Below are 56,691 nucleotides of genomic sequence, written 5' to 3'. Positions count from 1 at the left end.
CGCAGGCCCCGAGCATGACGGCCGCGGCCCGCCCGCGCCTGGCCAAGGGCCAGACCTTCGTCAAGTGGGTGACGACGACCGACCACAAGGTCATCGGCAACCTCTACTTCATCACGTCGTTCATCTTCTTCCTGCTCGGCGGCCTCATGGCGCTGCTCATCCGCGCCGAGCTCATGGCCCCCGGCCTGCAGATCGTGGACAACCCCGAGCAGTACAACCAGCTCTTCACGATGCACGGCACGATCATGCTGCTGCTCTTCGCCACGCCGCTCTTCGCCGGCTTCGCCAACGCCGTCATGCCGCTGCAGATCGGTGCGCCCGACGTCGCGTTCCCGCGCCTCAACATGTTCGCGTACTGGCTCTACCTCTTCGGTGGCCTCATCGCGTCCATCGGCTTCCTGACGCCCCAGGGTGCTGCCGCGTTCGGCTGGTTCGCCTACGCGCCGCTGTCCGACGTCAGCTACTCGCCCGGTGTCGGCGGTGACCTGTGGGTCTTCGGTCTCGCGCTCGCTGGTTTCGGCACGATCCTCGGTGCCGTCAACTTCATCACGACGATCATCTGCCTCCGCGCGCCCGGCATGACGATGTTCCGCATGCCGATCTTCACGTGGACCGTGCTCATCACCTCGCTGCTCGCGATCCTCGTGTTCCCGATCCTCGCGGCTGCCCTCTTCGCCCTCGGCGGTGACCGGCGCTTCGGGATGCACATCTTCGACGCCGAGAACGGTGGGGCCATGCTCTGGCAGCACCTGTTCTGGTTCTTCGGGCACCCAGAGGTCTACATCATCGCGCTGCCGTTCTTCGGCATCATCAGCGAGGTCCTGCCGGTCTTCTCGCGCAAGCCGATCTTCGGCTACAAGACCCTCGTCTTCGCCACGATCGCCATCGCGGCCCTGTCGGCGAGCGTCTGGGCGCACCACATGTACGTCACCGGACAGGTGCTCCTTCCGTTCTTCGCGGTCATGACGATGCTGATCGCCGTGCCGACCGGCGTGAAGTTCTTCAACTGGATCGGCACCATGTGGGGCGGCAAGGTCGTCATGGCCACGCCGATGCTGTGGGCGATGGGCTTCCTCGTCACGTTCCTCTTCGGCGGTCTGACCGGCATCATCCTGTCCAGCCCGGCGCTCGACTTCCACCTGTCCGACAGCTACTTCGTCGTCGCGCACTTCCACTACACCGTCTTCGGCACGGTGGTGTTCGCGATGTTCGCCGGCTACTACTTCTGGTGGCCCAAGCTCACCGGTCGGATGCTCGACGAGACGCTCGGCAAGATCCACTTCTGGATGCTCTTCATCGGCTTCCACATGACGTTCCTCATCCAGCACTGGCTCGGTGTCGAGGGCATGGCCCGTCGCTACGCCGACTACCTGCCGGAAGAGGGCTTCCAGCTCGCGAACATCGTCTCGAGCCTGGGCGCGTTCCTGCTCGGTGCCTCGATGATCCCGTTCGTCTACAACGTCTGGAAGACGTGGCGCACGGCGCCGCTCGTCGAGTCCGACGACCCGTGGGGCTACGGCGCGTCGCTCGAGTGGGCCACCTCGTGCCCGCCGCCCCGCCACAACTTCACGTCGCTGCCTCGCATCCGGTCCGAGCGCCCCGCGTTCGACCTGCACCACCCCGAGTCCGCAACGGGTGTCGCGCCCGTCGCCGACCAGGGCACTCTCGTCCAGGTCATGGGCCCGGCCGACGTGGCCGGCTCCGAGAAGGCCACCGCCAGCACCCAGAAGCGTGAGGACTGATCCCGATGCGCGTCGAGACCAAGCTCTTCCTCTACCTGTTCGTCTTCTTCGTCCCCGTCGTGCTCATGTACGGCTTCTGGTCCAAGTGGGAGGAGCCGATCGGCGTCACGGCGCTGATCCTCACCGCACTGCTGTTCGCGCTCACCGGCTTCTACCTCTGGATGACCGGCAAGAAGCTGCCGCTGCGCCCCGAGGACAACGCCGCCGGTGAGATCGAGGACGCCGAGGGCAACTACGGCTACTTCGTCGCCAGCTCCTGGACGCCCCTGTGGCTCGCCGGCTCCGGCGCCATCATGTTCGCCGGCCTCGCGATCGGCTGGTGGCTCTTCATCATCGGCGCCGTCTTCGCGGTCGTCGCGGTGTGCCTGTGGGTCTTCGAGTCCTTCTCGGGCGAGTACTCCATCTGATCTCGAGCCTGACGTCGCAAGGGCCCCGGTCGCCGACCGGGGCCCTTCGTCGTGGTCGGCCGGAGCTCGTCGGGTCGACGAGCCTCCACGCCGGACGTACGAACGTGCTGCGGGGATGACGTCGTCGCCCGACCCCTGACGACGGGCCCTCCGGGCCCGGACAGCGCGAAGGGGAAGGCCGTGGCCTTCCCCTTCGATCCGACCCTGACCTTCACGGCCCGAGCGGCTCGCAGTGCGATCGTGTGGGAGAGAACATCTGACGCACCTCCATCCGATCGGTTGAACGGTTCCTCGACGGTATCCCCGGCAGGCTGCGACGACAAGGGGCGCTCGGGGTGGACCGGACAAAACTGTCCCGCGTGCGAGACGTCGCGCGGCGCGACGCCGCAGGTGGCCGCGCTGTGGCCCGCTGTGGCCCGCTGTGGCCCGCTGTGGCCCGCTGTGGCCCCGACGGTGGCCCGGTGCGGAGCTCAGCCCCAGCCCAGCTCGTGGAGATGGTCGTCGTCGATGCCGAAGTGGTGGGCCACCTCGTGCACGACGGTGATGGCGATCTCCTCGCGCAGCGTGGCGGCGGTGTCGCACATCCGCTCCAGGGGGCCCTGGAAGATCGTGATGCGGTCAGGGAGCGAGCCAGCGTCCCACCAGCCGTCCCGCTCGGTCAGCGGGGTCCCGTCGTAGACGCCGAGCAGCTCGGGGTCATCGGGCGGGGGCTCCTGCTCGACGAGGACCACGACGTTGTCCATCGCGCGGGCGAGCTCCTCGGGGATCGAGTCGAGGGCGTCCCCGACCGCCTCCTCGAACTCGGCCTCGGACAGGTGCATGGGCCGAGTCTGTCACGCGGGCCGAACGGCCCCGGGGGGTGCCCGTGGCCCGCTGCTGCGCGGAGCACGGCTGCGTCCTCAGTTGCCGTCGTCGCCGCCGGCCGGCGCCGGGGTCTGGGACACGGAGTCGGACCAGGCGGCCTGCGCGCCGCTGTGGCCGATGCGCACGACCTGCACGGTCGTCCCGAGGGCCGCCACGAGGCCGACGACCGCGCCGGCGACGAGGAGCCAGCGCGGCACGAGCGAGGTGCGGGCGGGCGTCTCGTCGGTCGGGTCTGCGGCCGAGGCGCTCGGCGCGACGGTGGGCACGGCCCCACGCTCCCGGCGGGCCACGACGAAGAGCAGGGCCGCCGCGACGGCGAGTCCGATGACCCACGGAAGCAACCCCTCGGCGAGCTGTGAGTGCGTCTCGATGAGGTCGCTGTGCTCCACGTGTCGTTCGAGGGACTCACCCGACTCGGTCGACAGGGGAGTGAGCACCACCGCGAGGACGGACAGCGCGAGCGGCATCCAGGCGGCCCACCGACGGAAGCGCGGCCACACGGCGGAGAGCAGCACCGTGACGGCGGCGGCCGGAACGACGACGGTCGTCGCGTGGACGATGAGGGGATGGACGGGGAGGCCGAAGATCGTGTCGAGCATGGAACCTGCCTGTCGTTGGGGGACGGGGGTACGGCCGTGCGCCCAGATGCTCTCGACGACATCTCAGAAAGTTCTCATAACCGACATCTCGGGTCACGATGCGTCGCCGGACGCCGAGAGGGACCTCCCGCACCGGGAGGTCCCTCTCGTGTCGGTGTCGCCAGAGGCGACCAGGCGTCAGCCGTGCTGCTTGTCGGCCTTGATCGTCTCGCGCTCCTGGCCGGCCCCTGCGGGCTCGATGGCCTCGTGCCCGCCGTCGGGCGCAGCCGCGTGGTCCTCGTGCTCGTGGTGGGCCGCCTCGAGCTCAGACGGGGTGGCCGGGGCGACGCGGTCGCGGAAGTAGAAGTTCGAGAACTTCGCCCGGAGGCGCTCCTTGCCGGCGATGGGGCTGTCGACGCCGTTGGCGTCCTTGCCCGCCGTGAGCTCGAGCGGCTCGTGGGACTCGTGCTGGACCAGGGCCCAGCGCTCGTCGGGGGTGAGCGGAGCGTGGATCTCCTCGAAGCGACCGTCGGCGTGCCGCCAGATCGTGCCCGTCTCACGACCGTGGAGGACCTTCTGGCGGTCGGCGCGCTGCAGGCTGAGGCAGATTCGCTTGGTGATCCAGAAGGCGACCGGCGGCGCGACGAAGAAGAGCACGCGCAGCGTCTGCGTGATGTCGTTGATCGACAGGTGCAGCTTGATCGCCATGAGGTCGTTGCCGGCAGCGAGGAAGAGCACGACGTACATCGAGATGCCGGCGATGCCGATGGCGGTGCGCGTCGGCGCGTTGCGCGGGCGGTCGAGCAGGTGGTGCTCGCGCTTGTCACCGGTCACCCACGACTCGACGAAGGGGTAGACGCCGATGATCGTCCACATGAGCGGCAGCAGGATGAGCGAGCCCGGGAAGATGTTCATGCTCCACGTGAAGCCGAACGTCTCGAACTCGAGGAAGCCGGGCAGCAGTCGCAGCGCACCGTCGGCGAAGCCCATGTACCAGTCGGGCTGGGAGCCCGCGGTGATGGGGGAGGGGTCGTACGGACCGTAGGCCCAGATCGGGTTGATCGTCACGACCGCCGAGATGAGGGCGATGACGCCGAAGACGATGAAGAAGAAGCCACCGGCCTTGGCGATGTACACCGGCAGGAGCGGGTAGCCGACGACGTTCTTGTTGGTGCGGCCCGGTCCGGGGAACTGCGTGTGCTTGTGCAGGAAGACGAGCAGGATGTGCGCCGTGAAGAGGCCCACGAGGATGGCCGGGATGAGCAGCACGTGCGCCGAGTAGAGGCGCGGGATGATCGCCTCGCCGGGGAACGCGCCTCCGAAGATGAAGTACGACAGGTAGGAGCCGATGACCGGCGCCGACTGGATGAAGCCGTTCATGGCGCGGATGCCGGTGCCCGAGAGCAGGTCGTCGGGGAGCGAGTAGCCCGCGAAGCCCTCGATGCACGCCAGCAGCGACAGGATGGTGCCGAAGACCCAGTTGATCTCACGCGGCTTGCGGAAGGCGCCGGTGAAGAAGACGCGCGCCATGTGGACGAAGACCGACACGACGAAGATCAGGGCGGCCCAGTGGTGGATCTGACGGATGAGCAGACCGCCGCGGATGTCGAAGGAGATCCCGAGCGTCGAACGGTAGGCGTCCGACATCGTCACGCCCTGGAGCGGGACGTAGGAGCCGTCGTAGACGACCTGGCTGGCGCTGGGCACGAACCAGAAGGTGAGGAACGCACCGGTCAGCAGACAGACGATCATCGAGTACATCGCGATCTCGCCGAGCATGAACGACCAGTGGTCGGGGAAGACCTTCTTGGCGAGGAAGGAGACACCCTTCGCACCGCCGAGGCGGTCGTCCATCCAGCCGGCGATGCCGCCGAGCGGCTTGGTGGCGGACGCGCGCTCGTCGGCCTGGCGGTCGCCGGCGCGGAGTGCGTCCGCGGGACGAGTCTCGTTGATGGTGCTCATCGCGCACGCTCCCAGAAGCTCGGTCCCACGGGCTCTGCGAAGCCTGCGGGGGCGACGAGGTAGCCCGCGTCGTCGACGGTGATCTTGAGTTGCGGCAGAGGCCGCTTGGCCGGGCCGAAGATGACGGCGCAGTCCTCGGTGAGGTCGAAGGTCGACTGGTGGCACGGGCAGAGCAGGTGGTGCGTCTGCTGCTCGTACAGGCCGACCGCGCAGCCCACGTGGGTGCAGATCTTGGAGTAGGCGACGACGCCGTCGACGCCCCAGTCCTTGGCCTTCTGCACCTTGATCAGGTCCGGGTCGAGGCGGATCAGGATGACCGCCGCCTTGGCCTTGGCCTCGAGGACGTGCTTGCCCTCGTCGATGTACTTCTGGAGTGTCTCGGGCATCACGTGGAAGACCGAGCCGGACGTGACCTCGTCGAAGCGGATCGGCGTCATCTCCGGGTCACGCATGAGCCGGATCGGCTTGCCGCCGTTGTCCTTCGGGTCCCAGATGGTGTGCTTGAGCTCCTCGACGTTGGTCGGGCCGAGCGAACCGGCGACCTGCAGGCCGAGGGGGAGGGCGAAGAGGCCGAGCGCCCCACCGAGGGAGTACTTCAGGAGCGGGCGGCGGTTGAGCTGCGTCGACGCGACGCCCTCGTTGACGACGGCGACGGCCTTGGCGCGCTGCTCGGTCGTCGAGGCCTGCTCGTGGCGCTCCTCGACGATCTCCTCGTCGGACATCAGCGTCTTGGCCCAGTGCACGGCGCCGATGCCGATGAGGAAGATGGCGAAGCCGAGCGACAGGCCGAGCACGACGTTCTGGGTCTTGGCGATCCCGATACCGGGGAAGAAGAAGGTCGCCTCGTCGGGGATGGCGAAGTAGCTGACCAAGAAGACGAGCGTGGCGAGCATCGACAGACCGAACATCGTCGCGACCTGGCGCTCGGCGCGCTTGGCCGCCGCGGGGTCGTCGTCGGCGGCGCGGTGCACGTGTGCCGGCAGACCGGGGTTCTCGAACTGGTCCACCCCCCTGATCAGCGACGCCGGGAGTCGCTCGGTTCCGGCGTCGGACGCCGGGACGAGGGACGTGCTGGTCCCGTGGTCCGTGGTGTCGTTCTCGTTCATCGGGTCGTGGTCCTGTCGTCGTTCGTGATCGAGGCGATGCAGCGCGGGCTCATGCTGCCTTCTTGCCGAGCCAGACGGCGCAGCCGATGAGGATGCCGAGCGCGAACACCCACGCGAAGAGCCCCTCGGACACCGGGCCGAGGTTGCCCAGCGTGAGGCCGCCGACGTTCGTCTCGTTCTCCTGCGCCTTGAGGTAGGAGATGACCTTCTGCTTCGCCTCGGGCGTGAGGTTCATGTCGTTGAAGACCGGCATCGACTGCGGCCCGGTCACCATCGCCTCGTAGATGTGCTTCGGCGTGGTGCCCTCGAGCGCCGGGGCGTACTTGCCGCGGGTCAGGGCGCCGCCCGCACCGGCGAAGTTGTGGCACATCGCGCAGTTGACGCGGAAGATCTGGCCACCCTCGGCGATGGCCTTGTTGTTCTCCGGCGTGCCGGGCTCGATGACCGTCGTGTACTTCTCCTCCGGGATCGCCGGGCCGGGGCCGAGCGAGGCGACGTAGGCCGCGAGGGCGGAGATCTGGGCGTCGTCGAACTTCACCTTGTTCTGGGGCGCCTGGACGTTCGGGCCGGCGAGCGGCATACGTCCGGTGCCGACCTGGAAGTCGACCGAGGCGGCGCCCACGCCGACGAGCGACGGGCCGGACTTCGTGCCCTGGGCACCGACGCCGTGGCAGGTGGCGCAGTTGGCGATGAAGAGGTCCTTGCCGTGGGCGACGTCGTCGGCGGCCGCCGTGGGAGCCGCCGCGTTGGCGTCCTTGGGGGCGAGGAAGGAGTAGGCGCCACCGGTCACGAGGAGGCCGAGCAGCAGCAGCACCGCGATCGCGGCGGGGTGTCGGCGTCGGGCGGCCAAGGCGTTCACTGTGGGTTCCTGTCGTCCATGGAGGTGGGGGTCGGGTGCAGCTGCGCGATCATGCCGGGAGTCAGCGCAGGATGTAGATGGTCGCGAAGAGCGCGATCCACACGACGTCGACGAAGTGCCAGTAGTACGACGTCACGACGGCGCCCGTGGCGTTGGCGTGCGTGTAGCGCCGCGTCGTGAAGGTGCGGGCGATGATGAGCAGGAAGGCGATGAGGCCGCCGGTCACGTGCAGACCGTGGAAGCCGGTCGCCATGTAGAAGACCGAGCCGTAGGCGTCGGAGCTCAGCGTGACGTTCTCGTGGACGAGCTCGGAGTACTCCATGACCTGGCCGGCGATGAAGAAGGCGCCGAAGAGGTACGTCAGGACGTACCACTCGCGCATGCCCCAGCCCTTGATGTCGAGGAGCTTGCCGGTGCGGGCCTTCTGGCCGCGCTCGGCCTTCCAGACGCCGAGCTGGCACCACACGGAGGAGATGACGAGCACGAGGCAGTTGACGCTCGCGAAGGGCAGGTTGAGCTTCTCGGTCTGCACCGCCCAGAGGTCACCGCGGACCGACCTGAGCTGGAAGTAGACCGCGAAGAGACCCGCGAAGAACATGAGTTCGCTGGAGAGCCAGACGATGGTGCCGACGGCAACCATGTTGGGGCGGGTCGCCGGCCCGTGATGGGCCGGATTCGCTACTGCGCTTGAAGGAACTGCCGATGCTGTCGCCACGTTGGACATTATTCCCACATTCCTGTCCGGCTGTGCGAGGGACCCCCCGCTTCGGGGCCCTTTCTCGCGCGGGTGTAGAGGATTCGTGACCATTCCGACATGAACCCTGAACAGCCGTGTCGTGGGCCGTCCGGGACCACCCTCCCACGTCGGTCTGAGGCGTCGTCTCGCGGGTGGGGAGGTCGGTGCGGTCGGTCGCGACCCGCCCGGTAGCATCGGTCGCATGACCGCCTCGAACGACAGCGCAGCGCAGGGCACGTCCACCGACATCGCGACGACGACCGGCGCGCAGCGGCCGGTGGCGCGGGTCAGCGTCCTGCTCTACAGCGACGACATCACGACCCGTGACGCGGTGCGCGCGGCGGTCGGCCGTCGCCCCGCCAGGGACGTCGAGGTGGTCCGCTGGCACGAGTGCGCGACGGCCGACGCCGTGATCAGCTCGGTCGAGTCCGAGCGCTTCGACATCCTCGTCCTCGACGGCGAGGCCGCCAAGGTCGGCGGCCTGGGCCTGGCCAAGCAGCTCAAGAACGAGATCTTCGACTGCCCCCCGATCGTCGTGCTCACGGGCCGTCCGCAGGACAGCTGGCTCGCCGCCTGGTCCCAGGCCGACCTGGCCGTCCCGCACCCGCTCGACCCGATCGCGCTGACGTCGGCCATCGCCACGCTCGCGCGTTCGGGCGTGCCCACGGCCTGACGCATGGCGCCCGACGCGACGACCTGGCCTGCACTGCTGACCGACCTCATCGCCGGTCGTGACCTCGATCGGCCGACGGCCGAGTGGGCCATGGGGCAGATCATGAGCGGGGAGGCCACGCCCTCTCAGGTCGCGGGCTTCCTCATCGGCCTGCGCGCCAAGGGCGAGAGCATCGAGGAGATGCGGGGCCTGGCCGAGCAGATGCTCGCCCACGCGCGGCGGATCGAGGTGCCGGGGCCGAGCCTCGACATCGTCGGCACCGGCGGCGACCGGGCCCACACGGTCAACATCTCGACGATGTCCGCGATGGTGGCCGCGGCTGCCGGCGTGCGTCTCGTCAAGCACGGCAACCGGGCCGCCTCGTCGTCGTCCGGCTCGGCGGACGTGCTCGAGGCCCTCGGTGTCGACCTGTCCCTGCCTCCCGAGCGTGTCGTCGAGGTGGCGTCGGAGGCCGGCATCACCTTCTGCTTCGCGCAGACCTTCCACCCCTCGTTCCGTCACACCGCGGTGCCGCGCCGCGACCTCGGCATCGGGACGGCGTTCAACTTCCTCGGTCCACTGACCAACCCGGCCCAGCCGACGTATGCCGCCGTGGGCTGCGCGGACGCCCGCATGGCCCCGTTGCTGGCCGGCGTCTTCGCACACCGTGGCAAGGACGCCGCGGTGTTCCGCGGCGACGACGGTCTCGACGAGGTCACCGTCTCGACGACGACGCACGTGTGGTGGGTCCGCGAGGGCTCCGTCACCGAACGCTCGCTCGACCCCACTCGCCTCGGCGTCGAGCTGCACCCGATCGAGGAGCTGCGCGGCGGCGACGCGGCGCACAACGCCGGCGTGGTCCGTGACGTGTTCGCCGGCGCGACGGGAGCCGTCCGGGACGCCGTGCTCCTCAACGCCGGGATCGCGCTCGCGCTGACGCGTCCGGACACGGGGGCGTCGGAGGGCGACTTCGACTGTGACGTGCGTGCCGGGATGGACCGTGCGGCCGAGGCCATCGACAGCGGAGCCGCGACCGGCCTCGTCGAACGCTGGGTGGCCGCGACCCGACGCTGAGCCGGTCGGACAGTCAGCTGGTCGGCTTCCTCAGGCGTCCACTCGGTCGGCTCGGCCGGGATCCGCGACGAGCCGAGGGTCTGTGTCGACCTGCTACTCGCCCTCGAGCCCGAGGCTGAAGGCGGCCTCGAGGTCGTGCGACGAGTAGGTGCGGAAGGCGATGTGCGTCGACGTTCCGACGATGCCCTGCACCTTGTTGAGCCGGTCGGCGATGACGTCCGCGAACTCCTCGTGCGCCTTGACCCGCACCATGGCGATGAGGTCGGCGTCGCCCGTCACCGAGTAGACCTCGGACACGGCCGGGATGTCGGCGATGGCCTCGGCCACCTCCGGGATGCGGTCGACCTCGCAGCTGATCATGACGATGGCGGTGATCACGGGACCACCCTAGCCGGGCCTACCCCGCGCGACGCAGGCCGCCGCCTCGGCCCGGGCGACCGGCGCGGCCGGGTCGGTCGCCGTGCGGGGAGCCGGCACGCGGTCCGGGCACGTCGTGGTCGAACCCGACGACCTCGTGCGCCGATGCGACGGCGGGCTCGAGCTCGCTGCGCACCGAACCGGCGCCGCCGACGGGGCACGTCCAGGTCCCCTCGAGCTCGACGATGCGCACGCCCGGCGCCTCGAGCCACCGGAGCAGGATCTCCGTCTCCTCGGTGAGGGCGGACGGACGGTCGGGCGTCGGTGCGGGCACGACTTCGGCCGTGGCCTGCATCGACCGGACGTAGGGCATCGGGTCGGCGCCGCGCGGGCTCACCACGACGCCGGCGAGGCGTCCGTGGCGGACGGAGACGAGCTCCCACCCACCGACGTCGCTGCGGCGCGCGGCGATGATCTCGGGAGAGCGGACCAGGGGGGCCAGCCGCTGGGCGCGAGCGGCTCCGCGGACGAGCTGGAGGAAGCGGTCGCGCACCCGCGCCGCATCCTCGAACCGCTCCTGCGAGGCCAGCTCCTCGAGGCGGACCCGGAGCAGCTCGGCGCTGGGTCGGGCATTGCCGGTGAAGATGGCGCGGCACTCGGCGACGACGACGGCGTAGTCACCCTCGGACTGCGCGCCGGTGCACGGGGCGCCGCACCGGCCCATGTCGGCGAGGGCGCAGGCGGTGCCTCGGCCGGTGAGCCGGCCGGTGCACTGACGCAGCGGGACGACCTCGTGGACGGCGTCGATGGCCGCCTGGGCCGTCGCCCGGGACCGGAACGGCCCGATGTAGTGGGCTTCGTCGTCGCGGACCTGCTTGACGATCGACAGGCGGGGGAAGCGCTCCTGGGTGAGCTTGACCCAGATGACCTTGCGGCCGTCCTTGGACCGGCGGTTGAACCGCGGCTTGTGCTCGTCGATGAGCCGCAGCTCGCGCACCTGGGCCTCGAGCGAGGTCTGGCAGACGACGGGGTGGACGACGTGCGCGAGGCGCACCATCTCGGCCATCCGGCTGCGCTGCTCCGAGGCCGTGAAGTAGGTGCGCACCCGGGTGCGGATGTCGCGACTCGTGCCGACGTAGAGGACGCGGTCGCTGCCGTCCTTGAAGAGGTAGACGCCGGGGGCGCTGGGCAGGGGATCGGCGAGGAAGCGCTTCCGTCGCTGCGACGGGGTGACCCGAGAGCTGTAGCTCGACAGCTCCTCGAGCGTGTGCACGCCGAGGTTGCCGACGCGTTCGATGAGTCCGTGGAGGACGTCGACCGTGGCTCGGGCGTCGTGCAGGGCCCGGTGGTCGGGTGCCGTCGTGGAGCCGAAGACCTGGGCGAGCGACGAGAGCCGGTGGTTGGGCGACTCGTCGCGCACGACGAGCTGCCGGGCCAGCTGGAGCGTGTCGAGGACCGGGAAGCCGGGCCACGGAGCGCCGACCCGGGCGGCAGCGGCCTTGAGGAAGCCGATGTCGAACCCGGCGTTGTGGGCGACGAGGACGCTGCCGGCGGCGAACTCGAGGAAGGCGGGCAGGGCGCTCTCGATGCGCGGCGCGTCGCGGACCATGGAGTCGGTGATGCCCGTGAGGACGGAGATGAACGCCGGGATGGGCTCGGCCGGGTCGACGAGGGTCTGGAACTCGCCGAGCACCTCGCCGCCGCGCACCTTGACGGCGCCGATCTCGGTGATGCCGCACTGGGCGGGTGAGCCACCGGTGGTCTCGAGGTCGACGACGACGAACGTGACGCCGGCAAGGGGGGTGCCGAGGTCGTCGAACGTCGCCTGGATCGCCTGCATGACCTCGACGGTATGCCGGGGCGCCGACAATGCCTCGGAGGCGCGTCGGTCGCAAGCCCTTCTGACACAAGGGGGCCGGGCGGCGCCTGAGGATCACGGTGCCCCGGGGCGTTGCCCTCCCGTGCGGCTCGACGCCGGTCCCGCGGCCATCCGGCGGAGGCCGGGAGACGAGTCGACGACCGAGTGTCCCGGGGCAGTGTCAGTGGGGCCACCTAGCGTCTTTCACGACAGATCGCAACGAGAGACGAAGGGGTTGGACCACGATGATGCTCGTCGACTGCCAGACCTGCCCGGTGCGGGACGTCCACTGCGCAGACTGCATGGTGACCGCGCTGGCGGGGATCCCGCTGCGTCCGGGCGCCACCGCACCCGGCGCCGACACGCGACCCGGCCGCCCGCGGCCGGTCGACGACCGCCGTGAGGTCGACGGGGTCATGACCACACCCCTCGACCGAGCGGAGCGACGGGCCGTGTCTGCCTTCGTGGCGGCAGGGCTCGTCTCCGTGTCCACGGCCAACACGGCTCGCGCCGAGCTCGAGCCCGCCGAGGTCGTGACGCACCACCGAGCGCGCCACGCCGTCTGACCCCACGGGCGACGGGGACGGGCCACTGCAACAGGTCCGCATGACACGATGTCGCCGTGTCGGGCACCCGTCGTCGTGGACCTGCGCGGGAGGCCGCCTCGGCGGCGTTGGCCGCGCTGCTGGTCCTGACCCTGACGGCGTGCACGGCGGCCGGTCCGCACTCGGGGCCCCCGGCGACGGCAGCACCGCACCCGACCTCGCCCAGCGGCGGGCTCGGCGCAGACGCCGAGGTCACTCCGGAGGCGTGGGCGTCGTCCCGTCAGCGTGCGGTGACGGAGCTGCTCCGCGCCCGCTTCGCCGCTGCGGAGCGGTCTGACGAGAGCGGGTGGCTCGCACCCTTGCAGGCGGCGTCATCCGCGGCGCTGCGCCCGACACAGGTCGCCGTCCTCGACCGCATGACGCGCATGGCGGTGGAGAACATCCGGCTCGTCGGCGTCCGCGAGACCACCGCGCCGGTTCCGGCAGCCCGGGGGACCACGGTCGAGTGGGACGTCAGGGCGAGCCTCACCTACAGGCTTCGGGGCTTCGACGCTCGTCCTCGGTCCTTCGACCTCGACCTCACCTTCAAGGCTGACCCCAGTCGGCCCGCAGGCCTGGCCATCACGGCGTCGGCTCCCTCCGGGCGCCCGCAGCCCTGGGATCTCGCGGGCCTCGTCGTCCGGAGGTCGGACACCGCGCTGGTGCTGGGCGTGGGCGACGACGACCGGATCGAGGAGGTCGTCCGTCGGGCGCGCACGGCGGCCTCGCGGGTCGCGAGCGTGTGGGGAGAGGTGCGCCCCGCGGTCTGGATCGCCCCGGCCACCGACGCCGACGCCGCCCGGTTGCTCGGACGCACGGCCGGCGACCTCGACGGCGTCGCCGCGGCCACGGACGGTCCGCTGACGCCGGGGGAGAGAGCCGGGGCAGACCGCATCGTGCTCGTCCCGGGAGCGTGGGCCTCGCTGCGTCCCGACGGCCGCGACGTCGTCATGACGCACGAGCTGACCCATGTCACCGTGCGGGCCTCGACGACACGGGCCGTGCCCGTCTGGCTGTCCGAGGGCTTCGCCGAGCTCGTCGCGTACGAGCCGATCGACCTGCCGGAGGCGACGATCGTCGCTCCGGCGCTCGAACGTGTGCGAGCGTCCGGCCTGCCGCAGGCACTGCCGGGCGACGCGGACTTCGACCCGGGCACCCACGCGCTCGCGGCGGCATACGGCCTCTCGCTGCTGGCCCTGCGCACCCTCGCCGACGCGCACGGCACCCAGGCCGTCGTCCGTCTCTACCGGGCCACAGCCGGCGGGCTCGACGTCCCGACCTCCCGGCTCGACGACCGCGAGGCAGCCGTCGACGCCGCCCTGCGCAGCACGACCGGAACGACACGGGCAGCCCTCGTCACGGACTGGCAGGCGCGCATCCGCCACCTGCTCCGCTGAGCCCTCAGGCGTAGAGCTTCTCGACCTCGTCGGCGTAGTCCTTCATGACGACGTTGCGCTTGAGCTTGAGCGACGGCGTCAGGTAGCCGTTGGCCTCGGTGAAGTCGCCGGGCAGCACCGCGAACTTGCGGATCGACTCGGCCTTGGAGACCGCCTCGTTGGCCCGGTCGACGGCCTCCTGCAGCGCCTCGAGGACCTTCGGGTCGGTGCGGGCCTGGTCGAGTGACACTCCCTCGATGCCGTGCGTCTTGGCCCAGAGCGGCCACATCTCCTCGTCGAGCGTCACGAGGACGGCGACGAAGGGCTTCTGGTCGCCGACGACGATGCACTGCGAGACGAGGGGGTGCGCGCGGAGGCGGTCCTCGAGCACGGCCGGGGCGACGTTCTTGCCACCCGCCGTCACGAGGATCTCCTTCTTGCGGCCGGTGATCCGCAGGTAGCCGTCCTCGTCCATCTCGCCGATGTCGCCGGTGTGGAACCACCCGTCGACGATGGCGTCGGCCGTCGCGGTCGGGTTGTCGTGGTACGCGTTGAAGACGCCGACACCCTTGAGCAGGATCTCGCCGTCCTCGGCGATCCGGATGCCCGTGCCCGGCAACGGCGGTCCGACGGTGCCGATCTTGATCTTGTCCGGCGTGTTGACCGCGACGGGCGCGGTCGTCTCGGTGAGGCCGTAGCCCTCGAGGATGACGACCCCGATGCCCCGGTAGAAGTGGCCGAGGCGCGTGCCGAGGGGCGCCCCGCCGGAGACGGCGTAGCGCACGTGCCCGCCCATGGCTGCGCGCAGCTTGCCGTAGACGAGACGGTCGAAGACCGCGTGCTGGATCCGCAGCCCGAGGCCGGGTCGGCCGGCGTCGAGGGCCTCGCTGTAGGCGATCGCGACGGTGGCCGCGCGCAGGAAGATCTTGCCCTTGCCCTCGGAGGACGCCTTGGCCTCGGCCGAGTTGAAGATCTTCTCGAAGACGCGGGGGACGGCGAGCACGAAGGTCGGCTGGAAGCCGGCGAAGTCGTCGAGCAGCGTCTTGATGTCGGCCGAGTGGCCCATCCGTGCGCGACCCTCGACGCAGAGCACCTCGATGAAGCGGGCGAAGACGTGCGCGAGGGGCAGGAAGAGCAGGGTCGAGGCGTTCTCGGTGAGGACGACCTGGCCGAGCTTCTCGATGGCGTTCTCGGCGAGGTCGAGGAAGTTGCCGTGGGTCAGCTCGCAGCCCTTGGGTCGGCCCGTCGTGCCCGAGGTGTAGATGATCGTCGCGACCGCCCGTCGGTCGAGTCCGGCCCGGCGCGCGGCCAGATCGGCGTCCGAGACCTCGCGGCCCTTCTCGCGCAGGGCGTCGAGACCACCGGCGTCCATGGTGACGACGTCGCGGAGCGACGGCAGGTCGCCCCGGACCTGCTCGACGACCGAGCGGTGTGCGTCGGTCTCGACGACGACGACCTGGGCGTCGGAGTCCGAGAGGATCCACTGGACCTGCTCGGCCGAGGAGGTCTCGTAGATCGGCACGACCACGGCGCCCGCACTCCACGCGGCGAAGTCGACGAGGGTCCACTCGTAGCGCGTGCGCGACATCAGGGCGACCCGGCCGCCGGGCTGGAGCCCCTCGGCGATGAGGCCCTTGGCGACGGCGGCGACGTCGTCGGCGAACTGGGCCCACGTCACGTGCGTCCAGCCCCCGGAGGGCGTCTTGCGGGAGAACGCGGTCTCGCTCGCGTTCTCCGCGGCGTTGCGCACGGGGAGGTCTGCGAGGCTTCCCTCCGTCGTGACGGGGGCGAGTGGTGCGACGACGTTGTCCTTCACTGTCACTCCTGATGGCGGGGCCGGGGAACTGTGCTGCACCTTACCGATCGGTAACCGCGCAGACCACGTCAGCATCATCACAGGGTGGGCTCGGCGGTCGGGCGCGCCGCCCCGCGGCGCAGGGCTGCCGTCGTCCCCATCTTGGCACGCGGCCGACGCGGGATGACACCGGCGGGGACAACCGCGGTCGGCCCGCTGACGACGCGATAGCCTTCGGCGCATGGCCGATCGCACCGAGTCCTCCATCGTCATCGACGCCCCGCCCGGCGAGGTGCTCGACGTCATCGCGGACTTCGAGGCCTACCCCGAGTGGGCGGGCGAGGTGAAGGACGTCACCGTGCTCGCCGAGGAGGGTGACGGCTGGGCCGACCAGGTCCAGTTCACCCTCGACGCCGGCGCCATCAAGGACACCTACGTCCTGGACTACGAGTGGGACGTCGTCGAGGACGGCACGGGCGTCGTCTCGTGGTCCCTCGTCTCCGCGCAGGTGCTCAAGGCGATGAACGGCTCCTACACCCTCGCCGGTGACGGCGACGGCACGAAGGTCACCTACCGCCTCTCCGTCGACGTCAAGATCCCCATGATCGGGCTGCTCAAGCGCAAGGCGGAGAAGGTCATCGTCGACACCGCGCTCAAGGAGCTGAAGAAGCGCGTCGAGGCCTGACCGACCGTGACACCGAACGACGGTCCCGACGCGGCACCCGCCGCCCCCGACCAGCCCCACCGGCTCGACGCCGACGAGTCGTCGCGCCCCGACGACGCGCCCCCCGGCAGCGTCGCGGCAGAGGCTGCGCTGCTCGTCGACCTGCTCTCCCGCCGCACCTGGTCGGGAAGCTCGCGTATGCCGTCCGGTGACTCCCGGGGTGAGCGTGCGGGCGGCGCAGCGCACGGCCACGACCACGCCGCAGGCCCGGCGTCGCCGGCGGGTGACCCAACGGGCCCGGACGCAGCGCGTCGACCCGACGGGTCGGCGGGGGAGTGCACGTGCGGGGGCACGACGCCCGCTGCGTGCCGCGTGTGTCCCGTCTGCCAGCTCATCGCCTTCGTCCAGCAGGTCAACCCCGACACCATCGAGAAGGTCGCCGACTTCGTCGGCTTCGCGGCCACGGCCCTGCGCGACCTCGCGACGGCGCAGCGGGAGCGGCGCGCCGAGCCTGCGCCCGACCGTGACACGGACCGCGACGACGCCCACCCCAGCGCCGACGCCGACGACATCGACGCCGACGACATCGACGCCGACGAGAACGGGCCCGGAGGCAGCGCATGAGCAGGCGTCTCGCGATCGGCATCGACATCGGCGGCACGAAGGTCGCGGGTGGTGTCGTCGACGAGTCCGGCGTCATCACCCATCGCACCCGTCGTGACACCCCCCACCGCTCGACGTCTCCGGCGGTCGTCGAGAACACCATCGTCGAGTCGGTCGAGGAGCTGCTCAGCCACGTCGACGCCGACGACGTCGTGGCCGTCGGCATCGGCGCGGCGGGCTTCGTCGCCGAGGACCGCGCGACCGTCGTCTTCGCGCCGCACCTGTCCTGGCGCAACGAGCCGCTGCGTGACGCGCTCTCCCAGCGCATCGCCCTGCCGATCACCGTCGACAACGACGCCAACGCCGCGGCCTGGGCCGAGGCGACCTTCGGTGCCGCCCGGGGTGAGTCGCACGTCGTCGTCATCACGCTCGGCACCGGCATCGGCGGCGCCCTCATCATCGACGGCAACGTCCAGCGCGGCCGGCACGGCATCGCCGGCGAGTTCGGCCACATGCAGATCATGCCGGGCGGCGCGCGCTGCGAGTGCGGCAACCGTGGCTGCTGGGAGCAGTACGCCAGCGGCAACGCGCTCGTGCGCGAGGCCCGCGCCATGATCGAGGCCGGGTCTCCCGTCGTCGCCGACCTGCTCGCCCGTCTCGGCGGCGACGCCAACGCGCTGACCGGTCCTTTCATCACCGAGGCCGCCCGCGAGGGCGACCCCACCGCGCGCGAGCTGCTCGCCGACATCGGCGAGTGGCTCGGTATCGGGCTGGCCAACCTCGCCTCGGCCTTCGACCCCGGCCTCTTCGTCATCGGCGGTGGCGTGAGCGCGGCCGACGAGATGCTCATCGGCCCGGCCCGCGAGGCCTTCCGCCGGCAGCTCCCGGGGCGCGGCTACCGTCCGGAGGCGCGGATCGTGCGCGCCGTGCTCGGCAGCGACGCCGGTCTCATCGGCGCCGCCGAGCTCGCGCGCGCCGGCCGCTGAGCCGGTGGCCGCGCGGCCCGGTGGCCGACCGGAGCACGTGCTGCGGGTCATGAGCTACAACGTCCACGACCTGCTCGACGACCGGGCAGCAGCGGCACGCGTCGTGCGTGCCGTCGCCCCCGACGTTCTGTGCCTCCAGGAGGTCCCGCGCCGGCTCACGACGGAGCTCCGCCTCCCGCCGTTCGCGCGTGACTGCGGTCTGCACTGGCGTCGGGGCCGCCTCGGCACGGGCGGGACGGCGGTGCTGACGGCCGCACGGGTGGTCGTCCACGGCGCGTCGCGTGGCCGTCTGCCGGTCCGCTTCCCCGACCGCACGCGAGGGTATGCCGCTGCGACCGTCTCGCTCCCGACCGGCGGTCCGTCGCGTCGTGCCGTCACCGTCGTCAGCGTGCACCTCGGGCTGCGCGCCTCCGAGCGGGCGAGGCACGCGGCCACCGTCCTCGCCGGTCTCACCCGGCTCGCTGGGCTCGACGACCGGGCCGTCATCGCAGGGGACCTCAACGAGGGACCCGGCGGGACGGCATACGCGATGTTCGCCGAGCACCACCCGCCGGTGTCCGGCAACGCGCCCACGTTTCCCGCGCTCGACCCGAGGACCGCCCTCGACGTCGTCTTCGCCGGGCCGGGACTGCGGGTCGTCGAATCGGCCGAGACCGTCGTGGACGAGGGTGACCTCGTAGCGGGGTCGGACCACCGGCCGGTCTGGGTCGACCTCGACCTCGGGTCCGACTGACGTGTCGGACCGCCTCGCGAGCGGCTAGAGGCGGGTGCCGTCGTCGAACGGGTCCCGCTCGGTGCCGCCGCGCAGGACGAGCAGCACGAAGCCGACGACGACCATGGTCAGGGCCGTCACGACCCACCAGCCGCTGCCGTCACGGTCGAAGAAGAGGACGTAGAGGAGCAGCAGCGGGCCGCCGGCGAGGCCGCCGACGATCGCCCAGAACATCGGGTCGGTCTCGGCCGACGGGAGGTCGATCTCGGAAGGGGGGACGAAGTGGTCGTCGCCGTCCGATGCGGCGTCGGCGTCGTCGCGGCGGGACGTCGGGCCGCGCCACTCGTGGGACGTCGTCGGGGCGATCGGCAGCTCGAGCAGACCGGACGACCCCGACGGGGTCGACGCGCCGGCTCCGGGCTGCTGCGGCGGTGCCGCGGGGTCGGTGCCCCGGCCGGCCTGCGGGCGTTCCACCGGCGAGGGTGAGGCGTCCGGGGCCGACGTCGGACCGGGCTGGTCGGCCGCGTCGGCCGTGTCGGCCTCGGTCGGCGAGACCGACGGTGGCGCAGGGTCGGCGACCTGCTCGGCCGCCGGCTGGGCCACCTGGTCGGTCGACGCCGGGGCGTCACGACGCTGTGGCTCGGGTGCCTCGTCGTCCCATCCCGCGATGATCCGCGCGAACTCCGCGTCGAGGTCGCGGTCACTCATCGTCCGCCCCCGGCGACGGTCGTGCGGAGGGGCTGGAAAGACATGCCGAAGCCCGTTGCGGCGTCGGGACGGACCGTCACGGTGGGGCTCCTCGGGCGAAGCGGCTGGACCTGCTGATCCTCGCATGCGCCGCTGTCAGTGCGCGAGTGTCGTAGAGTTCGAGCCGTCACAGACGGAAGGCGGACACGGTTGTTCTACTGGTTCCTCAAGACGATCGTCATCGGGCCGATCATCAAGCTCCTCTTCCGTCCGTGGGTGGAGGGGGAGGAGAACATCCCCGAGGAGGGTGCCGCGATCTTCGCGAGCAACCACCTGTCCTTCTCCGACTCGATCTTCCTCCCGCTCGTCGTGTCCCGCCGCGTCACGTTCCTCGCCAAGAGCGACTACTTCACCGGCCGAGGCATCAAGGGCCGGCTCACCGCTGCCTTCTTCAAGGGCGTCGGGCAGCTGCCCGTCGACCGGTCGGGCGGCAAGGCGAGCAACGCCGCGCTGACCTCGGGGCTCAAGGTGCTGCGTCGCGGTGACCTGCTCGGCATCTACCCCGAAGGCACCCGGTCACCCGACGGCCGTCTCTACCGCGGCCGCACGGGCGTGGCGCGGATGGCGCTCGAGGGCAAGGTCACCGTCATCCCCGTGGCCATGATCGGCACCGACAAGGCCCAGCCCACCGGCAAGGTCATCCCGCGGATCATGCGGGTCGGGGTGCGGGTCGGCAAGCCGCTCGACTTCTCGCGCTACGAGGGCATGGAGGACGACCGCTTCGTCCTGCGCTCGATCACGGACGAGATCATGTACGAGCTGATGCTGCTCTCGGGCCAGGAGTACGTCGACATGTACGCCACGTCGATGAAGGACCGGCTCGTCTCCGCGGCTCGGGCCAAGGCCCGTGAGCTGCAGGAGGCTGCCAAGCCCGGCAGCGCCGCGCCCGAGCTGGAGGAGGCGCTCGACGCCGCCGAGGGCAAGGCCCGGCCGGCCCAGGCCCGGCCGGCCCAGGCCTCCGAGTCGTCCGGAGCGACCTCGGCCTCGACCGCCGAGGACGACGGCGACGGCGACGCTCCCGTCGTGGCGGCGTCCTGACGTCATGGCTCGCACGCGGCACGGCGCGGGCCCGGAGCACGACCGTGTGCCCGACGGCGAGCCAGGCGATGTGCCGGGCGGCCCTGACACCGACCTGATCCCGGCTCCGGCGCCGCTGTCCGACGACGAGCTCCCCGCCGCCGTCTCGGCGCCGACGGTGGCGGTGCTCGACGACGAGCACGCCATCGTTCGCGGGCTCTGGCGCGGCATCGACGTCTTCCGCTGCCTCGCCCTCGCGTATGCCGTGTGGTCGGTCTGGGAGCGGCACGAGCAGATCGCGCACCTCGTCGGGGCGGTCGCCATCCTCGGGGTCCTCGCCGGCTGGACGCTCGCGGTCACGTTGCGACCGGTGCGCACGGTCCGCGCCTACACCATCGAGCTCGCCATCGGCTGCTCCGCGATCCTCGCGACCCGGCTCGTCGACGACCCCGACGTCATCACTGCCGGGGCCAAGACCATCCCCTCGATCTGGCCCACCGCAGCCGTCATCGGGTTCGCGGTGCTGCGCGGCTGGCGCGGTGGTCTCGCGGCCGCCTCGCTCGTCGCGGCGTGCTCCTTCGTCGAGGTGGTTGAGCCGACGCCCAACACCATCACCAACTCGATCTTCGGGCTCCTGCTCGGTGGCTGCATCGGCTACTGCGTCGACCTCGCCCGGTCGAGCCACGCGGCGCTCGCCGAGGCCATGCGGCTCGACGCCGCCCGCGCCGAGCGCGACCGGCTCGCCCGGACCGTGCACGACGGCGTCCTCCAGACGCTCGCCTTCATCAACCGGCGCGCGAGCGACATCGGCGGGGAGACGGCGCGGCTCGGTGCGATGGCCGGTGAGCAGGAGCGGATCCTGCGCACGCTCGTGAGCCAGACCGACCTCGCCGAGGTGGGCCGTGCCGTCAGCGGTGACGCCGACCTGCGCACCCTGCTGCGCCACGTCGAGGGCGACAGTGTCCAGCTCGTCTCGCCCGCCGACGCCGTGCTCCTGCCACGAAGGGTCGCCGACGAGGTCGTCGCCGCCGTCGAGGCCGCCCTCGACAACGTCCGCCAGCATGCCGGCGACGACGCGCGGGCCTGGGTGCTGCTCGACGACGACGGCGACGAGATCGCCGTGACGATCCGCGACTCCGGTCGAGGCGTTCCGGAGGGTCGGCTCGAGGAGGCCGTCGGGCAGGGCCGTCTCGGTGTCTCGTCGAGCATCCTCGGCCGCCTCGCCGACCTCGGCGGCACCGCGACCATCACGTCCGGGTCCGCCGGTGGGACGACCGTCGAGCTGCGGATCCCCAATCGCCGGACGACACGTCTGACCAACCGGCACCATGGTCGCCGGACGCCCGCGACGACCGAACGCGGGCCGCAGGTCCGCACCCGGGGACAAGGAGCACCGTGACGGAGCAGGAGGACGCCATGCCGCAGCAGGGGAGCAGCACGCCGCCCGAGCACATCCGGGTCGTCGTCGCCGACGACCACCCGATGTGGCGCGACGCCGTCGCCCGTGACCTCGCCGACGCCGGCTTCGAGGTCCTCGCGACCGCGGACGACGGCCGGTCGGCGGTTGCGAGGACCCGGGCCACGGTGCCGGACGTCCTCGTCCTCGACCTCAACCTCCCGGGCCTGTCCGGCGCCCAGGTCTGCGCCGCCCTCGCCGCGGCCCAGGTGCCGACCCGCATCCTCATCCTCTCGGCGAGCGGCGACCACCAGGACGTCCTCGACGCGGTCAAGGCCGGCGCGCTCGGCTACCTCGTGAAGTCGGCCGGACGTGAGGAGTTCCTCGCCGCGGTGCGGGCCACGGCCGCGGGGGAGCCGGTCTTCACCGCCGGCCTCGCCGGCCTCGTCCTCGGCGAGTTCCGGCGGGTCAAGGCCGCGGGTGGAGGCACCCCGGAGCGACCCGTCCCCGAGCTGACCGACCGCGAGACCGAGATCCTCAAGTACGTCGCGACGGGCATGGGCTACAAGGAGATCGCGTCGACACTGTTCCTCTCGCACCGCACCGTGCAGAACCACGTGCAGAACATCTTCGGCAAGCTCCAGATGCACAACCGCGTCGAGCTCGTCCGCTTCGCGATGGAGCGCGGTCTCGACCTCGCCGACCCGACGTGACCGCATCGACCCGGGCTGACCCGGCTCCGCCGCCCGGACGGCATACGTCCTCGGTGGAGCGACCGCGGCGCTCGAAGGTTTCGGGATGCGGACCCGGGCGGGGGCACCCCCGTGCGACGTCTACGCTGGCGGGGTGAACACGAGGACCGCCACCGCCGATGCCGGCCTCGAACCCGTTGACGGGTCCGAGGCCCTCGCCGCCCTCACGGCCGCGGCCACCGAGCTCGAGGCCCAGCAGCAGCCTGCCTGGCCCGACACGGCTGCCCTGGCCGAGGTGATCGAGACCCTCGCCTCGTATCCTCCGCTCGTCTTCGCGGGCGAGTGCGACATCCTCACCGACCGGATGGCCAAGGCCGCCGTGGGTGAGGCCTTCGTGCTCCAGGGTGGCGACTGCGCCGAGACCTTCGCCTCCGCGACGGCCGACAACATCCGCGACCGCATCAAGACGATCCTCCAGATGGCCGCGGTGCTGACCTACGGCGCATCGGTGCCCGTCATCAAGATCGGGCGCATGGCCGGACAGTACGCCAAGCCGCGCAGCTCGACCGTCGAGACCCGCGAGGGCGTGACCCTGCCTGCCTTCCGCGGCGACATGGTCAACGACTTCGCGTTCCACGAGACCGCCCGCATCCCCGACCCGCAGCGCCTCGTCCGGGCCTACCACGCGAGCTCGGCGACCCTCAACCTCGTGCGCGCTTTCACGACCGGTGGATTCGCCGACCTGCGGCACGTCCACGACTGGAACCGTGGTTTCGTCGCCAACTCGGCCAACCAGCGCTACGAGAAGATCGCCAAGGACATCGACAAGGCGATGCGCTTCATGTGGGCCTGTGGTGCCGACTTCGACGCCATGCGCACCGTCGAGTTCTACGCCGCCCACGAGGCGCTGCTGCTCGACTACGAGCGGCCCCTGACGCGCATCGACTCGCGCTCGGGGCGTCTCTACGACACGTCCGGCCACTTCGTCTGGGTCGGCGAGCGCACCCGACAGCTCGACGGCGCCCACGTCGACTTCGTCTCGCGCATCAGCAACCCCATCGGCGTCAAGCTCGGGCCCAAGGCCGACATCGACGAGGTGCTGCGCCTCATCGACACGGTCGACCCGAACCGCACGCCGGGCCGCCTGACCTTCATCACCCGCATGGGCGCGGGCACGATCCGCGACGCCCTGCCGGCTCTCGTCGACAAGGTGACGGCGTCGGGTGCCACCGTGACGTGGATCTGCGACCCGATGCACGGCAACACCTTCGAGAGCCCGTCCGGCTACAAGACACGTGACTTCGAGGACATCGTCGAGGAGGTGCGCGGCTTCTTCGAGGTGCACCAGTCCCTCGGCACGATCCCCGGCGGCATCCACGTCGAGCTCACCGGCAACGACGTCACCGAGTGCCTCGGCGGCGCGGAGAAGATCATCGACTCCGACCTCGAGAAGCGCTACGAGTCCGTGTGCGACCCGCGCCTGAACCACCAGCAGTCACTGGAGCTCGCGTTCCTCGTCGCCGAGATGCTCGGCCAGGCCTGAGCGGTGGCGGCGACGAGTCCCTTCCGGGCAGACCTGCTCAGCGACACACTGACCCGGCCCTCCGAGGCCATGCGCGATGCCATGGCGCGTGCGGAGGTCGGCGACGACGTCTTCGGCGAGGACCCGACGCTGCGCGCCCTCGAGGAGCGCGTCGCCGGGATGCTCGGGCACGAGGCCGCGCTCTTCACGCCCTCGGGCTCGATGGCCAACCAGCTCGGCGTGCGGCTGCACGTCAAACCGGGCGAGGAGCTCATCGGCGACTCGCTCGCCCACGTCGTGCGGGCCGAGCTCGGTGCCGCCGCGGTGCTCTCGGGCATCTCGTCGCGCACCTGGGTCTCCGAGCGCGGTCGCTTCCGCGCCGACGACGCCGCGTCCCTCATGATCACCGGTGTCGGGCCGTACCAGGTCTGCACGTCGCTCGTGATCGTCGAGAACACCCACAACTTCGGCGGCGGCACCGTGCAGTCGCTCGACGAGATCCGCCGGGCGCGTGAGGTCACGCGTCAGCGCGGGGTCGCCATGCACCTCGACGGGGCGCGGCTCTTCAACGCGCACGTCGCCTCCGGAGTGCCGGTCGGTGACTACGGCCGTGAGTTCGACACCGTCTCGATCTGTCTGAGCAAGGGTCTCGGCGCTCCGGTCGGCAGCGTGCTCGTGGGCTCGGCCGATGCCATGGCCGAGTCGCGCATCTGGCGCAAGCGCTTCGGCGGAGGCATGAGACAGGCCGGGATCCTCGCTGCCGCAGGCCTTTTCGCGCTCGACCACAACGTCGAGCGCCTGGCCGACGACCACGCCCGGGCGCGACGAGCCGCCGAGGCGATGGCGGAGGCCGCACCCGGCGCCGTCGACCTGGCCACGGTCGAGACCAACATCGTCATCGTCGAGGTGGCCGCGGTCGGCTGGACCTCCGCCGCCTTCATCGACGCAGCCCTCGCCGCCGGCGTGAGGACGTATGCCGTGGGGCCGGGTGCCGTGCGTCTCGTCTGGCACCTCGACGTCGACGACGCCGGCACCGACGTCGCGATCGACGTCCTCACCGGCCTGCTGCGCGCGGCGCCCGAGGCCGCCTGACCCGGACGCACGCCTCCCCGCACCGAACGCCGCGTTCGGTGCCGAACTCACTGGTAGAAGAGCGCTTTCGCCACCGAACGCCGCGTTCGGTGGGGAGGGTGGGTGGTCTCAGACCTCGTGGTGGAGGGCCTCGCTGGGCAGCTCGCCCGGGCGCCGCCGCGCGAGGAGCTCGACGGCGTACATCGCGGTGAGCACGAGCGCGCCGCCGATGACCATCCGCAGCGTCGCGGTCTCGTCGCCCAGGGTCACGGCGAAGAACGCCGCGAAGACCGGCTCGAGCGTCATGACGATGGCCGCCCGCGTGGCCGGCATGTGCGCCTGCGCCCACGTCTGGACCCACAGGGCCAGGATGCTGGCGAAGACGACCATGTAGAGCACCGACGCCCACTGGCCCGGCCCGCTCGGCAGGACGACGCCACCGGGCAGGGCGCCGACGACGCAGAGCACGGCGATGACGACCATCTGCACGACGGACAGACCGGTCGCGATCTCGGAGGCGCTGTAGCGGCCGAGGCCGACGATGTGCAGGGCGTAGAGAGCGGCGGCGAGCAGGGTGAGGGCCTCGCCGACCCCGACGGAGAAGCCGTTGAGCGAGAGCAGGGCCAGGCCCAAGGTCGCGAGCCCGACTGCCGCCCAAGTGGATCCGGCCACGCGCTCGCGCAGCAGGACGGCGGTGAAGACCGGGGTGAGCACGACGTAGGTGCCGGTGATGAAGCCCGACACGGAGGCCGGTGTCGTCGCGAGGCCCTGCGTCTGGAAGATCTGGGCCAGACCGTAGAGGGCGCCGAGACCGACTCCCACGAGGACCTGACGACGGCTCAGGGCCCGCACCGGCCGCCAGAACACGAGAAGCATGATGACTGCGGACAGGCTGAAACGCACCGCGAGGAAGTCGACGGGCGGGACGGTCTCGACCAGATCGCGGATGAGGAAGAACGTCGAGCCCCACACGGCGGTGAGGGCGACGAGGAGCAGGGTGGCCAGGCGCGTGCGCGCCGCAGGTGTCACGGACGGCCTCAGACGATCGTCAGGTGGATCGTCGTGCCCTTGGGCACGGGCGTGCCCGCTGCGGGGTCCTGGGCTCGGACCTTCTTCTCGAAGAGCTCACCGAAGGGGTACTGCTTGTCGACCTTGAAGCCGAGGTCGGTCAACGTCTTCTCGGCGGGGGTGTCCTGCTGGTCGACGACGTTGGGCACGGGCACCAGCACCGGCCCCTTCGACACGACGACCGTGACGGCGTCGCCACGGTGCAGCGTGCCCTTGTCGGGTGACTGTGAGACGACCTGGCCGGCGGGCACGGCGTCGCTGTTGACGTCCTCGCCGCGCTGCACCGTGAGCCCGGCCCTCGTGATGGCTGCCGAGGCCGCGTCGAACGGTGCGCCGGTGACCGTGGGCACCTCGATCGGCTCGCGCCCCTTCGAGACGACGACGGACACCGAGGTGCTGCGCTTGACGGACTCGCCGGGTGCGGGGTTTTGGGAGATGACGACTCCCTTGGCCACCGTCTCGCTCCACTCCTCGGAGCGGTCGCCGAGCCGGAGCGTCAGGGGTGACAGGGTCGCCCCGACGTCGCCGAGCCGGGCGCCGACGAGCTTCGGGACGGCATACCGCTCCTTGCCCTTGGAGACGACGAGACGGACGGTCGACTCCTTGCCGAGCTCGCTCCCCGCGCCGGGCTCGACGCGGAGCACGACGCCCTTGGCCCTGCCCTCGGAGAACTCCTCGACGGTCTCGACCGTCAGGGCGGCCTGTTCGATCGCGCCCTCGGCCTGAGCGACCGGCTGGCCGACGACGGCCGGCACGACGGTCGAGCCTCCCGGTCCGGCCGTGAACCACCAGCCTCCGAACGCGACACCGCCGACGACGAGGACGGCAGCGAGCCAGAGCGGCCACCGTCGTCGGCGGCCGGCCCGTCGGTCGATCGGCATGGCTGCCGTGTGCTCGAGGGCGGGACCGTCGTCGTGGACGGGCATCCCGGCGAGGGCCGCGCGTCCGACCTCGTTGGGTCGGGTGCGGTGGCGCTCGGGGGAGCTCGGCAGGTCGGCCCGCTCCGGCCGAGCCGGGGCGGGCAGGTGCGTCGTCGACGAGACGGACGGCAGCACCGAGGTGGTGGCGGGGTCGGTGGCGACCGCGTTGCCACGTCGGTCGAGCTCGTCGGCCGTGAGGCCGCGGCGCACCCCTCGCAGCGCAGCGACGAACGCGGCGGCCGACTCGAAGCGGTCCTCGGGCTCGAGTGCCGTCGCGCGGGCGACGAGCTGGTCGAGCTCGGCGGGGACACCGGGGACGACCGAGCTCGGCGTGACGATCGATCCGTGGACGTGGTTGTACGCGATCTGGATCGGAGTGCCGCCGGTGACGGCCTTGCGCCCGGTGAGCATCTCGAAGAGGAGCAGACCGGCGGCATACACGTCGCTGCGGGTGTCGGCGACTCCGCGCTCGACCTGCTCGGGGGAGAGGTAGGAGACCGTGCCGAGCAGGACGCCAGTCTGGCTCGTCGCGGCCTGGTTGGTGATGGCGCGCGCGAGGCCGAAGTCGGCGACCTTGACCTCGCCGTCGCGTCGCACGATGACGTTCTCGGGCTTGACGTCGCGGTGGATCATGCCGGCCACGTGGGCCGCCCTGAGCGCCAGGAGGATGGGCTCGAGGATGGCGAGCGCCTCACGTGCCGTGAGGGGCGCCTCCTCGTGGATGACGTCACGCAGGGTCTTGCCCTCGACGAGCTCCATGGCGAGGAAGACCTCGCCGTCGTCCTCGCCCTGGTCGAAGACGGCCACGACGTTGGGGTGGCTCAGGCGGGCCGCGGACCGGGCCTCGGCGCGGAAGCGCTCGACGAAGACGTCGTCGGTGGCGAGGCCGGGGCGCATGATCTTGAGCGCCACCTCCCGGTCGAGCCGTCCGTCCAGCGCCACGTAGACAGAGGCCATGCCTCCGTCTGCGAGGTGGGAGAGGATGCGGTACCGGCCGTCGATCACCCGACCGACGAGGGCGTCCGCCACGCTGGACGTCACGCCCCGCAGTTTACGGGCTGGGTCTGCGCATCCCGTGCAGGCCAGCCGCGGCGGGGTCTCGCGGTGCGGGCGCGCTGCCCGCCCCGATGGGCGCGCCGGTCAGGCGCACCGCGAGACCTCCGCCTGCGCTCCGCGCCCGAGGGGCCGTCCGGCGACCTCCCCGTCGGGCGGCTCGGGACGCGGAGCGGCACCCCGTCAGAGGCGGTCGTAGACGGCCATGACGTTGGCCACGTAGCGCTTCGTGTCCTCGTACATGCCCTTGGTGCGGACCGAGTAGAGGCCTTGGTAGTAGCCGGCGATGGCCTGCTCGCGCGAGTCCGCGCTGGCCTGCAGGGCGCGGATGATGAGGACGCCTCCGGTGATGTTGTCCTGCGTGTCGTAACGGTCGAGCGTCCGGCCCGCGAGCTGCGAGGCCCACGTCTGGGCCACCGGCATGAGCTGCATGACGCCGACGGCGTTGGTGTAGGAGACGGCGCGCTGGTACCACCCGGACTCGAGGTAGCCGATGGCGAGAGCGAGCTTCGGGTCGACGCCCTGGCGGGTCGCGGTCGCCCGGATCATCGCGGCGGTGTCGGTGCGGCTGGGCACGTCCATGGCCGCGAGCTTCGCCTTGCTCTCGGCGACGGCCTGCGCGGTCTTGCTGGGGTACTGGTAGCCCGGCGCGGGGGCCGGGGCGGGGGCCGGTGTCGTGGGCGCGGGGGCCGAGACGGTGCCGGGGATGACGATCTTCTGGCCCACGTAGATGCGGCCCGCGTCGGCCAGCTTGTTGGCCGCGAGCAGCTTGGTCAGCGAGACGCCGTAGCGCTGTGCGATGACGCTCATGCTGTCGCCCGCCTTGACGACGTAGATCGTGCCGGCACCGCTCGGGGTCGTCGGTCCCGTCGCCGGCTTCGAGGGCGTCGGGGTGGAGGGCTTGGGCGCCGACGGCGTCGGGGTGGCCGGCGCCTTCGCACCCGGCACGCTGATCCGCTGCCCGACGAAGATGAGTCCTGCGTTGGGGAGCCGGTTCGTGGCGAGGAGCTTGGTCAGCGAGACCCCGTAGCGCTTGGCGATCCCGCTCATCGTCTCGCCCGCGCGCACGACGTGGATGACGGTGGCGGTCGTGCTCGCGGGGCGGACGGTGGCCGCCGTCGACGCGGCGGACCGGGCCGGGGTCGCCGAGGGGCGACCGGGCACGAGGAGCTTCTGCCCCGGGTGGATCACCGATCCGCGTGCGGTGAGCCGGTTCTTCTCGACGATCGCCTGGACGGTCGTGTGGTTGGCGAGGGCGAGGTGCCAGATCGTGTCACCCGGGCGGACCGTGACGGTCTTCCACGGGGTGGCGGCCACGGGGGCCACGGCGGCGTGTGCGGGTAGCGCGAGCGCGGCGACGTCGGCGAAGGGCATGGGGTGGAGTCCTTTCCTGGAGCCCGAGCTGAGTTCGAGAAGCGTGGAGGGGCGTTCGGAAGGGGTTCGGTGAGGTACTGGAGGGTGTTGTGATGCTGCTGCGGTGTTGTGAGGTGCTGTGTGACGCTTGTGAGCGGAGTGGCGCCTGTGACGATAGCGCATAATTGAGCACTAAAGTATAAATACACCCGTGTAATTCGTCCCGGTCTGCTCCAGCACGCCTCGGTCGGCGGTGTGCGCGGACCGGTCGGGACGGTGGCAGACTCTCGTCCTGTGAGCGAGACCCCTGAGCAGCAGCCCGACGTGCCCACCACCCGTGACCTCGAGTCGCTCGTCGGGGAGTGGCTGACCGTTCCCGACGCCGCCGAGCGGTTCGGTCTCCAGCTGTCGCAGGTGCGCCAGCTCATCGCCGACCGCGAGGTGCTCGCTGCCCGCATCGGTGAGCGGCGCGTCGTCGCGATCCCGGCGAAGTTCTTCGACGAGACCGGCCCGCGGCCCGAGCTGCGCGGGACCTTCACCGTGCTCGCCGACGGTGGCATGGACGACGACGAGATCATCGAGTGGCTGCACACCCCCGACGAGACGCTGCCCGTCGAGGGCGCTCCCATCGACGCCATGCTGGCCGGTCACAAGACCGAGATCCGGCGCCGGGCGCAGGAGCTCGCCTTCTGACGCGTACTGATGCGTCCTGGCGCGTCCTGACGCGTCCTGACGGGCCGAGGGCGTATGCCGTCCGGCCGGGTCGTCAGGACCGGCGGGCCGTCGAGACCGCGACGAGCGCCTCGAGGACGTCGAGCGCCGACGTGTCGTAGGAGCCCGTCGCCCGGGCCCGGTCGACGGCGCGGCAGGCCTCGTCGGCCAGGGTCGCGATGAGGCTCTCGACCCGGTCGACCGCCCCGGTGTCGAGCAGCACCCTGCGGATCGCCTCGACGCCGGCAAGCTCGAGGTCGTCGCGCCCGAGGAGGCTCTCGACCGTGTCACGGTCGGTGTCGGACGCCGCGTCGAGGGCGTGGGCCACGAGCACGGTGCGCTTGCCCTCGCGCAGGTCGTCACCCGCGGGCTTGCCGGTGGCCTCGGGGTCGCCGAAGACGCCGAGCAGGTCGTCGCGCAGCTGGAACGCCTCCCCGAGGGCGAGCCCGTAGTCCGACAGGGGGGCGAGCGACCCGTCCGGCGCGCCGCCGACGAGCGCCCCGATGAGCAGCGGGTGCTCGATGGTGTACTTCGCGCTCTTGAAGCGGATCACCTTGCGCGCCGAGGCGACCCGGGCGTCGAGGTCGAGCCCGTCCCAGCCGCGGGCGGACTCGAGCAGGTCGAGGAACTGGCCGCCCATGAGCTGCGTGCGCATCGAGTCGAAGAGCTGACGGCCGCGGGCCAGCTCGTCGGCGGGCAGGCCGCACGTCGCGTAGAGCTCGTCGCACCACGTGAGGCACAGGTCGCCCGCGAGGATCGCGGTGCCCTCGCCGAAGCGGTCGGCGTCACCCGCCCAGCCACGCGCCTGGTGCAGCGAGGCGACGGCACGGTGCGCGGATGGCATACCCCGTCGCGTGTCGCTGCGGTCCATGACGTCGTCGTGGAGCAGGGCGGCGCCCTGGAAGAACTCCATGCTCGCGGCCAGGCGCACGAGCGCGTCGGAGTCGGCGCCACCTGCGGCGCGGTAGCCCCAGTAGAGGAAGCCGGCGCGCAGACCCTTGCCGCCGGTCAGCAGGCCGGACACGGCCGCGACGAGCGGGGCTGTCTCCTCGCCGATCGCGGCCAGCGACTGCGTGGCCCCGGCGATCTGCCCGTCGATCGCCTGCTGCACCCGACGGCGCAGCACGTCGAGGTCGGTGGGGGTCTGCACGGGGTCCTCCATCGAGTCGCGGGAATCGGGGTCAGCCTACGCGGCGCGCGGGTGGGCCCGTGAACAGCCCGGACACCGCGGACGCGCGCGGCTTATGGTGTGCGGCATGGCACACGGCACGGCATCCTCGATGGCGCGGGCGGAGCGGTTCACGCGGTCCATCCCGGCGATGATCGAGGCCGACACCCCGACGTACAGCTTCGAGTTCTTCCCGCCCAAGGACGACGCGTCCGAGGCGCAGCTCTGGGACGCCATCCGACGCCTCGAGAAGGTGTCGCCGAGCTTCGTCTCGATCACCTACGGCGCCGGCGGCGGCACCCGCGACCGCACCGTCCGGCTCACCCAGCGCGTCCTCGAGGCGACCTCGCTGACGCCCATGGCGCACCTGACGTGCGTCGGGCACTCCGTCGCCGAGCTGCGCGGCATCGTCGGGTCGTATGCCGCCGCGGGGGTCCGCAACATCCTGGCCCTGCGCGGTGACCCCCAGGGCGGCCTCGGCCAGCCGTGGGTGGCGCACCCCGAGGGCCTCGACCATGCCGACGAGCTCGTCGCGCTGGTCCGGGGGCTCGGCGACTTCACCGTCGGTGTCGCGGCCTTCCCCGACGGCCACCCCGAGTCGGGCGACATCAGCGAGGACGCAGAGACCCTGATCCGCAAGGAGCGCGCCGGCGCCGAGTTCGCCATCACCCAGATGGTCTTCGACGTCGACCACTACCTCCGGCTGCGCGACGAGCTCGCCCGGCGCGGGTCGCGTCTGCCCGTCGTCCCGGCGATCATGCCGATCACCAACGCCCGTCAGGTGGTGCGCATGGCGCAGCTCGCGGGGCAGCCGATGCCGACGGCGGTCACCGACCGTCTCGAGCGGCACGGCGACGACGCCGCCGGGGTCCGGGCCGAGGGCATGGCGATCGCCACGGAGTCGTCGCGCCGCCTGCTCGACGAGGGTGCTCCCGGGATCCACTTCATCACGATGAACCGGTCGTCGGCGACGCTCGAGGTCTTCGGCAACCTCTGACCGGCGCGGAGACTCGGAGGACGAGGGGCCCACCGGCGGCAGGTGCGGCCAGCCCGACGACACGAGGACGACCGGCCCCCAGGGAAGGGCCGGCCGTCCGGTGCGTGGACCGGGTCGGTCAGGTGGTGCTCGACGGGGTGGCGGTGCCGTTGGGGGAGGCCGGGGCCTCGCCCTGCTGGCCCGACTGGCCCTGGGGGCCGTCGCCGTCGTGGTCACCGCCACGGCCGCCGGGTCCGCCCGACCCGCCAGGTCCGCCCTCCTGGACGGCCGTCACGGCGAAGGACGCGTCGACCTGCACCGTGATGTGGGTGCCGTCGGTGCGCACCATGTGCGCCTCGTAGACGCCGTCCGAGTCGGTCTCGACGCGCTCGATCGTCGCGGTCGGCTCCTTGGCCTTGGCGGCCGCCGTCACCTTGGCGGCGACGTCGCCAGTGAGCAGCGTCTCGTCGGAGCGCATCGGCTTGCTCGGGTCGGTGTTGCCGTTGGTGTTGCCGTTGGCCTGGGGGCCCTCGCCGAGCTGGCCGTAGCTGGTGGCGGTGCCGGTGGCACCCGTCTCGTCCGCGCTCGCGAGGGCGGCCCCGCCGAGCGCGAGCGCCGACGCGGCCACGATGCCGGCGCCTGCCAGCGCGATGGTCTTGTTCTTCATGCGTTCCACTCCTTCGATGGGCTGGCCTCGTGCCAGCTGTGTCCACCGTCGGCAACAGCCCTGTGTCCCCACCCTCGTCAGGGTGGGGAGGTCCTGTGAGAGGTCTGCGGACCTGTGGGGGCCCAGGTCCGGGGGTGGCCGGCGCTCACCGGGCCGGGCGGTCAGGTCTCCTGGTCGAAGGGTCGCTCGAGACGCTCGTCGGCCCGGGCCGACGGCGGCGGTGGCGCAGCGGTCCCGCGGCGCTCCCGGCGCTCCCGGCGCTCCCGGCGCTCCCGGCGCTCCCGGCGCTCGGAGGGCACGGCGATGCCGACGCGTTCGCCCCACGCGTCGTAGCGGCGCTTGTAGCGGCGGATGCGTGCGGCCAGCTTGTAGACGAGGAACGCGCCGAGCACGAGGAAGAGCAGGGCGATGGCCGCGGCCCACCACGGGTGCGCGATGGCGAGGGCGGTGACGCCCGTGACGGTCACGTCCTCGGTGGTGCTGACGAGGACGTTGCTCGCCGGCTCGGGGGAGGTGTTGACGGCAGCGCGCAGCCCGGCCTTGATCCCGTGCGAGATGAGGGCCGTGACACCACCGGTCGCCGCGCCCACGGCGGCGTCGAGGCTCGCCGTGTCGTGGCCGATGAGGTAGCCGATCGTCGCCCCCACGGCCGGTCTGACGACGGTGTGCACGGAGTCCCAGGCGGAGTCGACGTAGGGGATCTTGTCGGCGAGCATCTCGACGACGAAGAGGACGCCCGCCCCGATGAGCACGTCGGTGCGAGCCAGGGCGTTCGGGATCTGGCTCAGGTTGAAGATCTTGTCGGCCAGACCGAGGACGAGCACGACGGCGTACGCGTTGATGCCGCTGCCCCACCCGGTGGTGAAGGCCATGGGGATGAGCTCGGCGCCCACGACACCCCTTCGGTCGTGCGCCGGTCGCGGTGCGCCGGTGCGGCTGTGGCCCGACCGGTCGGCCGAGCCCAGGTCCAACGTCCCTGACGCTCCCGTATTCCCGGGGGTGGCGCAACGGGGCGCGCTGCAGGCGGCGGGAGGGGGCAGCGGAACGGGCCCGATCCGTGAGCGGACAGGACCCCTGCGCCCCTCCGTTCGCGGACCGAACCCGCGCCATCACTCTGTCGCCGGGGACGCCGCACGGACCTGAGCACGGGTACTCAGATCGGTCCGGAGCGGGGCGAAACGGACGCGTGCGGAGAGGTCGGCTGCGGCGGCCCGGGATCGCGTGGACGTGACCCGCGGACCGTCTTGACAGGCTGTCGGCGCCAGGGGTTAGGCTTCGAGTATCGAACAGGTGTTCGAACGTCGTCTCTTCGGGTGAGGTGCCCGGGAGGTGAGGTCCGAGCCGGTGTCCGAGTCAGTCAGTTTCAGTCAGTTTCAGTCAGTTGTCAGTTCAAGTCGTCGGTTGGTGTCGGACCGCTCGTGTGGGGCGCGGGTGGTCTGGGTCGTGATGTCCGGCCTCGACGTGTCCGAGGGAGACGTGTCGTGGTGCGCAGGTTCAGTGATGCCGTGCAGGTGAGAGTGCGCGAGCGGGAGCAGCAGGAGCAGTCCGTCGTGGGCCGCTCCGGTGGTCCGGTCGGAAGGTCGACCCGTCCGCCCGGGTCCTCGAGGTCCTCACGGGACTCCGGGTCGTCGGGACCCTCGGGTTCCGAGGCCGGGTCCCTCGAGGCGCCGCCCGAGGCGTTCATCTGGCGCGGGCGCCTCTACGTCGTCCGTGGCGTCCTCGCCCAGTGGCGCGAGCGGCGGGCCTGGTGGCACGACGCGCTCGAGGCCGACGAGGCGCAGGTCCGTCCCGGCGAGACGCTCGTCGCCGCGGCGAGCGAGCAGCACGTCTGGCGCGTCGAGGCGAGCCCGGGATGGTCGTTCACGCCCGGGGTCTACGACCTCGCCCACGACGAGTCCCCGCGCGGCGACCACTGGTCGCTCGTCCGGGTCGCCGACTGAGCCCATGAGACGAGAGAGGAGAGGAACCACCATGACCACCGCCCACGACCTGCGCCGCCCACCCATCTCGGTCGCCGTGCTCGACCTGCTCGAGCGGGGCCGGACCACCCTCGAGACCGCGTGCCGCACGAGCGACGCGTCCGAGCGCTATCGCGACGCCCACCTCGGAGCCCTGCGCGCCGCCGCGGCCCTCGTCGCCGCCCGCACCGTGCCGTCGCCACGTTCGCGACCGCGCAGCGTGTGGCAGGTGCTGCCCGGGGTGGCCCCGGAGCTGGGGGAGTGGGCCGCCTTCTTCGCCGCCTGCTCGGCGCACCGGTCGGTCATCGACCGCGGCGGTCACATCAGCGCACGCGAGTCCGACGACCTGCTGCGCCAGGCCGAGATGTTCCTCGAGATCGTCCAGGACCTCCTCGGTGTCCCTGCGACGATCCCGCTGCCGCAGTCGATCACCCCGGTCTCGAGGAGCCGGGCGAGCGGGTGACGACCGGCATGACCACCACCATCACCAGCGGCCGCACGAGCAGCGCGGCCGGCAGCACCGAGAGCTTCGTGCACCTGCACGTCGCGTCCGGCTACTCCATGCGCTACGGCACGGCCAAGCCGCACCAGCTCGTCGAGCGTGCCGCGGCGTTCGGGCAGCCGGCGCTCGCCCTGACCGACCGCGACGGGCTCTACGGCGCCGTGAAGTTCGTCCGCTCCTGCATGGAGCACGACGTCGCGCCGGTCCTCGGCGTCGATCTCGCCCTCGGCCCCGAGCGCCCCGAGCGCCAGCGCAGCCGTCCCGTGCGCACCCCGGTCCGTGGCGGCGCCCTCGTCGACCCGCGGCTCCCGCGGGTCACGGTGCTGGCCCGGGGCAGCAGCACCGGCCTCGCCCCGGGTGCCGGGTGGGCGGCGCTCTGTCGCCTCGTCACCGCGACCCACCTGCACGGCGAGCGCGGCAACCCGGTCACGTCCGCGGCCCTCGTCGCCGAGCACGCGCGCCTGCTGCCCGCCCCGCCCGTCCCGTCCGCAGCGGAGGACGACGGGCCCGGCCGGCCCGAGGGCCGGGGTCGACCCGACGGACGAGGCGGACGGCCTACGCCATCGGGGGCGGACGGTGGGCCGTCCCCGCTCGTCGTGCTCCTCGGGCCCGACTCCGACGTCGGTCGTGCGGTGCTCGCCAAGCGACGCGACCACGCCCGGGCGGCGCTCGAGCGCTGGGTCGCGCTGCTGCCGCGGGGCGCCGTCGTCGTCGAGGTCGTGTGCCACGGCGGGCCCGAGCACCAGCCCGGCAGCCTCGGCCAGGCCGGACGCATGCTCGCGCTCGCCCGCGAGGTCGGCGTGCCGAGCATCATCACGGCCGCGGTGCGCCACGCCGACCCGCAGGACGCCGCCATCGTCGACGTCCTCGACGCCGCCCGGCGGCTCGTCGCGCTCGACGCGCGCCACCTCGACCGCGTCACGACGGCCGGGCACCTCTCGCCGACGCCCCTCATGCACGCGCTCGCCCTCGACGTCGTCCAGGTCTCCGGCCCGGGGCTCGTCGGCGGCGGGTCGCTGGCCCGCGAGCAGGCCCGCGAGCTGCTCGCCCGCACGACGGCGCTCGCCGCCGAGTGCGTCCAGGACCCACGGGCCGACCTCGGCATCGGCTCGGTCCACCTGCCCGAGCCGGGTGTCCTCGGCATCCGGCCCGGCACCAACCCGCACCGCGTCCTCGCGCGACGGTGCCGCGAGTCCATCCCGACCCGCTACCCCGGCCGCACCGAGAGCGAGCTCGTCGCCGTCAGCGACCGTCTCGAGGACGAGCTCGGCGTCATCGAGACGCTCGGCTACGCGACGTACTTCCTCACCGTCGCCCAGGTCTGCGACCTCATCCGCGAGATGGGCGTGCGGGTCGCCGCCCGCGGGTCCGGGGCCGGGTCGCTCGTCAACTACCTCCTCGGCATCTCCGGCGTCGACCCGATGCGGCACGGGCTGCTCATGGAGCGCTTCTGCTCGCCGCTGCGGGCCGAGCTGCCCGACATCGACATCGACGTCGAGTCGGCCCGGCGCACCGAGATCTACGAGCGCATCCTCGACCACTTCGGCGGCGACCGGGTCACGTGCGTCTCGATGATGGACACCTACCGGGTGCGCCACGCGATCCGCGACGCCGGGGCCGCGCTCGGGCTCCCGCCGCCCGAGGTCGACGCCATGGCCAAGGCCTTCCCGCACATCGCCGCCCGCAACGTCCGCAACGCCCTGGCCGAGCTGCCCGAGCTCCGGGCGAGCGGCCTCGACGTGCCGCGCCTGCAGCTGATGTTCGACATCGTCGAGCGCCTCGACGGCCTGCCCCGGCACATCGCGCTGCACCCGTGCGGGGTCGTGCTGTCCGACTCCGTCCTGCTCGACCGCACCCCCGTCGAGGCGAGCTGGCTCGGCTTCCCGATGAGCCAGTTCGACAAGGACGACGTCGAGGAGATGGGGCTGCTCAAGCTCGACGTCCTCGGCATCCGGATGCAGTCCGCGATGGCGCACGCGATCGAGGAGGTCGAACGCGTCGACGGCGACCACGTCGACCTCGACGACGAGTCGCAGGTGCCCTTCGACGACGAGCCGACCTTCGAGCTCGTCCGCTCGACGAAGACCCTCGGCTGCTTCCAGATCGAGAGCCCCGGACAACGCGAGCTCATCGGCAAGTTCGGGCCGCGCACCTTCGACGACCTCATCATCGACATCTCGCTCTTCCGGCCCGGCCCGGTCAAGAGCGACATGATCATCCCGTTCCTCAACGCGAGGCAGGGGTGGAAGGACCCGTCCTACCTCCACCCGTCGCTCGTCCCCGCGCTCGAGGAGACCGAGGGCGTCGTCGTCTTCCACGAGCAGGTGCTCATGATCGTCGCCGAGACCACCGGGGTGACCCTCGCCCAGGCCGACGAGGTGCGCCGCACGCTCGGCACGCCCGACGGGCAGAAGCGGATCGAGGCGTGGTGGCGACCCGCGGCCCGCGACCGCGGCTACGCGCCCGAGGTCGCCGACAAGATCTGGGAGGTCCTCAAGGCGTTCGCCTCGTTCGGGTTCTGCAAGGCGCACGCCGCGGCCTTCGCGCTGCCCACCTACCAGTCGGCCTGGCTCAAGACGCACCACCCGGCAGCCTTTCTCGCAGGGGTGCTCACCCACGACCCCGGGATGTACCCCAAGCGCCTCATCCTCGACGACGCCCGCACCTTCGGCATCGCGATCCTCGGGCTCGACGTCAACGTCTCGACCGGCGCCTACCGCTTCGAACGCACCGACGACGGCGGCGAAGCCATCCGGCTGTCGCTCGCCGACGTCCACGGCATCAGCGAGGCCGAGGTCGCGCAGATCGTCGCCGGACAGCCCTACTCCAGCCTCTCCGACTTCTGGCAGCGTGCCCACGTGTCGCGGCCCGTCGCCGAGAAGCTCGTGCTCGCAGGGGGATTCGACTCGTTGCACGACATCGACCTCGGTGGTCCGTCCCGTCTCGACGAGAGCGGGTCCGGGGTCGTGGGCCGGGCGCGGGGCGGCCTCGGCCGTCGTGGCCGGGTCACCCGGCGCGACCTGCTGCTCCACGTCGCCGAGCTCGACCGCTGGTCCTCCTCGCAGCGGTCGTCACGCCGCTCCTCCCATCGGGTCTCGGCCGCGAGCCGGTCGTCGGGACCGGGCTCCTCACGGGGTCGCGTCACGTCCGTCTCCGCCACGGGAGACATCCGGGCCCTCGCCGCCGCCCAGTCGCAGGGCTCCGCCAGGGCGCCCGAGCAGATCGCGACCCAGCTGACGCTCGACCTCGGCGACACGCCGCGGCTCTCCGCGACGAGCGGCCTGCCGGAGATGACCGGCCCGGAGCGGGTCCGGGCCGAGCTCGAGGTGCTCGGCCTCGACGCGAGCGGTCACGTCGTCGACTTCTACGGCCCGCTGCTCGACGCGCTCGGCGTGACCCGGGCGCGCGACCTGCTCTCCGGGCGCAGCGGCCGCGAGGTCCTCGTCGCCGGGGTCAAGGTCGCCACCCAGACCCCGCCGATCCGCACCGGGCGCCGCGTCGTCTTCCTCACGCTCGACGACGCCACCGGCCCGGCTGACCTCACCTTCTTCGAGGACGTCCAGGGCCCGTATGCCGCCACCGTCTTCCACTCGTGGCTGCTGCTCTGTCGGGGGGTCGTGCGGCGCACCGGTCCACGCGGCGTCTCGATCCGGGCCACCGGCGCGTGGGAGCTCTCGGGCCTGCAGGACGCGTGGACGTCCGGGGGCATCACCGCCGTCCGCGACGCGCTCGAGGCCGCCGACCGGTCGGCGTGGGAGCGCGCCACCGCGTTCGCCGGACCCGACGGGGCACGGTCCGGCGTCGGCGAGGGGCCGGACGGCCGGCGGGTGCTCGTCCACGCCTCGGGGTTCAAGCAGTCGCCGTACGCCGACATCAGGCCGGCGGGCGACGACGTCCGGGGACCGCGCGGCACGAGCGGGCTCGTGCCCACCGAGACGGTGGGCGGCCCGCCACGCAAGCTGTGGCACGCGAGTCCGGGAAGCTCGGGGCACTAGGGTGATGACGCACACGAACCACACGCGGCACCACGCGTACCACGTTCCCAGACGGAGGATCCCGTGCCCGACGAGCAGCGCCCCCAGCGACGTGGAGGGGTCCGGCCGTCGGCCGTCGTCTCGGCCGTGGGCCACCTCGCCGACGAGTGCTCGCAGCGCCTCGGCCGGCCGCTCGAGGTGCTCGACCTCGGTGGCGGCACCGGTGGCGTCGCCGTCCCGCTCGCCGAGGCCGGTCACCACGTCACCGTCGTCGACCCCAGCCCCGACGCCCTCGCCTCGCTCGGTCGCCGGGCCCGCGAGGCCGGCATCGTCGACCGCATCACGGCGGTCCAGGGCGACGGTGACTCTCTCGGCTCCGTCCTGGCCGGGCGCCACGTCGACCTCGCCTGCTGCCACGGCACGCTCGAGTTCGTCGACGACCCCGCGGCGACGCTCCACGCCATCGCGCAGGCGCTGGGCGACGGCGGCGTCCTGTCCCTGCTCGTCTCCGGCCGACTGTCCGTCGTCTTCGCCAAGGCCATCGCGGGTGAGTTCGGCCAGGCCCGCGCGGCCCTCGTCGACCCCTCCGGTCGCTGGGGGAGCACCGACCCGCTGCCGCGCCGCTTCGACGTCGAGCAGCTCGAGACGCTCCTCGCCGACGCCGGCTTCACCGACGTGCGGGTGCGTGGCACCAACATCCTCGGCCACCTCGTCCCGGCCTCGCTCATCGACTCCGAGGCCGACCGCGTCGCCCTGGCCGAGCTCGACGAGCTGCTCGTCACCGGTCCGGGGCGCGAGTTCCTCCGGACCCTCGGCAATGCCCTCCACGTCGTCGCGCGCCGCGACTGACCGCGCCCTCGTGAGCGCGTCGACCCGTCCGACGGGCCGACGATGAGCCGCCGCCAGTTCACCGCGCCGACCCGGGCCGGCTCCGAGCCACCCGACGACACCGGCTGCACCGTCCTGCACGTCGACATGGACGCCTTCTACGCGTCCGCCTCGCTCATCTCGCGGCCCGAGCTGCGGGGCAGACCCGTCATCATCGGCGGCGCGAGCGGGCGGTCCGTGGTGCTCTCGGCCACCTACGAGGCGCGGGCCTTCGGGGTCACCTCGGCGATGCCGATGGCCAGGGCCCAGCGGCTGTGCCCGCAGGCAGTCATCATCGAGCCCGACCACCGCCGCTACGCCGCCATCTCCGAGGCCGTCATGGCGACCTTCGCGACGATCACCGACAGCGTCGAGCCGCTCTCGCTCGACGAGGCCTTCCTCGACGTCTCCGGGGCCGTGCGCCGCCTGGGCCGTCCGACCCAGATCGCCGAGCAGCTGCGCGACACGATCGCCGACGAGCAGGGCATCACGTGCTCCGTGGGGGTGGCCTCGACGAAGTTCGTCGCCAAGCTCGCCTCCAACCTCGCCAAGCCCGACGGGCTCATCGTCGTGCCGCGCGAGGAGGTCGTCTCGTTCCTGCACCAGCTGCCCGTCGGCGCGATCTGGGGCGTCGGCGACAAGACCGAGGAGCACCTGCACCGCCTCGGCCTGCGCACCGTCGCCGACCTCGCGCACACGCCCGTCGAGACCCTCCAGCGTGCCCTCGGCGACGTCTCCGGCCGGAGCCTGCACGACCTCGCGTGGGGTCGTGACCCCCGGTCCGTCGTGCCGGAGCGACGCGAGAAGTCGATCGGCGCCGACGAGACCTTCGCGCACGACATCGACGACCCCGTCCGCATCCACCGCGAGTTGCTGCGCCTCGCCGACCGCACCGCGGCCCGGGCCCGGTCCGCCGGCATGACGGGGCGCACCGTGTCGATCAAGGTCCGCTTCGCCGACTTCACGACGATCACCCGCGCCAAGACGCTGCGCCACCACACCGACGTGTCCCGCGACATCTTCGCGACGGCCCGCGAGCTCTACGACCGCCTCGGCCTCCAACGCGCCCGCATCCGGCTCGTCGGGGTCCGCCTCGAGGGGCTCGTCCCGTCGGCCGTCGCTCCCATCCAGGCCACCCTCGACGAGCCCGAGCACGGGTGGCGTGAGGCCGACCGCGCGGTCGACCGCGCGAGCGCCAGATTCGGAGCCGGGTCGGTGCGTCCGGCGTCACTCATGCCCGACCGACCCTCGGGTTCCCAACGCGCTCGGCGCGACCTATCCTGAGGGAAAGAAGTCCGCGTCGGCCGTTTCCGACATACGATTCGGGCACAGTCGATTTCGCACCAGGGAGGTGCCAGGTGGCACTCTCGGAACACGAGGAAGCACTCCTCCAGCAGATGGAGGAAGCCCTCTACGCCGAAGACCCTCGATTCGCCTCGCGGATTGAGAAGACGAAGTCGCGCGGTCTCGGCCGTGGACGCCTCGTCGCCGGAGTGGTGGCTGCGGTCGTCGGTCTCGCCCTGGTCGTCTTCTCGGCGATGAGCAGCAGCATCTGGCTCGGTGCGGTCGGCTTCGCCATCATGGTCGCAGGCATCGTCTACGCGATCACCCCGTCGAAGACGAAGCTCGCAGCCGTCGCCAGCGACGGCACCACCAAGCCGCGGGCCGGCGGCAAGGCCAAGGCCGCCTCCGCCAAGCAGGGCACCTTCATGGAGCGCCTCGAGGAGCGGTGGGAGAAGCGCCGCCGCGACCAGTGGTGACGCGCCGCTGACCGGCCCCCACCTCCACGGACGCAGACAGGACCCCGACGGAGACCGTCGGGGTCCTTCACATCTCCGGGCCGTGTCAGACGAGAGCCTCGCGGGCGGGTCAGGGTCGCGTGGCGTAGACGCCGAGAGCCCACGTCGCGATCATCGCGAACGCCGTGACGAGCTCGATGCCGATGTTGAGGGCCACCGCGCGGATGGCCTGGGTCGTCGCGTGCCAGGCCGGTGCATGCCCCCGGTGCTTGGCCAGCTCGAGGACGTAGATCGTCAGGACGAACCCGAGGGGTCCGCCCACGACGGGCACGACGAAGAAGCCCACCACGGCGACGACCAGCGCCACCGCGACGATGACCCCGTCGACGCCCGCGGTCTTCATCCGTCGCCCGGGGACGAGGTACTGCGCGACGAGGCCCACGGCATACAACAGGGTCGCGATGCCGAAGACGAGCCAACCCGGCCCGTCCTGACGTTCGAACGCCCACACGAGCGTCGCACCCCAGACCAGCAGCAGCCCCGGCAGCACCGGGACGACGATGCCGACGGTGCCCACGATCATCGCGAGCAGAACGAGGACGTTCGTCGCAGTGATCACGGGGCAGCCGTCGGCGGCGTGCGGATCAGGATGGGGTCAGGAGGGGCCGGGCCGGAGATCGCCTCTGGACTCAGTGTTCGTCCACGGGAGCAGATCCCGGGACCTCGGTGAGTCGTTCCGTCTCGTCGCGGATGTCGAGAGCCTTGTCCTTCAGCGCCGGGAGGTGCTCCCGTCCGTGGTGCGCGCAGAAGAGCAGCTCTCCGCCGGAAACGAGGCGGGCGCGGATGTAGGCCTGAGCCCCACATCGGTCGCAGCGGTCAGCAGCAGTCAGTTCGGGTGCCAGTGCTGTCGTCATCGTATTTCGCCTCTTTCCTCCCTCGGGGGTCCCCCGGAGGGAAACCCTGCCATGTACCTACGACGCCCGATCGGTCCATCCGGTGGACCTCTCGCGCCTCGTGGACGTTCCAACAGTGAATCACGTCGAAACCTTCCCGATGGTGAGGCTCGGTCAGTGAGACGCCCGCCGGAGCAACATCGTTACGTGTCAGTGATTCGGCGCGCCGCCCAGATACGGATTGGCAGGCCGCTCCCGACGGGGCTCGCGGGGCTGCCGGGGCTGGTGCCCGACTCGTCGGTGAGGTCCGTCACCCGGGGGAGCCGCGAGCCTCCCGAGGGCGGTCGGTGGCGGTGGCTAGGCTTCCCCTGCCAGCCCTCCACAGCCCGACCGCTGGCCGCACACCGACGGAAAGAGAACGACACACCGTGGCCTCCGCCTCACGACCCGCTCCCTCCGGCAACGGCGACTACACCGCCCGCCACCTCCAGGTCCTCGAGGGCCTCGAGGCCGTGCGCAAGCGCCCCGGCATGTACATCGGCTCGACCGACCAGCGCGGCCTCATGCACTGCCTCTGGGAGATCATCGACAACGCGGTCGACGAGGCCCTGGCCGGCGTGTGCACCGACATCGAGGTCATCCTCAGCGGCGACGGGTCCATCGAGGTCCGTGACAACGGTCGCGGCATCCCCGTCGACATCGAGCCCCGCACCGGCCTGTCCGGTGTCGAGGTCGTCTTCACCAAGCTGCACGCGGGTGGCAAGTTCGGTGGCGCGTCGTATGCCGCCACGGGTGGTCTCCACGGGGTCGGCGCCTCCGTCGTCAACGCCCTGTCCGCGCGGCTCGACGTCGCGGTCGACCGCGGCAGCAAGACGTACGGCATGAGCTTCCGGCGCGGCGAGCCCGGCACGTTCGCCGACCGCACGGCGATCCACTCGCCCGACTCGGAGTTCACGCCCTACGAGAAGAAGAGCGCGCTGCCCGTCGTCGGCAAGGCCAAGCGGGGCGTCACCGGCTCGCGTGTGCGCTTCTGGCCCGACCGGCAGATCTTCCTCAAGGACGCCGAGCTCGACTACGACGCCATCCTCGGACGCGCCCGCCAGACCTCCTTCCTCGTCCCCGGCCTGCGCCTGGTCATCCGCGACGAGCGACGCCTCAAGGGCACGCCCGGCGAGGAGGGCACCGTCGAGGAGGTCTTCCAGCACGATGGCGGCATCACCGACTTCGTCGAGTACCTCGCGCCCGACACCCCGATCACCGACGTGTGGCGCCTCGAGGGCTCTGGCACGTTCACCGAGACCGTCCCGGTCCTCGACGTCAACGGCCACATGACCCCGACCGAGCTCGAGCGCGAGTGCGGTGTCGAGGTCGCCCTGCGCTGGGGTCAGGGCTACGACACGAAGGTCCAGTCCTTCGTCAACATCATCACCACGCCCAAGGGCGGCACCCACGTCACCGGCTTCGAGCAGTCCATCGTCAAGGTGTTCCGCAAGCAGCTCGAGGTCAACGCCCGACGCCTCAAGGTCGGCAACGACAAGCCCGAGAAGGACGACATCCTCGCGGGCATGACCGCCGTCGTCACGGTGCGTCTGGCCGAGCCGCAGTTCGAGGGTCAGACCAAAGAGGTCCTCGGCACCAACGCCGTGCGCGCCATCGTGGCCAAGGTCGTCGAGACGGAGCTGACCGACCGCCTCACGTCGACCAAGCGCGGCGACAAGGCGCAGGCGGCCCTGCTGCTCGAGAAGGTCGTCTCCGAGATGAAGTCGCGCATCAGCGCGCGGCTGCACAAGGAGACCCAGCGGCGCAAGAACGCCCTCGAGAGCTCGACGCTGCCGTCGAAGCTGCGCGACTGCCGCACCACCGACGTCGAGCGCTCCGAGCTGTTCATCGTCGAGGGTGACTCGGCCATGGGCACCGCCAAGGAGGCCCGCAACTCCGAGTTCCAGGCGCTGCTGCCGATCCGGGGCAAGATCCTCAACGTCCAGAAGGCGTCGGTCTCCGACATGCTCAAGAACGCCGAGTGCGCCTCGATCATCCAGGTGATCGGCGCCGGCTCGGGTCGCAGCTTCGACCTCGGCGCGGCGCGCTACGGCAAGGTCATCATCATGACCGACGCCGACGTCGACGGCGCCCACATCCGCACGCTGCTGCTGACGCTCTTCTTCCGCTACATGCGTCCGCTCGTCGACGCCGGTCGCGTCTACGCCGCCATGCCGCCGCTGCACCGGCTCGAGGTCATCAACGCGGGCGCCAAGAAGAACGAGCTCATCTACACCTTCAACGAGCCCGAGATGCGCCGCACGCTGGCCCGCCTCGAGAAGTCGGGCAAGAAGATCAAGCAGCCGATGCAGCGTTACAAGGGTCTCGGCGAGATGGACGCCGACCAGCTCGCCGACACGACGATGGACCCGCGTCACCGCACGCTGCGCAAGGTGACGATGCGTGACCTCGAGGCCGCCGAGCGCGTCTTCGAGCTGCTCATGGGCAACGAGGTCGCACCGCGCAAGGACTTCATCATCGAGTCCGCGGCCGAGGTCGACCGCGAGCGGATCGACGCCTGAGCGCAGCGATCCAGGCCCCTGACGTGTCTGTGGGGTGACGGGACCTCCGGCGCGGCACAGCATGCCGTGCTTACGATGTGTCCCTGCCGGCGCGACTCCCTCCGCCGGTACGCGTCGAGAAGGGGAATCGATGGTGGGCAACGTCAACGCCGAGGAGTCGGTCGCCGACGAACGGTCCGGCGCGCTCGACGCGCTCGACGAGCCGGGCGCGCAGCCCGACACGGGTCAGGTCGCCCCGTCGGAGGAGGTCGACGGCACGAGCTTCACCGTCACGCTCCCGAGCCCGGCCGCACCGGACGACGCCGCCGTCCCCGACGAGCCGGACCAGCTCTCGGGCTCGCCCGACGCCCCCGACGAGGACGTCGCCGTGGCCGGCATCGACATCGCCCCCGACCGCACCGCACCGGCACCGACGCGTTACCTCACGCCCGACGAGCTGCACTGGGCCGCCGAGACCATCGAGGCCATCTCGACGGCCTTCGCCTCGAAGGTGGTCGGCCAGGCACGTCTGCAGGAGACCCTGCTCATCGCCCTGATGACCGGCGGCCACGTCCTCCTCGAGAGCGTGCCCGGGCTGGCCAAGACGACCGCGGCGCAGACGATCGCGCAGGCGGTGGGCGGGTCGTTCCACCGCATCCAGTGCACCCCGGACCTGCTGCCGAGCGACATCGTCGGCACGCAGGTCTACAACCAGCACTCCGGCACGTTCGAGACCCAGCTCGGTCCCGTCCACGCCAACTTCGTCCTCCTCGACGAGATCAACCGCAGCAGCGCCAAGACGCAGTCGGCGATGCTCGAGGCGATGCAGGAGCGCCAGACCTCCATCGGTGACCGCAGCTACGCGCTGCCCGACCCGTTCCTCGTCCTCGCCACCCAGAACCCCATCGAGCAGGAGGGCACCTACCCGCTGCCCGAGGCGCAGATGGACCGCTTCATGCTCAAGGACGTCCTCGACTACCCGTCGCCGGCGGAGGAGGCCGAGGTGCTGCGGCGCATCGACTCCGGCATCTTCCTCACGGCGTCCGAGCCGGTCGTGTCCGTCGCCGACGTCAAGCGGCTGCAGGGGCTCGTCGGCCGGGTCTACATCGACCCGGCGATCGTCAACTACGTCGTCGGCATCGGCTACGTCACGCGGCACCCGCGCGACTACATCGAGCCGCGCCTCGCCGGCTACGTCGACTTCGGGGCGAGCCCGCGGGCGAGCATCTCCTTCACGAGTGCGGCGCGGGCCCGCGCCCTCGTCGACGGCCGCAACCACGTCGTCCCCGACGACGTCAAGGCGCTGACGCACCGGGTGCTGCGGCATCGCGTCACGCTCGGCTTCGAGGCGGCCGCCGACGAGGTCGCCGTCGAGAGCATCATCGACGCGATGGTCAACGGGATCCGCACCCCCTGACCGGGGAGCCGGACGACGGACGCGACATGACGACGACGCTGCTGACGAGGGTGAAGAGCAAGCTCTTCGTCCACGCGCGCCGCAAGTCACGCAGCCTCCTCGAGGGGGAGTACGCCTCCGTCTTCCACGGTCGCAGCCTCGACTACGACGACCTGCGCGACTACGTCCCGGGCGACGAGGTTCGCGACATCGACTGGCGGGCCACCGCCCGTAGCCAGTCGCCGCTCGTCAAGCGCTACGTCGCGACGCGGAAGCAGAACCTCATGCTCGTCATCGACACCGGCCGCGGGATGGCGGCCACGACCCGCAGCGGCGAGCCGAAGAAGTCGGTGGCCATCGCGGCGGCCGGCCTCGTCGGCTACCTCGCGCAGCGCCACGGAGACCTCGTCGGGCTCGTCCGCGGCACCGCCGGCTCGACGGTCGCGCACGACCTGCGCGGCTCCGAGGCGCACCTCGAGCTGTTGCTGCGCGCCGTGGACGCGGCGACCGTCCTCGACGGCGACCAGAGCAACCTCGCGACGCAGCTGCGCTGGATCGTCCGCAACGTCCGCCGCCGCCTCGTGCTGCTCGTCGTCGCCGACGACAAGGAGCTCGACCCGGCGCTCGACGAGCTGCTGCGCCGTCTCCACGTCCAGCACGAGATCCTCTGGATCACCGTCGAGGACGCCGACCCCACGGCCATCGAGGGGGACCGGACGGCATACGACGTCGCCGACACGTACACGCTGCCGACGCTGGTGCGGCTCGACCCGCGGGTGCGCGCGGCGTATTCCGCCTCGGTCGCCGAGCGCGTGCGGCGCACGACCGAGCTGCTCGACCGCCGCGGGATCAACCATGCCCGTCTCGGGTCGTCCGACGAGGTCGTCGCGACGGTCTTCGCCCTGCTCGAGAGGCAGCGTCGTGCGCGCCGCTGACGCCCCGCCCCCGGGCTTCTACGCTCCCGACCCGTATGCCGCGACGTGGCTCTGGATCGGCGTCGGCGCGCTCGTGCTCGTCGCCGCCTGGTACGTCTGGGTGTGGTGGTCGACGCGCGAGAGGAAGGTCGTCGTCCCGCCACGCATCACGTCGGACCGGCTCTCACGCCTGCGCGCCGACTACACCCGGCAGATCGACCTCGTGCTCGACCGGGCCGCGGCCGGCGAGATCAGCCAGCGTCGGGCGCACCAGCAGCTCAGCGTCCTCGTGCGCCACTTCGTCCAGGAGGTGTCGGGGATCCACGCCCCGACGATGACGCTCACCGAGCTCAACGCGACGGGATCCCGGCTGACCCCGGTCTCGCAGGTCGTCGGATCGCTCTATCCCGGTGAGTTCGGCCCGCGTGAGACGGCGACCCTCGTCGGGGCGGGCACCGTCGCCAAGCAGGTGGTGGCGCGATGGAGCTGAACGGCCTCGACCTCAAGTGGCCGGGCGTGCTCGGCCTCGGGACGCTCCTCGCGGCCCTGCTCGCGTATGCCGTCTACCGGCTCATGTCCCGCCGGCAGGCACGAGCGTCGGCGGCGGTCGCCAACTCGAGCGCGTTGACCGAGCTGCCGGAGTACCGCCGGGCGCTGCGCCTGCACCGGATCCGGATGGCCGTGCTCGCGTCCAGCGCCGTGCTCCTCGGCGGGGCGGCCCTCGTGGGCGCAGCCCGACCGCTCGACACCACCATCGACAAGCCCCAGACCCGCAGCCGCGACATCATGCTGTGCCTCGACATCTCCGGCTCGATGGCCGCCTACGACGCGACCCTCGTGTCGACGTTCAAGACGCTCGTCTCGAGCTTCGAGGGCGAGCGGATCGGGCTCGTCATCTTCAACTCGTCGGCCGCCACGGTCTTCCCGCTCACCGACGACTACGACTTCATCAACGGGGAGCTCGACTCCGCGGGACGTGCGCTGACGGGCGACCCGGAGTACGACTCCTTCTTCGCCGGCACCTTCAACGGCCGCGGCACCTCGTTGATCGGCGATGGCCTCGCCACCTGCGTTTCCAGCTTCGACAAGGTCGACGTCCAGCGCGCCCGCTCGGTCGTCTTCGCCACCGACAACCACCTCGCCGGGCGGCCGATCATCGACGTCGACGAGGCCGGTGCGCTGGCCAAGGCCAAGGGCGTCCGCGTCTACGGGCTCAACCCGGAGGAGGACGGGGCCGACCAGGAGGCGGTGGAGATGCGCGACATCGTCACCGGCACCGGCGGACGCTACTTCGCGATGAGCGACCAGGCGGCCATCAAGGGGATCGTCGACGCGGTCCAGGCCCAGGAGGCGACGCTCATCGACGCCGCTTCCCGTGCCCTCTACTCCGACAACCCGACGCTGCCGATCACGCTCGCCGGGATCGGGCTCATCGGCGTCATCGGTGCGAGCCGGAGGTGGGCGTCGTGACCCTCCTGCCCGTCGCCCCCTGGCCCGTGCTGCTCGTCCTCGCGGTCGGGGCGCTCGCCGCCGTGTGGTGGAACCCGTCGTCGCGCTCGGTGCCGGGAGAGTCGCGGGCGACGCACTGGCGGCTCACGGGTGCGGTCGTGCTCCTCGGGGTCGCCGCGCTGCGTCCGGCCGTTGCGGGTGAACAGGTCGACACCACCGCCGCCAACCTCAACGTCTACTTCGTCGTCGACACGACGAGCAGCATCATCGCCGAGGACTACGGCGACGGTCGCCCGCGCATCGACGGCGTCTCATCGGACATCTCCGCCATCGCTGAGGCTCTTCCGGGTGCCCGCTACTCCGTCGTGACGTTCGACCAGGACGCCCGGGTGCGGCTGCCGCTGACGACCGACACGACGGCCCTCGACGCGGCGGTCGAGACGTTGCTCCCGGAGTCCTACGAGGTCTCGAGGGGCACGTCCGTCAGCGAGGCGAACGACCGCCTCAAGACCCTGCTCCAGCAGGCCGACGCGCGCACTCCCGAGCGTGGGCGGGTCGTCTTCTACTTCGGCGACGGCGAGCAGACGGCGCAGGACCCTCCTGCGCCCTTCGACATCGACAAGCGGCTCATCAATGGGGGAGCCGTCCTCGGCTACGGCACCACGGAGGGCGGCCGGATGAAGGCCACGCGGTCGCGTTTCGACACGACACGCGACTACATCAAGGACCCCGCGACCGGTGAGGACGCCCGCTCCGTCGTCAGCGAGGACACGCTACGCACGATCGGCGACCAGCTCGGCCTGAGCTTCGTGCACCGCGAGGCGGGCGACGCGATCGGCCCCGCCGTGGGCGGCATCGACCTCGAGCGCTTCGGCACGAGCGAGCAGATCGAGAAGCAGAAGGTCATCGCCCGCCGCGAGCTCTACTGGCCGCTGCTGCTCGGGGTGGCCGGGATCGCCGCGTGGGAGGTCGGCGCCGGCATCACGGCGCTCGTCCAGACCCGGCGCCGGAAGGAGACGCGCCCATGACGATCGTCGACGAGCGACCGGCACGCGCGGACAGCGTCACCGCGGAGGGCGTACGCCGCCGGTTCCGCCTGCGCCGACGTGACCGTCGCCCCCTCCCGCCGCACCTGCGTCGGCGACGCCGGCGGCTGCTGCTCGCGTCCGCTCCCGTCGTCGTCCTGCTCGTCCTCGTGGCGCTCAGGCTCATCTCGCTCAACCTCGTGCACGCCCAGACGCTCGACGCCTACGAGGCCGGCGACAAGCCGCGCACCCTGACCTGGGGCGAGCGGCAGGGGTGGGTCAACGTCGTCGAGCAGTTCCGGTCGCCCTTCGCGATCGGTGACGCCCACGTCCTCTCGGGGCACTTCGAGCTGGCGCGGCCGTGGTTCGAGCAGGCCTTCGAGCAGGTCCCCAAGGGCGGGATCGACGACTGCAAGGTGCGCGTCAACCTCGGCCTGACCTACGAGGCCCTGGGCGACGCCGCGAAGGCGCGCGAGCGCACCGACGAGTGGAAGCAGTACTACGACAAGGGCATCACGATCACGAAGGAGCGGCCGCCGCTCTGCGACGCGCCCGAAGGCGGCCAGACCGGCGAGCAGCTCCAGCAGGCGCAGCAGCGGATGGAGCAGAAGAACTCCGACACACCCCCTGACCAGCAGCCCCCCGACAACCCGCAGCAGCAGCCGGGGCCGGGTCAACAGCCCGCACCCACGCCCGACCCCGGGAACACCCCGAGCCAGGAGGAGCAGGACTACCTCCAGGAGCAGCAGCGGCAGAACACCATCGAGCGCAACCAGCAACAGCAGCAGGGCAACGACGACACCGTGCCCGGGGACGGGTCGCAGACCGTCCCCAAGCCCTGGTGAGCGATCCCGTCCCGATGCGTGGCTAGAACCACGCCTCGACGATCGTCGCTCGGTGCTCGTGCACCTCGACCGCCTTCTTGCCGCAGGACTCGGGGCGCGTGCGACCGGCGGGTTCGCGCGTCACGCGAACGTGCCAGCGGCGCCCGTCGGCGTGCGTGACGGTGACGTCCCAGCCGTCGTCGACCGCCTCGGGGGCGTCGGCCCACAGCGCGGCGAGGCGGGTCTCGCCCGTCTCGGAGCGGACGTGGGACTCGGCGCACTGCGACGGACCGGCGACGCCGGAGCGGCCCCGGTCGTGGAGCGGGCCGAGCAGCTCGGCAGGCAGGTGCCCGGACTCGCTCGCTCCGAGGAGCCACTCCGACGCGCGCTCGTCGACGCGCGCGAAGGTCTGTCCCCACGGCAGGAGGACGGCAGTCGGCGCGAAGCGGTGACCGCCGGTGTGCGACACCTCCCACGCCCGGCCGGGGGCGACCCGCGCGGCGTGGGCGGCGAGCGGGCGTCCTCGGACGGCGCAGCAGACGTCGCGACGACCGTTGGTGCACACGAGCAGCGTGGGCTCAGCGGGGCGTGAGCCGAGGAGCGAGGCCTGCACGAGGGCGCGGCTGCCGCGGGCGAGGGCGCCCCAGTCGAGTCCCAGCAGGTCGCCGACGTGGTCGACCTCGGCGACGAGCAGCCAGGCGTCCTCGGGACGCGCACCGGCGTGCGCGACGAACACGTGGCGGGGGCCGTCGTTGGCCGGATGCCCGCCCGGGCGTCGGATGAGCATGAAGCGCCCACCTGCCCGGCTCGTGCGGCCCTCGAGCTCGGCGCCGAGCTCCCGGTCGAGGTGCGACTCGCGTGCCGCGTCGCGGCCCCACGGGCCGGGCTGCTCGACGATGACGAAGAAGCGCGCCGTGGCCGCCGTGCCGTAGGCGCTCGTGCCGTCGTGGTCCCAGAGGACCGAGCACGCGTCGGAGGCCGGGGTGCCGTATCCGGTCGTCGCGGGGTGCTCGGCGTGCTCGGGTTCGGCGTGCTCGGGTTCGGGGTGCTCGGGCGATCCGGAGATCGCGTCGACGACCGACGTCACCTTTGCGGACTCCGCGGACGCGGCGGCCGTGGCTGCAGCCGCGGCCGCCGCAGCGCGGCGGGCGGCCTTGCCGCCGGGAGGCGGGGTCACGCGTCGCCGCCGTCGGACGGGGCGTCGCCATCGCCGAGGGCATCCGTCGTGACCGCGACCCCCGACTCCGCGTCGGTGGACTGGGAGGTGGCGGGTGGGGCCGCGACGTGCGCGATGACCGCGGCCGTCGGGACGCCCGAGCCGTCGCGGCGACCGTCGGCGGGCGGCAGCTCGATGGCGACGCCGTTGGCGGCGGCGGCGCGGGCCGGGGTGTTGCCGGCGAAGGCGAGCACGAGCGTGTCCTCACCCTTGAGGAAGCGGTGGCAGCGAACGCCACCGGTCGCGCGGCCCTTCGGGGGGTACTCGGCGTACGGCGTCACCTTGAGCGACCCGCCCTCGGTGCCGGGCAGCGCACCCGACGAGCCGGACGACGTGACGACGACACCCTCGCGGGCGGGGTCGGCGACGCCGAAGAAGGCGACTCGGGCGCCGGCGGCGAGCTTGATGCCCGCCATGCCGCCGGCCGAGCGGCCTTGTGGGCGAACGGACTTCGCCGCAAAACGCAGCAGCTGTGCGTCGGTCGTGACGAAGACGAGGTCGAGGTCCTCACGGTCGGCGACCGCGGCTCCGACGACGCGGTCGCCGTCCTTGAGGCTGATGACGTCCCAGTCGTTGCTCTTGGGTGCCTCGGACGTGACCCGCTTGACGACACCGGCCGCCGTGCCGACGGCGAAGACCGGTGCGTCGGCACCGATCGGCACGATCGTCACCGGCTCCTCGCCCTTGCCGAGGTCGACGTACGCCGCGAGAGGCGCACCGCCCGACAGGGTGGGGGAGCCGTTGGTCGGCGGCAGCGTCGGCAGGTCGAGCGCCGAGAGGCGCACCATCCGGCCGGCGCTCGTCACGAGCCCGAACTCGCCGCGTGCGGTCGTGCGGACGGCGCCGATGACGACGTCGTGCTTCGAGCGTGAGCCCTCGGCGGTGACCGGCTCGGCCGTGCCGGTGCGGGCCAGCAGGCCGGTCGAGCTCAGCAGGACCCAGCACGGGTCGTCGGCGATCTCGAGCGGCGAGGCGGCCGTCGCGGTCGCGCTGGCACCCGAGCTCTCGAGGAGCACCGTGCGACGCGGGGTGCCGTGCGCCTTGGCGACGTCGGCGAGCTCGGTCGACACGAGCTTGAGCAGCAGCTTCTCGTTGTCGAGCAGGGCGCGCAGCTCCTCGATGGCGCGCTCGAGCTCGGTCTTCTCGTTCTCGAGCTCGATGCGCGAGAACTTGGTGAGCCGGCGCAGCTGGAGGTCGAGGATGTACGTCGCCTGGGCCTCGGAGAGGTCGAAGACGTCCATGAGCCGCGTGCGGGCGGTGCCGGCGTCGTCGGAGCCGCGGATGACCTGGATGACCTCGTCGATGTCGACGATGGCGATGAGCAGTCCCTCGACGAGGTGCAGCCGCTCCTCGCGCTTGGCCAGGCGGTGGGCGGTGCGTCGGCGCACGACGTCGGTGCGGAAGTCGACGTAGACCTTGAGGAGGTCCTTGAGGCCCATGGTGCGCGGCTGGCCCTCGACGAGCGCGACGTTGTTGATGCCGAAGTTCTCCTCCATCGGCGTCAGCTTGTAGAGCTGCTCGAGGACGGCGTCGGGGTTGAAGCCGTTCTTGATCTCGATGACGAGGCGCAGGCCGTGCTGTCGGTCCGAGAGGTCCTTGAGGTCGGCGATGCCCTGCAGCTTCTTGCCCTGGACGAGGTCCTTGACCTTGTCGATGACCTTCTCTGGTCCGACGAGGTAGGGCAGCTCGGTGACGACGATGCCCTTGCGCCGCGGCGTGATCGACTCGATGCGTGCCGTCGCCCGGGTGCGGAAGCTGCCACGCCCGGTGAGGTAGGCGTCGCGGATGCCCTCGAGGCCGACGATCTTGCCGCCGCAGGGCAGGTCGGGCCCCGGGACGAACTTCATGAGGTCCTCGAGCGAGCACGTCGGGTTGGCGATGAGGTGCCGCGCGGCGCCGATGACCTCGACGAGGTTGTGCGGGGGCATGTTCGTGGCCATGCCGACCGCGATGCCGGCCGCGCCGTTGACGAGGAGGTTGGGGTACGCCGCGGGCATCACCCCGGGCTGGAGCTGGGTGTCGTCGTAGTTCGGGACGAAGTCGACGGTGTCCTCGTCGAGGCCCGCGACCATGAGCAGCGCGGCATTGGCCATGCGCGCCTCGGTGTAGCGGGCCGCGGCCGGACCGTCGTCGAGCGAGCCGAAGTTGCCGTGGCCGTCGACGAGGGGCAGGCGCAGGGTGAACGGCTGCGCCATGCGCACGAGGGCGTCGTAGATGGCCTGGTCGCCGTGCGGGTGGTACTTGCCCATCACCTCGCCGACGACGCGCTGGCTCTTGACGTGGCCGCGGTCGGGACGCAGCCCGAGCTCGTTGGCCCCGTAGAGGATGCGTCGCTGGACGGGCTTGAGCCCGTCCCGGGCGTCGGGCAGCGCCCGGCTGTAGATGACGCTGTAGGAGTACTCGAGGAAGGCGTTCTGCATCTCCTCCTCGACGTCGATGCCGACGATCTTCTCCTCGAAGTCCTCCGGTGGAGGCGGGGGGGTCTTTCCACGGGCCATGCCGGGTGGTGCTCCTTGCCGCTAGCGGGTGAACACCCCATCTTCGCGCAGGGTGATCACGGGTTCTCACCTGCCACGCCGAAACGGCCCCAGTGGGCCACGTCGCGACCGGTGCGCCGGTGCCGTCGGAGGCTCGGGCTCCTGGGTCCCGGGACGGCATACCCGATCGACACGACGCCCACGATGCTGCGCGTCGAGGGGATGCCGAACGCCTCGTGGACGGCGCCGTGGCGTTCCGGCGGCACCCCGAAGAAGAGGCTGCCGAGGCCCTCGTCGGTGGCGGTGAGCAGGATGAGGAGCGAGGCCATGCCCGTGTCGACGTCCCAGTAGGGCACCGGCCAGCGCGCCTCGTCCCGATCGGTCCAGCCCTTGTCGGGCGCCGCGTAGCGGTCGAGGTAGGCGTCCTTGTGCGAGAGGCACAGCACGAGCACCGGGGCGGCGCGTATGCCGTCGAGCCAGGGGTCGCTCGCCGCGCCGGGCTCCGTCGTGGCCGCCCAGAAGGCGTCCCGCTCGGGCGGTGTCGTCAGCACGACGAAGTCCCAGCCCTGGCTGAACCCGGCACTGGGGGAGCGCACCGCGTTGGCGAGGCAGCGCTCCACGACCTCGCGCGGGACCTCCCGGTCGGGGTCGTAGCGACGGACCATGCGTCGGGAGCGGACGACGTCGGCGAACTCCATGCGACCACACTCCCATCTCCCGGGGCCGCGCAGCCCGACGTGACACGATGAGGGCATGGAGGGTGGCGAGCTCAGCGACGACACCGGTGCGATCGAGCGGGTCTCGGCGCAGGCCACGGGTGCCCCCGTCGAGTGGGAGGCGGACGTCGTGCTCCGGGACGGCACCGTGGCGCACGTGCGGCCGATCGCGCCCGACGACGCCGACGGCATCCGCCACTTCCACAGCCTCCAGTCGGAGGAGTCGATCTACCTGCGCTTCTTCGCCCCGCTGCGCGAGCTGAGCGCCCGCGACCTCCACCGCTTCACGCACGTCGACCACCACGACCGGGTCGCCCTCGTCGCGACGCTCGACGGCGAGATCATCGGCATCGGCCGGTACGACCGCATCGACCCGACGTCGGCCGAGGTCGCCTTCAACATCTCGGACCACTACCAGGGCAAGGGCATCGGCTCGGTCATGCTCGAGCACCTCGCCGCCATCGCCCAGGAGATGGGCATCAACCGGTTCGTCGCCGAGGTGCTGCCGCAGAACCGCAAGATGCTCACCGTCTTCAAGGAGGCGGGCTACGAGGTCACGCACCACATCGAGGACGGCGTCGTCGAGGTGTCCTTCGACATCTCGCCGACCGAGCAGAGCAAGGCCGTCCAGCTCTCGCGCGAGCACCGCGCCGAGTCCCGCAGCATGCACACGATCCTCTTCCCGGAGCGGGTCGCGATCATCGGCGCGAGCCGGCGCGAGGAGTCGATCGGTGCCCTCGTCATGCGCAACATCCTCGCCGCCGGCTACCGGGGCGAGCTCTACCCGATCCACCGGGTGGCCGACCGGATCCAGGGCCTCACGGCCTACCCGAGCATCCACGACGTGCCCGAGCCCGTCGACCTCGCGATCGTCGTCGTGCCGGCGGCGCAGGCCATCGAGGTCGTCAAGGACTGCGGCAAGGCC

General features: G+C 71.7%; 52 protein-coding genes (2 of these 52 running past the window's edge). 31 read left to right on the top strand and 21 right to left on the bottom strand.

Features of this window, described 5'->3' with window-relative positions:
• Positions 1–1,742, top strand: the 3' portion of a protein-coding gene (gene ctaD, locus ASH01_RS21570) for an aa3-type cytochrome oxidase subunit I (protein WP_200959053.1). It extends 28 nt beyond the left edge of the window; the window shows 1,742 of its 1,770 coding nt (coding positions 29–1,770); the start codon falls outside the window, past its left edge; it ends in the stop codon at positions 1,740–1,742.
• 5 nt (positions 1,743–1,747) lie between these two features.
• Entirely contained in the window at positions 1,748–2,149 is a 402-nt protein-coding gene (locus tag ASH01_RS21565) for a cytochrome c oxidase subunit 4 (protein WP_056781137.1), read from the top strand.
• 470 nt (positions 2,150–2,619) lie between these two features.
• Here ASH01_RS21565 and ASH01_RS21560 read toward each other — a convergent pair whose 3' ends face one another.
• From ASH01_RS21560 to ctaE, 6 genes are all read right to left on the bottom strand, one after another.
• Entirely contained in the window at positions 2,620–2,970 is a 351-nt protein-coding gene (locus ASH01_RS21560) for a metallopeptidase family protein (RefSeq protein ID WP_056781133.1), read from the bottom strand.
• A 78-nt stretch (positions 2,971–3,048) separates the two neighbouring features.
• On the bottom strand, positions 3,049–3,612 hold the full coding sequence (locus ASH01_RS21555; protein WP_056781129.1) for a DUF2231 domain-containing protein: 564 nt from the start codon (positions 3,610–3,612) through the stop codon (positions 3,049–3,051).
• Positions 3,613–3,789: 177 nt separating this feature from the next.
• Positions 3,790–5,553: a cytochrome bc1 complex cytochrome b subunit gene (qcrB, locus tag ASH01_RS21550; protein ID WP_056781126.1), complete on the bottom strand. Its 1,764-nt coding sequence runs from the start codon at positions 5,551–5,553 to the stop codon at positions 3,790–3,792.
• Positions 5,550–6,659, bottom strand: coding sequence for a cytochrome bc1 complex Rieske iron-sulfur subunit (gene qcrA / locus ASH01_RS21545; protein ID WP_056781123.1), 1,110 nt, complete (start codon positions 6,657–6,659; stop codon positions 5,550–5,552). Before qcrA ends, qcrB begins: the two co-directional genes overlap by 4 nt.
• A gap of 49 nt (positions 6,660–6,708) precedes the next feature.
• On the bottom strand, positions 6,709–7,518 hold the full coding sequence (qcrC, locus tag ASH01_RS21540; protein WP_056781121.1) for a cytochrome bc1 complex diheme cytochrome c subunit: 810 nt from the start codon (positions 7,516–7,518) through the stop codon (positions 6,709–6,711).
• 61 nt (positions 7,519–7,579) lie between these two features.
• Positions 7,580–8,242 (bottom strand): aa3-type cytochrome oxidase subunit III, encoded by a 663-nt coding sequence (gene ctaE, locus ASH01_RS21535; protein ID WP_081633962.1) that lies wholly within the window; start codon positions 8,240–8,242, stop codon positions 7,580–7,582.
• A 214-nt stretch (positions 8,243–8,456) separates the two neighbouring features.
• On the opposite strand from ctaE, the gene ASH01_RS21530 reads away from it, so the two are divergent.
• Together ASH01_RS21530 and trpD are read left to right on the top strand one after the other, a co-directional pair.
• On the top strand, positions 8,457–8,927 hold the full coding sequence (locus ASH01_RS21530) for a response regulator transcription factor (protein ID WP_056781286.1): 471 nt from the start codon (positions 8,457–8,459) through the stop codon (positions 8,925–8,927).
• Between the two features lie 3 nt (positions 8,928–8,930).
• Positions 8,931–9,980, top strand: a complete 1,050-nt coding sequence (gene trpD, locus ASH01_RS21525; protein WP_056781118.1) for an anthranilate phosphoribosyltransferase — start codon at positions 8,931–8,933, stop codon at positions 9,978–9,980.
• 93 nt (positions 9,981–10,073) lie between these two features.
• Here the strand turns inward: trpD and ASH01_RS21520 are convergent, their stop codons facing one another.
• Together ASH01_RS21520 and ASH01_RS21515 are read right to left on the bottom strand one after the other, a co-directional pair.
• A complete protein-coding gene (locus tag ASH01_RS21520; protein ID WP_020145466.1) occupies positions 10,074–10,358 on the bottom strand; it encodes an Lrp/AsnC family transcriptional regulator in 285 nt (94 codons plus the stop codon).
• Between the two features lie 19 nt (positions 10,359–10,377).
• Positions 10,378–12,177: a DEDD exonuclease domain-containing protein gene (locus ASH01_RS21515; RefSeq protein ID WP_056781113.1), complete on the bottom strand. Its 1,800-nt coding sequence runs from the start codon at positions 12,175–12,177 to the stop codon at positions 10,378–10,380.
• Between the two features lie 263 nt (positions 12,178–12,440).
• Here ASH01_RS21515 and ASH01_RS21510 point away from each other — a divergent pair, with 263 nt between their 5' ends.
• Together ASH01_RS21510 and ASH01_RS21505 are read left to right on the top strand one after the other, a co-directional pair.
• Entirely contained in the window at positions 12,441–12,761 is a 321-nt protein-coding gene (locus ASH01_RS21510) for a hypothetical protein (RefSeq protein WP_056781111.1), read from the top strand.
• A 56-nt stretch (positions 12,762–12,817) separates the two neighbouring features.
• On the top strand, positions 12,818–14,176 hold the full coding sequence (locus ASH01_RS21505) for a hypothetical protein (protein ID WP_056781108.1): 1,359 nt from the start codon (positions 12,818–12,820) through the stop codon (positions 14,174–14,176).
• A gap of 4 nt (positions 14,177–14,180) precedes the next feature.
• Here the strand turns inward: ASH01_RS21505 and ASH01_RS21500 are convergent, their stop codons facing one another.
• Positions 14,181–15,971 (bottom strand): AMP-dependent synthetase/ligase, encoded by a 1,791-nt coding sequence (locus tag ASH01_RS21500; protein ID WP_056781105.1) that lies wholly within the window; start codon positions 15,969–15,971, stop codon positions 14,181–14,183.
• Between the two features lie 220 nt (positions 15,972–16,191).
• Here ASH01_RS21500 and ASH01_RS21495 point away from each other — a divergent pair, with 220 nt between their 5' ends.
• The 4 genes from ASH01_RS21495 to ASH01_RS21480 are packed head-to-tail and all read left to right on the top strand — an operon-like array spanning position 16,192 to position 18,936.
• On the top strand, positions 16,192–16,635 hold the full coding sequence (locus tag ASH01_RS21495; RefSeq protein ID WP_056781101.1) for an SRPBCC family protein: 444 nt from the start codon (positions 16,192–16,194) through the stop codon (positions 16,633–16,635).
• A gap of 6 nt (positions 16,636–16,641) precedes the next feature.
• The gene (locus ASH01_RS21490) at positions 16,642–17,238 is read left to right on the top strand and encodes a hypothetical protein (RefSeq protein ID WP_056781097.1); all 597 of its coding nucleotides are present in this window, start codon (positions 16,642–16,644) and stop codon (positions 17,236–17,238) included.
• Positions 17,235–18,203, top strand: coding sequence for an ROK family glucokinase (locus tag ASH01_RS21485; protein WP_056781094.1), 969 nt, complete (start codon positions 17,235–17,237; stop codon positions 18,201–18,203). The genes ASH01_RS21490 and ASH01_RS21485 overlap by 4 nt, the downstream gene beginning before the upstream one ends.
• 4 nt (positions 18,204–18,207) lie before the next feature.
• A complete protein-coding gene (locus ASH01_RS21480) occupies positions 18,208–18,936 on the top strand; it encodes an endonuclease/exonuclease/phosphatase family protein (RefSeq protein ID WP_056781092.1) in 729 nt (242 codons plus the stop codon).
• Positions 18,937–18,960: 24 nt separating this feature from the next.
• On the opposite strand, the gene ASH01_RS21475 is transcribed toward ASH01_RS21480, so the two are convergent.
• Positions 18,961–19,623, bottom strand: coding sequence for a hypothetical protein (locus tag ASH01_RS21475; protein ID WP_056781090.1), 663 nt, complete (start codon positions 19,621–19,623; stop codon positions 18,961–18,963).
• Positions 19,624–19,812: 189 nt separating this feature from the next.
• Here ASH01_RS21475 and ASH01_RS21470 point away from each other — a divergent pair, with 189 nt between their 5' ends.
• The 5 genes from ASH01_RS21470 to ASH01_RS21450 all read left to right on the top strand — a co-directional run bounded on the left by ASH01_RS21470 (position 19,813) and on the right by ASH01_RS21450 (position 25,381).
• Positions 19,813–20,700: a lysophospholipid acyltransferase family protein gene (locus tag ASH01_RS21470; protein WP_056781088.1), complete on the top strand. Its 888-nt coding sequence runs from the start codon at positions 19,813–19,815 to the stop codon at positions 20,698–20,700.
• Between the two features lie 4 nt (positions 20,701–20,704).
• Positions 20,705–22,078 carry a MacS family sensor histidine kinase gene (macS, locus tag ASH01_RS21465; RefSeq protein WP_056781086.1) on the top strand — a complete coding sequence of 458 codons (1,374 nt, stop codon included), beginning with the start codon at positions 20,705–20,707 and terminating at the stop codon, positions 22,076–22,078.
• Positions 22,075–22,788 carry a response regulator transcription factor gene (locus ASH01_RS21460; protein WP_235508626.1) on the top strand — a complete coding sequence of 238 codons (714 nt, stop codon included), beginning with the start codon at positions 22,075–22,077 and terminating at the stop codon, positions 22,786–22,788. The genes macS and ASH01_RS21460 overlap by 4 nt, the downstream gene beginning before the upstream one ends.
• An 85-nt stretch (positions 22,789–22,873) precedes the next feature.
• The gene (locus ASH01_RS21455) at positions 22,874–24,310 is read left to right on the top strand and encodes a class II 3-deoxy-7-phosphoheptulonate synthase (protein WP_056781083.1); all 1,437 of its coding nucleotides are present in this window, start codon (positions 22,874–22,876) and stop codon (positions 24,308–24,310) included.
• A 3-nt stretch (positions 24,311–24,313) separates the two neighbouring features.
• A complete protein-coding gene (locus ASH01_RS21450; protein WP_082620081.1) occupies positions 24,314–25,381 on the top strand; it encodes a threonine aldolase family protein in 1,068 nt (355 codons plus the stop codon).
• Between the two features lie 108 nt (positions 25,382–25,489).
• Here the strand turns inward: ASH01_RS21450 and ASH01_RS21445 are convergent, their stop codons facing one another.
• The 3 genes from ASH01_RS21445 to ASH01_RS21435 all read right to left on the bottom strand — a co-directional run bounded on the left by ASH01_RS21445 (position 25,490) and on the right by ASH01_RS21435 (position 29,775).
• A complete protein-coding gene (locus tag ASH01_RS21445; RefSeq protein ID WP_056781080.1) occupies positions 25,490–26,389 on the bottom strand; it encodes a DMT family transporter in 900 nt (299 codons plus the stop codon).
• Positions 26,390–26,397: 8 nt separating this feature from the next.
• Positions 26,398–28,389 carry a Stk1 family PASTA domain-containing Ser/Thr kinase gene (pknB, locus tag ASH01_RS21440; protein ID WP_235509692.1) on the bottom strand — a complete coding sequence of 664 codons (1,992 nt, stop codon included), beginning with the start codon at positions 28,387–28,389 and terminating at the stop codon, positions 26,398–26,400.
• Positions 28,390–28,584: 195 nt separating this feature from the next.
• Positions 28,585–29,775: a lytic transglycosylase domain-containing protein gene (locus tag ASH01_RS21435; protein WP_056781075.1), complete on the bottom strand. Its 1,191-nt coding sequence runs from the start codon at positions 29,773–29,775 to the stop codon at positions 28,585–28,587.
• 273 nt (positions 29,776–30,048) lie between these two features.
• Here ASH01_RS21435 and ASH01_RS21430 point away from each other — a divergent pair, with 273 nt between their 5' ends.
• Positions 30,049–30,447, top strand: a complete 399-nt coding sequence (locus ASH01_RS21430; RefSeq protein WP_056781073.1) for an Rv2175c family DNA-binding protein — start codon at positions 30,049–30,051, stop codon at positions 30,445–30,447.
• Between the two features lie 73 nt (positions 30,448–30,520).
• On the opposite strand, the gene ASH01_RS21425 is transcribed toward ASH01_RS21430, so the two are convergent.
• Complete coding sequence (locus ASH01_RS21425) at positions 30,521–31,627, bottom strand: polyprenyl synthetase family protein (RefSeq protein ID WP_056781069.1); 1,107 nt, start codon at positions 31,625–31,627, stop codon at positions 30,521–30,523.
• A gap of 94 nt (positions 31,628–31,721) precedes the next feature.
• Here ASH01_RS21425 and ASH01_RS21420 point away from each other — a divergent pair, with 94 nt between their 5' ends.
• Entirely contained in the window at positions 31,722–32,630 is a 909-nt protein-coding gene (locus ASH01_RS21420; protein ID WP_056781276.1) for a methylenetetrahydrofolate reductase, read from the top strand.
• Positions 32,631–32,748: 118 nt separating this feature from the next.
• Here ASH01_RS21420 and ASH01_RS21415 read toward each other — a convergent pair whose 3' ends face one another.
• Together ASH01_RS21415 and ASH01_RS21410 are read right to left on the bottom strand one after the other, a co-directional pair.
• Positions 32,749–33,276, bottom strand: coding sequence for a hypothetical protein (locus tag ASH01_RS21415; RefSeq protein WP_056781067.1), 528 nt, complete (start codon positions 33,274–33,276; stop codon positions 32,749–32,751).
• Between the two features lie 161 nt (positions 33,277–33,437).
• On the bottom strand, positions 33,438–34,169 hold the full coding sequence (locus tag ASH01_RS21410) for a DUF4126 domain-containing protein (protein ID WP_056781065.1): 732 nt from the start codon (positions 34,167–34,169) through the stop codon (positions 33,438–33,440).
• A 612-nt stretch (positions 34,170–34,781) separates the two neighbouring features.
• On the opposite strand from ASH01_RS21410, the gene ASH01_RS21405 reads away from it, so the two are divergent.
• The 6 genes from ASH01_RS21405 to ASH01_RS21380 all read left to right on the top strand — a co-directional run bounded on the left by ASH01_RS21405 (position 34,782) and on the right by ASH01_RS21380 (position 42,337).
• Positions 34,782–35,216 carry a DUF6504 family protein gene (locus tag ASH01_RS21405; protein ID WP_235509691.1) on the top strand — a complete coding sequence of 145 codons (435 nt, stop codon included), beginning with the start codon at positions 34,782–34,784 and terminating at the stop codon, positions 35,214–35,216.
• 31 nt (positions 35,217–35,247) lie between these two features.
• Entirely contained in the window at positions 35,248–35,697 is a 450-nt protein-coding gene (locus ASH01_RS21400; RefSeq protein ID WP_056781063.1) for an SAV_6107 family HEPN domain-containing protein, read from the top strand.
• An 8-nt stretch (positions 35,698–35,705) separates the two neighbouring features.
• Positions 35,706–39,731 (top strand): DNA polymerase III subunit alpha, encoded by a 4,026-nt coding sequence (locus ASH01_RS21395; RefSeq protein ID WP_056781270.1) that lies wholly within the window; start codon positions 35,706–35,708, stop codon positions 39,729–39,731.
• Positions 39,732–39,794: 63 nt separating this feature from the next.
• Positions 39,795–40,559: a class I SAM-dependent methyltransferase gene (locus ASH01_RS21390; protein WP_020145492.1), complete on the top strand. Its 765-nt coding sequence runs from the start codon at positions 39,795–39,797 to the stop codon at positions 40,557–40,559.
• Positions 40,560–40,601: 42 nt separating this feature from the next.
• On the top strand, positions 40,602–41,861 hold the full coding sequence (gene dinB / locus ASH01_RS21385; protein ID WP_056781059.1) for a DNA polymerase IV: 1,260 nt from the start codon (positions 40,602–40,604) through the stop codon (positions 41,859–41,861).
• Positions 41,862–41,935: 74 nt separating this feature from the next.
• Entirely contained in the window at positions 41,936–42,337 is a 402-nt protein-coding gene (locus tag ASH01_RS21380) for a DUF3040 domain-containing protein (protein ID WP_082620078.1), read from the top strand.
• Positions 42,338–42,446: 109 nt separating this feature from the next.
• On the opposite strand, the gene ASH01_RS21375 is transcribed toward ASH01_RS21380, so the two are convergent.
• A complete protein-coding gene (locus tag ASH01_RS21375; protein ID WP_056781053.1) occupies positions 42,447–42,935 on the bottom strand; it encodes a DUF456 domain-containing protein in 489 nt (162 codons plus the stop codon).
• 70 nt (positions 42,936–43,005) lie between these two features.
• Positions 43,006–43,230, bottom strand: a complete 225-nt coding sequence (locus ASH01_RS22750; RefSeq protein ID WP_028785799.1) for a DUF7455 domain-containing protein — start codon at positions 43,228–43,230, stop codon at positions 43,006–43,008.
• A gap of 407 nt (positions 43,231–43,637) precedes the next feature.
• On the opposite strand from ASH01_RS22750, the gene ASH01_RS21370 reads away from it, so the two are divergent.
• The 7 genes from ASH01_RS21370 to ASH01_RS21340 all read left to right on the top strand — a co-directional run bounded on the left by ASH01_RS21370 (position 43,638) and on the right by ASH01_RS21340 (position 51,378).
• Positions 43,638–45,770, top strand: coding sequence for a DNA gyrase/topoisomerase IV subunit B (locus ASH01_RS21370; protein WP_056781050.1), 2,133 nt, complete (start codon positions 43,638–43,640; stop codon positions 45,768–45,770).
• Between the two features lie 382 nt (positions 45,771–46,152).
• Positions 46,153–47,166, top strand: coding sequence for an AAA family ATPase (locus ASH01_RS21365; protein ID WP_369793483.1), 1,014 nt, complete (start codon positions 46,153–46,155; stop codon positions 47,164–47,166).
• Between the two features lie 26 nt (positions 47,167–47,192).
• Complete coding sequence (locus ASH01_RS21360) at positions 47,193–48,080, top strand: DUF58 domain-containing protein (protein ID WP_056781047.1); 888 nt, start codon at positions 47,193–47,195, stop codon at positions 48,078–48,080.
• On the top strand, positions 48,067–48,549 hold the full coding sequence (locus ASH01_RS21355) for a hypothetical protein (RefSeq protein ID WP_056781045.1): 483 nt from the start codon (positions 48,067–48,069) through the stop codon (positions 48,547–48,549). The genes ASH01_RS21360 and ASH01_RS21355 overlap by 14 nt, the downstream gene beginning before the upstream one ends.
• On the top strand, positions 48,540–49,529 hold the full coding sequence (locus tag ASH01_RS21350; RefSeq protein WP_056781042.1) for a VWA domain-containing protein: 990 nt from the start codon (positions 48,540–48,542) through the stop codon (positions 49,527–49,529). The genes ASH01_RS21355 and ASH01_RS21350 overlap by 10 nt, the downstream gene beginning before the upstream one ends.
• Complete coding sequence (locus tag ASH01_RS21345) at positions 49,526–50,536, top strand: vWA domain-containing protein (protein WP_162263919.1); 1,011 nt, start codon at positions 49,526–49,528, stop codon at positions 50,534–50,536. The genes ASH01_RS21350 and ASH01_RS21345 overlap by 4 nt, the downstream gene beginning before the upstream one ends.
• Entirely contained in the window at positions 50,533–51,378 is an 846-nt protein-coding gene (locus ASH01_RS21340; RefSeq protein ID WP_056781040.1) for a tetratricopeptide repeat protein, read from the top strand. The genes ASH01_RS21345 and ASH01_RS21340 overlap by 4 nt, the downstream gene beginning before the upstream one ends.
• Positions 51,379–51,400: 22 nt before the next feature.
• On the opposite strand, the gene ASH01_RS21335 is transcribed toward ASH01_RS21340, so the two are convergent.
• From ASH01_RS21335 to ASH01_RS21325, 3 genes are read right to left on the bottom strand one after another with little or no spacing between them, the layout of a single operon-like run.
• Positions 51,401–52,534 carry a sucrase ferredoxin gene (locus ASH01_RS21335; RefSeq protein ID WP_056781037.1) on the bottom strand — a complete coding sequence of 378 codons (1,134 nt, stop codon included), beginning with the start codon at positions 52,532–52,534 and terminating at the stop codon, positions 51,401–51,403.
• Positions 52,531–55,071 (bottom strand): DNA gyrase/topoisomerase IV subunit A, encoded by a 2,541-nt coding sequence (locus tag ASH01_RS21330; protein WP_056781034.1) that lies wholly within the window; start codon positions 55,069–55,071, stop codon positions 52,531–52,533. The genes ASH01_RS21335 and ASH01_RS21330 overlap by 4 nt, the downstream gene beginning before the upstream one ends.
• Before the next feature lie 56 nt (positions 55,072–55,127).
• On the bottom strand, positions 55,128–55,748 hold the full coding sequence (locus ASH01_RS21325) for a nitroreductase family protein (protein WP_056781031.1): 621 nt from the start codon (positions 55,746–55,748) through the stop codon (positions 55,128–55,130).
• Between the two features lie 55 nt (positions 55,749–55,803).
• On the opposite strand from ASH01_RS21325, the gene ASH01_RS21320 reads away from it, so the two are divergent.
• Positions 55,804–56,691: the beginning of a bifunctional acetate--CoA ligase family protein/GNAT family N-acetyltransferase gene (locus ASH01_RS21320; protein ID WP_082620076.1), read on the top strand. It continues 1,812 nt past the right edge of the window; only the first 888 of its 2,700 coding nucleotides appear in the window; its start codon is at positions 55,804–55,806; its stop codon lies beyond the right edge, outside the window.

It is taken from the genome of Terrabacter sp. Soil811 (assembly GCF_001429655.1).
GTDB lineage: Bacteria > Actinomycetota > Actinomycetes > Actinomycetales > Dermatophilaceae > Terrabacter.
The sequence above is the reverse complement of the archived record's forward strand: the minus strand, read 5'-3'. Positions and strand labels throughout refer to the sequence as shown.

What these genes read in the sequence shown, in the direction of transcription:
- ASH01_RS21530 (WP_056781286.1), top strand. Translation starts at nt 8,457, where the DNA reads ATGACCGCCTCGAACGACAGCGCAGCGCAGGGCACGTCCACCGACATC.
- ASH01_RS21510 (WP_056781111.1), top strand. Translation starts at nt 12,441, where the DNA reads ATGATGCTCGTCGACTGCCAGACCTGCCCGGTGCGGGACGTCCACTGC.
- ASH01_RS21425 (WP_056781069.1), bottom strand. Translation starts at nt 31,627, where the DNA reads ATGGAGGACCCCGTGCAGACCCCCACCGACCTCGACGTGCTGCGCCGT.
- macS (WP_056781086.1), top strand. Translation starts at nt 20,705, where the DNA reads ATGGCTCGCACGCGGCACGGCGCGGGCCCGGAGCACGACCGTGTGCCC.
- ASH01_RS21395 (WP_056781270.1), top strand. Translation starts at nt 35,706, where the DNA reads ATGACCACCACCATCACCAGCGGCCGCACGAGCAGCGCGGCCGGCAGC.
- qcrB (WP_056781126.1), bottom strand. Translation starts at nt 5,553, where the DNA reads ATGAGCACCATCAACGAGACTCGTCCCGCGGACGCACTCCGCGCCGGC.
- ASH01_RS21455 (WP_056781083.1), top strand. Translation starts at nt 22,874, where the DNA reads ATGCGGACCCGGGCGGGGGCACCCCCGTGCGACGTCTACGCTGGCGGG.
- ASH01_RS21350 (WP_056781042.1), top strand. Translation starts at nt 48,540, where the DNA reads ATGGAGCTGAACGGCCTCGACCTCAAGTGGCCGGGCGTGCTCGGCCTC.
- ASH01_RS21330 (WP_056781034.1), bottom strand. Translation starts at nt 55,071, where the DNA reads ATGGCCCGTGGAAAGACCCCCCCGCCTCCACCGGAGGACTTCGAGGAG.
- ASH01_RS21435 (WP_056781075.1), bottom strand. Translation starts at nt 29,775, where the DNA reads ATGCCCTTCGCCGACGTCGCCGCGCTCGCGCTACCCGCACACGCCGCC.
- qcrA (WP_056781123.1), bottom strand. Translation starts at nt 6,659, where the DNA reads ATGAACGAGAACGACACCACGGACCACGGGACCAGCACGTCCCTCGTC.
- trpD (WP_056781118.1), top strand. Translation starts at nt 8,931, where the DNA reads ATGGCGCCCGACGCGACGACCTGGCCTGCACTGCTGACCGACCTCATC.
- ASH01_RS21420 (WP_056781276.1), top strand. Translation starts at nt 31,722, where the DNA reads ATGGCACACGGCACGGCATCCTCGATGGCGCGGGCGGAGCGGTTCACG.
- ASH01_RS21495 (WP_056781101.1), top strand. Translation starts at nt 16,192, where the DNA reads ATGGCCGATCGCACCGAGTCCTCCATCGTCATCGACGCCCCGCCCGGC.
- ctaE (WP_081633962.1), bottom strand. Translation starts at nt 8,242, where the DNA reads ATGTCCAACGTGGCGACAGCATCGGCAGTTCCTTCAAGCGCAGTAGCG.
- ASH01_RS21400 (WP_056781063.1), top strand. Translation starts at nt 35,248, where the DNA reads ATGACCACCGCCCACGACCTGCGCCGCCCACCCATCTCGGTCGCCGTG.
- ASH01_RS21325 (WP_056781031.1), bottom strand. Translation starts at nt 55,748, where the DNA reads ATGGAGTTCGCCGACGTCGTCCGCTCCCGACGCATGGTCCGTCGCTAC.
- ASH01_RS21485 (WP_056781094.1), top strand. Translation starts at nt 17,235, where the DNA reads ATGAGCAGGCGTCTCGCGATCGGCATCGACATCGGCGGCACGAAGGTC.
- ASH01_RS21475 (WP_056781090.1), bottom strand. Translation starts at nt 19,623, where the DNA reads ATGAGTGACCGCGACCTCGACGCGGAGTTCGCGCGGATCATCGCGGGA.
- dinB (WP_056781059.1), top strand. Translation starts at nt 40,602, where the DNA reads ATGAGCCGCCGCCAGTTCACCGCGCCGACCCGGGCCGGCTCCGAGCCA.
- ASH01_RS21360 (WP_056781047.1), top strand. Translation starts at nt 47,193, where the DNA reads ATGACGACGACGCTGCTGACGAGGGTGAAGAGCAAGCTCTTCGTCCAC.
- ASH01_RS21415 (WP_056781067.1), bottom strand. Translation starts at nt 33,276, where the DNA reads ATGAAGAACAAGACCATCGCGCTGGCAGGCGCCGGCATCGTGGCCGCG.
- ASH01_RS21340 (WP_056781040.1), top strand. Translation starts at nt 50,533, where the DNA reads ATGACGATCGTCGACGAGCGACCGGCACGCGCGGACAGCGTCACCGCG.
- ASH01_RS22750 (WP_028785799.1), bottom strand. Translation starts at nt 43,230, where the DNA reads ATGACGACAGCACTGGCACCCGAACTGACTGCTGCTGACCGCTGCGAC.
- ASH01_RS21555 (WP_056781129.1), bottom strand. Translation starts at nt 3,612, where the DNA reads ATGCTCGACACGATCTTCGGCCTCCCCGTCCATCCCCTCATCGTCCAC.
- ASH01_RS21515 (WP_056781113.1), bottom strand. Translation starts at nt 12,177, where the DNA reads ATGCAGGCGATCCAGGCGACGTTCGACGACCTCGGCACCCCCCTTGCC.
- ASH01_RS21560 (WP_056781133.1), bottom strand. Translation starts at nt 2,970, where the DNA reads ATGCACCTGTCCGAGGCCGAGTTCGAGGAGGCGGTCGGGGACGCCCTC.
- ASH01_RS21565 (WP_056781137.1), top strand. Translation starts at nt 1,748, where the DNA reads ATGCGCGTCGAGACCAAGCTCTTCCTCTACCTGTTCGTCTTCTTCGTC.